The sequence below is a fragment of the Nocardia sp. NPDC050712 genome (assembly GCF_040654295.1).
Lineage (GTDB): Bacteria > Actinomycetota > Actinomycetes > Mycobacteriales > Mycobacteriaceae > Nocardia.
On sequence record NZ_JBFAHT010000001.1, the window covers coordinates 1407299 to 1463756 of the forward strand.

The window sequence follows — 56458 nt, forward strand, 5'->3', positions numbered from 1 at the left end:
CGCCGCCGCGAGCCAGGCCGGGCTGCCGCCGCGCATCTGCTCGATGACCGCGTCCAGTCCGTGTGCCCGCAGTTGCCCGGCGGTGTAGGCGGCGCTCTGCGCGGCCGGGCAGTCGGCGGTGTCGGCTCCGGTCCACGCGGGGAGCGCGGCGATGACACCGGTCACCCGGTCGGGATGCTCGGCCGCCCACTCCAGGGCGACGGCCGCGCCCAGGGAGATCCCCGCGGCCAGGACGGGGCCCCGCCGGGCGGCGTCGTCCAGCGCGGCGCGATAGCTGGCAACCACCGCGCACGGGTCCGGTTCCACCGCGATGAGTTCGAGATCACGTTTCCGGCAAGCGGGTTCGAAACCGCGCCGCGCGAAATCCGCGTCCGACCCGGTCCCCGGCAACGCCACCGCAATCCGGGGCGGGCCGACAGGTTTGAACCCGGTGGGTTCTGGGGATTTCCAGGTGATGGATCGGCGAGTAGTCACCACCGCATGTGGGGAGTCGAACACCGGGCCGAGCGTAGCGGGGCCGGGTCGGTGCGCCTACAGTGGCGGTATGCGGCCATTTGCCGGTCGTTCGTTGGAAAACGCGCAGGCGTGTGACCCACGCCGGGTGCTGTAGCAGGAGAGCGTGCAATGCCATCCGCAGCCTCAGGATATTTTCGCCGACTGGGCCGCAGACTGACCGAGGATCTCGATCAGTTGGACGCCGAGGAGCTGGCCGAGACCGCAGAGGCATCGGGAGCCTGTCGAGCCTCTGAATGTCGCCGCGGCGACGAAGCCACCATGCTCGGCCGTTTGCGTAGTGTCGAAGCGTGCCCGAAGTCGTCGGGCGCTAGTGTTCAGGCAGAATTTTTCGACGGCACCGACGCCATCACCCTGGTGTGGATCGGCCGCCGCCGGATTCCCGGTATCGAACCCGGGCGCCGGATACTGGTACGCGGTCGCGTAGGCGACCGGGACGGCCGCAAGGTGATCTTCAACCCCTACTACGAATTGCGCGGGAACAGCTGACTTGATGCCGAGCAACGACAACGGCGCCGACTTGGGCAAGCCGACCGAGATCGGGCGCCGTGAGCCGCTCGATGCCGAGCTGCGCGAGATCCAGGACGATCTGCGCGCGCCGCATCCGGGCGTGGGCGCCGCCACCGACGAGGAGCCCGCCGAGCAGACCATGCTCGAGCAGATGGGCGGCTTCAGCGGCCTGATCTACTCCACCCTGCCGGTGCTGGTCTTCGTGCCGATCAACACCATCTTCGGCCTCACCGCCGCCATCTGGTCCGCCCTGGGCGTGGCCGGCGCCATTCTGGCGTGGCGCCTGTACAGCCGCAGTCCCGTGCAGCCCGCCATCTCCGGTTTCCTCGGTGTCGGCATCTGCGCGCTGATCGCCTACCGGATGGGGGAGGCCAAGGGCTTCTTCCTGTTCGGCATCTACACCAGCCTGGTGTACGCGGGCGCGTTCCTGATCTCGATCCTGGTGCGCTGGCCGCTGGTCGGCATCATCTGGGGCTTCCTGAACGGCCACGGCAAGGAGTGGCGCCAGGATCGCCGCGTGATCCGGCTCTACGACATCGCGACCGCGACCTGGGTGGTGGTCTTCGGCGCGCGCTACCTGGTGCAGTCCTCGCTGTACGACACCGACCACACCGGCTGGCTGGCGTTCGCGCGCATCGCGATGGGCTGGCCGCTGACCGCTGTCGCCTTCGCCGTCACGGTGTGGGCGGTGCGCCGCGCCGGGCACATGCCCGCCTCGAAAGGGTGATCACGAGCACTACAGAGGTGGGGTAGCACCCACCCCTGGGGTATCTGGCCGCTAGGCCCGTTTCCGCCGACGATCGTTGCAGAACGAAAAAACGCAACGATCGAAAGGCTCCAAGTTGCCTACCGAGCACAAGATTTCGGCAACGAAGTCTCCCGCACACCCCAGTCCCGCGCTCTCGGAGAGCAAGCGGGTCGCCGCCGAGCTGGACAAGCTGATCGGCGCCGCCGCCGCGGGTGACAAGCACGCGATGTCGGAGATCGTGCGCCTGGTGCACCCGCTGGTCCGCCGGTATTGCGGTGCGCGCCTTGGGAATACCTCACACCTGCACGTCACCGTCGACGACGTGGTGCAGGAAGTCCTGATCGCGACCGTGAAATCGGTTCCGCGCTACCAGGATCAGGGCAAGTCGTTCCTGGCCTTCGTCTATGGCATCTCGGCCAACAAGGTCGCCGACGCCTTCCGCCGCTCCCAGCTGCATCCGGCCTACCCGACGGCGGAGATGCCGGAGGAGGCCTGCAACGAGGCCGGGCCCGAGGAGTGGGCGCTGGCCTCCGAGCGGCGCGCCGCCACCCGCGAACTGATGAAGATCCTGGCGCCCGCGCACCGCGAGGTGCTGGTGATGCGGATCGTGCTCGGCTGGAGCGCCGCTCAGACCGCCGAGGCCATCGGCACCAGCCCCGGCGTCGTCCGCGTCATGCAGCACCGCGCGCTGAACAAGCTGCGCGCGGAACTGAACGTGGTCAAGGTCAAGGCTTGATGCCGTGGTGGGCCAGCGAGACCCGCAGATCCTCCTCGGCCTCGAGCGAGGTGACGAACAGCAGTTCGTCCTCGCCCTCGAACGGGTCGTCGGGCTGCGGGACGATGACCCGCCCGCCGCGCAGGATGGTCACCAGCGCGGCATCGCGCGGCAGGGTGAGCGCGCGCACCGGCTTACCGGCCAGCCCGGTGTCGGTCGGCAGGGTGATCTCGACCAGGTTGGCCTGACCCTGACGCAGCGTCATCAGCCGCACCAGGTCACCGACCGTGACCGCCTCCTCGACGAGGGAGGCCAGCAGCCGCGGCGTGGACACCGCCACGTCCACGCCCCAGGACTCGTCGAACAGCCACTCGTTGCGCGGATCGTTGACCCGCGCCACCACCCGGCGCACGCCGAACTCGGTCTTGGCGAGCAGGCTGTGCACCAGATTGGCCTTGTCGTCGCCGGTCGCGGCGATGACGACCTCATAGCTCTCCAGGCCCGCCTCTTCGAGCAGTGCCAGCTCACAGGCGTCCGCGTGCACCCAGATGGCATCCGGGATGGCGGCGGGATCGATATGGTCGAGCTGGCGTTCCAGCAGCATCACCCGATGTCCGCTGCGTAGCAGTTCCCGGGCGATGGATCGGCCCACGGCGCCGGCTCCGGCGATGGCCACCTTCATGATCAGTCCTCGCTCGCAGGGGGCTTGCCGGCCAACGCGACGGCCTCGCCGACGCTGCCGGAGGTCGCGGCCACGTACACCACGTCGTCGGCCTGGATGATGGTCTTGCTGTCGGGCAGCAGGCCGTTGCCGAAGCGCAGGATGAAGGCGACCCGCACGCGGACGTCGCGTTCCAGGTCGCGCACGGTGCGCCCGTACCAATCCTCGTGCAGATTCAGCTGTGTGATCGCGACCGCGCCGGTGGGGTCGCGCCAGTTGGTGGTGCTGGAATCGCCGATCAGGGTGCGCAGGAACCGGTCGGTGGTCCACGGCACGGTGGCGATGGTCGGGATGCCCAGGCGCTCGTAGACCGCGGCGCGCTTGGCGTCGTAGATCCGGGCCACCACGCGCTCGACGCCGAAGTTCTCCCGGGCCACGCGGGCGGAGATGATGTTGGAATTGTCACCGGAGGACACCGCGGCGAACGCGTCGGCGCGTTCGATGCCCGCGCGGGTCAGCACGTCCCGGTCGAAGCCGACGCCGATGATGCGCTGGCCCGGGAAATCCTGGCCGAGCCGCAGGAAGGAGCTGGGGTCGCGGTCGATCACCGTGACCTCGTGCCCCACCCGGACCAGGGCGCGGGCCAGCGACGAGCCGACGCGGCCACAGCCCATGATCACTACGTACACCCTGCAACCTCGTTCCTGGAACCTTCGGGATGGTGCGCCGACAGGGGGTGGGTAAGGACTGTGTCGGTCTGCGGTTTGCTGTGGGCAAACCGTACCGCCGATTCGCGATGGCCTGTTCCCGAGGGATGACCCAAGCTCCACGTTCCCGGTCCGGCCCGGCACCAAACCTCGGGGTGGCGCGTCATCGGGCCTGCGGGGATCTATGCTCGCACCGGTGTCCAAGTTGACGACGGCAGCCAAGCGCATGCTGCTGGGTAAGCCCTTCCGCAGTGATTCACTGGGGCATACCCTGCTGCCGAAGCGAATCGCCCTCCCGGTCTTCGCCTCCGATGCGATGTCCTCGGTCGCCTACGCGCCGGAGGAGATCTTCCTGACGCTGTCGGTGGCGGGCATCTCGGCCTACATGTACGCGCCGTGGGTGGGCCTGGCCGTCGTCGCGGTGATGATGGTGGTGGTCGCCAGCTACCGCCAGAACGTGCACGCCTACCCCTCCGGCGGCGGCGACTACGAGGTCGCCACCACCAACCTGGGCCCGACCGCCGGGCTGACCGTCGGTTCCGCCCTGCTGGTCGACTACGTGCTGACCGTCGCGGTGTCGATCTCCTCGGCCGCGTCCAATATCGGTTCGGCGATCCCGTTCGTGGCCACCCACAAGGTGCTGTTCGCGGTGGTGGCGATCGCGTTGCTGACCGCGGTCAACCTGCGTGGCGTGCGGGAATCGGGCAAGGCGTTCGCGGTTCCGGTGTACGCCTTCATCGTCGGCATGTTCGTCATGCTCGGCTGGGGCCTGTTCCAGGTCTACGTGCTGGGTGAGACGCTGCACGCCGAATCGGCGGGTTTCGGCGTCAAGGCCGAGGAGGAACACCTCTACGGGCTGGCGTTCGCGTTCCTGATCGCGCGCACCTTCTCCTCCGGCTGCGCGGCCCTGACCGGCGTCGAGGCGATCAGCAACGGGGTGCCGGCCTTCCGCAAGCCCAAGTCCCGCAATGCCGCGACCACGCTGCTGCTGCTCGGGGTCATCGCGGTCGCGCTGCTGATGGGCATCATCATCCTGGCCCAGAAGCTCGGGATCGTCTACGCGCACAACACCGACGACCTGATCGGCGCGCCCGCCGATTACCACCAGAAGACGCTGATCGCCCAGCTCGCCGAGTCGGTCTTCCACGGCTTCCCGATCGGTTTCTTCTTCATCCTGACCGTGACCGCGCTGATCCTGGTGCTCGCGGCGAACACCGCGTTCAACGGTTTCCCGGTGCTCGGCTCGATCCTGGCGCAGGACCGCTACCTGCCCCGGCAGCTGCACACCCGCGGCGACCGGCTCGCGTTCAGCAACGGCATCCTGTTCCTCTCGGGCGCGGCGATCGCGTTCGTGGTGGTCTTCGGCGCCGAGGTGACCAAGCTCATCCAGCTCTACATCGTGGGTGTGTTCGTCTCGTTCGTGCTCAGCCAGACCGGCATGCTGCGGCACTGGACGCGGCTGCTGCGCACCGAGACCGACCCGGCGCACCGGGCCCGGATGAAACGCTCGCGGGTGATCAACGCGATCGGTCTCACCATGACCGCGACGGTGCTGGTCATCGTGCTGATCACCAAATTCTTCGCCGGCGCCTGGATCGCGATCCTGACCATGGTCGCGATCTTCGTCGTGATGAAAATGATTCGCCGGCACTACGATTCGGTGTCGCGCGAACTCGACGAGCACGAATGGGACGGTGTGCTGCCGAGCCGGACGCACTCCATCGTGCTGGTCTCCAAACTCCATCTGCCGACGCGGCGCGCTCTGGCCTACGCCCGCGCCACCCGGCCCGACACCCTGGAAGCGGTGACAGTGAACGTCGACGAGGCCGACACCCGTGCGCTGGTACGAGAATGGGAGCGCAGCGATATCACGGTGCCGCTCAAGGTGGTCGAATCGCCTTACCGCGAAATCACCAAGCCGGTCCTGGACTACGTGAAGCGGGTGCGCAAGGACGCGCCGCGCGACGTGGTGACGGTGTTCATCCCGGAGTATGTGGTCGGGCACTGGTGGGAACAGGTGCTGCACAACCAGAGCGCGCTGCGCCTGAAGGGTCGGTTGCTGTTCGAGCCGGGTGTGATGGTGACCAGCGTGCCGTGGCAGCTGAGCTCCTCGACCCGGGCGCGCCAGGCCGGCGACATCAACGCGCCGGGTTCGGTGCGCCGCGGCTACGAGGACCGCACGATGAACACCTCGGGGTCTCGCGATGAGTGACTGGCGCGGTACTACTTTCGAGATCCGCCTCGGCCCGCCCGGGCACGGCGGGTTCTGTGTCGGACGGCACGAGGGCCGGGTGGTGTTCGTGCGGCACGGGCTGCCTAGGGAACTGGTGCGGGCACAGGTGACCGAGGATCGCGGCGGCTCGTTCTGCCGCGCCGACGCCATCGAGATCCTGGAGGCTTCGCCGGATCGCGTCCCCGCCACCTGCCCCGTCTCGGGCCCCGGCGGCGCGGGCTGCTGTGACTTCTCCTTCGCCACGCCGCAGGCGCAGCGCGCGCTGAAGGCGACCGTGGCCGGCGAGCAATTGCGCCGGCTGGCCGGGATCGAACGCGAGATCGTGGTCGAGCCGATCGCCGGGTACCCGGCGGACGCGACCGGTGGCTGGCGCACCCGGGTGCGGTTGGCCGTCGACCCGCAGGGGCGTGCCGGGGTGCATCGGCACCGCAGCACCGGCGTGCTCAACGACCTGCGCTGCCCGCAGCCGATGCCGGGCGCGATGGACGGTATCGCCGAGCGGGAGTGGACGCCGGGCGCCGAACTGGTGGTCGCCGTCGACGGGGACGGCGTGCGGCACATCGTCGAACTCGCTCCGGCGGAGGTGGATCCGCGTGAGGGGCAGCGCCGCGGGCGCGGGCGCGCCGACAGCGACGGGCGGGCGCGCGGTCGTGACGCCCGCGGTCGTGGTGGGCGGCCCGGGCGCGGGCCGCGGGTGTCCGCCGAGGAAGCGGGCGCCGAGACCCCGGGCAGCGAACGCCGCCATGCCGCCGCGCGCCGGGCCGCCGCGCACGCACCGCGCGAGGAATGGGTGATGGCGGGCACCGGCCGCGCGGTCGAATACGTGGCCGACCGGCGCTGGGAGATCGCCGCGACCGGCTTCTGGCAGGCGCATCGCGGTGCGGCGCAATGCTATTCGGATCTGGTGGCGGAGTGGTCCGGGGTGAAACCCGGCGATCTGGCCTGGGATCTGTACAGCGGCGCGGGCGTTTTCGCGGCCCGGTTGGCCGAGCAGACCGGCGCCGACGGCTCCGTGCGAGCCGTGGAGTCGGCCCGGACCGCGGTCGCCGACGGGAACGCCGCGCTGCTGGATCTGCCCTGGGTGGACCTCAGCGCCGACCGCACCGAACGCTGGATCGTCGAACACGGCTCCGGCGCGACGCCGGCGGCCGTCGTCCTGGATCCGCCGCGCGCGGGCGCGGGTAAGGAGATCGTCGCCGCGCTCACCGCGACCGGGCCCGACCGCATCGTCCACATCGGTTGCGACCCGGCGTCTTTCGCCCGTGACCTCGGTCTGTACCAGAACGCCGGGTACACCCTGACCGAGTTGCGCTCGTTCGACGCGTTCCCCGGCACCCATCATGTCGAGTCGCTGGCGCTGCTCCAGCGCTGAGGGTCGCCCCGGCATCGGTCCAGCGGTTGCTGAACCGATGCCCGGGCCGGTCGTGAGCTAGATGTTCAGCTGCCAGGTGACGCGCACGGCCGCCGAGATCTCGCTCTCCCCGAGTTCCACCGGCATCGACGCCATCTCGGCGATCATCCCGGCCGCGCCCTTGGTGCGCACGCTCGAGCGCGGGCGCGAGCCGGTGTCCTCGGTGATCACCAGCACCGGCCCGACACTGGTGCCGGCGCGCGCCGCGAACTGCTGGGCCTTGGCCAGCGCGTTGTCCCAGGCGGCGTCGCGGGCCTGCTCGAGCAGGCTCTCCTCGTCGGCGAAACCGAGGCCGAGCCCGTTGAGCCGGACCTCGTCGCCGCCGGCCTCGACGCAGTGCGCGATGACGTCGGCCGGGCTCGGATCGGCGTCCGGGCCGATCCGGCGCAGGGTCACCGTGAGGTCGGTGCTCGCGACGTAGCCGGTGATCTGCTGGCCCTTGCCCTCGGTCCACTCGGTCTCGGTGCGCACCGACAGGCCCGTGGTCGCGATGTCGGAGCCGGGCACCTCGTCCCCGCGCAGCGAGTCGGTGACCGCCTTGACGCGCTCGCCGGCCTTGTCGTAGGCCAGGGCGACCTTGGCCGCGCGGGCCTCGATGGTGATGGTGACGCGCATCAGGTCCGGGGCCGCGCTCGCGGTGCCGGAACCGAAGGTGGTGACGGTGCCCGCGACGGCGTCCGGCTCGGCCAGGCCGCAGCATCCGGCGTCGCAGTCCGCGATCGCGACGTTCTTGTTCTTCTTTTTAGCTTTGCTCACGGCGTTCTCCTTACTCGAGGATCACGGGTCCTGTTCGGTCAACGGACGAGCGAATGGGATTGTCCCCGCGCCCGACCGGGTACCGTGTGGGCCGGGCCGGAGCGCGTAGATTCGTGTGGAGACTCACATTTCGCGGCCGTGACCCCTGGTGACAGGCTGATGTGGAGCGGGGGCATCCCCACGGCTCCGTAGACTGAATCGGATCAGATGCGCTATCCGGAGGGAGCGAGTTCAGGTGGGAGTGCTTTCCCGGGTCGATACGCCCGAAGATCTGCGTGGGCTGACCGTGCCACAGCTACGTGAACTGGCGGCTGAGATCCGCGATTTCCTGGTCGAGAAGGTCGCGGCCACCGGTGGTCATCTGGGCCCGAATCTCGGTGTGGTGGAACTGAGTATCGCGCTGCACCGGGTCTTCGACTCGCCGGCCGATCCGCTGCTCTTCGACACCGGCCATCAGGCCTACGTGCACAAGATCCTCACCGGCCGCAAGGGCCAGTTCGATTCGCTGCGCAAGGAGGGCGGGCTCTCGGGCTACCCGAGCCGCGCCGAGAGCGCGCACGACTGGGTCGAGTCCTCGCACGCCTCGGCGGCGCTGTCCTATGCCGACGGCCTGGCCAAATCGTTCGCGCTGACCCAGCAGGACCGCCATGTGGTCGCGGTGGTCGGTGACGGCGCGCTGACCGGCGGCATGTGCTGGGAGGCGCTGAACAATATCGCCGGCGCCCCGGATCGCCCGGTCGTGATCGTGGTCAACGACAACGGCCGCTCCTACGCCCCGACCATCGGCGGCCTGGCCGATCGGCTCACCGCGCTGCGCACCCAGCCCGCCTACGAGCACGCCCTGGTCGCGGGCAAGCGCCTCATCAAGAGCATTCCGCGGGTGGGGGAGTCGGCGTATTCGATGGTGCACGCGGTCAAGGCCGGGATCAAGGACGCGGTCAGCCCCCAGGAGCTGTTCAGCGATCTGGGGCTGAAGTACGTCGGCCCGGTCGACGGGCACGACATCGTCGCCCTGGAGGCCGCGCTGCGCCGGGCCAAGGATTTCGGCGGCCCCGTCGTCGTGCACGCGGTCACCCAGAAGGGCCGCGGCTACGAGCACGCCGAGAACCATGTCGCCGATCAGATGCACGCCTGCGACCCGATCGACCCGCTCACCGGGCGTCCGCTCGCGGGCAAGAAGGCGCCCGGCTGGACCTCGGTGTTCTCCGAGGAGTTGATCGCGCACGGCGAGCGCCGCGACGACATCGTGGCGATCACCGCCGCGATGCCCGGGCCCACCGGCCTGGCGCCGTTCGGGGAACGCTTCCCGGAGCGCATGTTCGACGTCGGCATCGCCGAGCAGCACGCCATGACCTCCGCGGCCGGCCTGGCGCTGGGCGGTCTGCACCCGGTGGTCGCCATTTACTCCACCTTCCTCAATCGCGCCTTCGATCAGCTGCTGATGGACGTGGCGCTGCTCAAGCAGCCGGTGACGGTGGTGCTGGACCGCGCGGGCGTCACCGGGCCGGACGGCGCCAGCCACAACGGCATGTGGGATTTCTCGCTGCTCGGCATCATCCCGGGCATCCGGGTGGCCGCCCCGCGCGATGCCGCCACGCTGCGCGAGGAGCTGGGCGAGGCGCTGGCCGTCACCGACGGCCCCACCGTCCTGCGGTTCCCGAAGGGCAGTGTCGCCGAGGACATCACCGCGATCGAGCGGCTCGACGGCGTCGATGTGCTGCGCCTGGCCGCCACCGATTCGGGTTCGGCGCAGACCGCCCGGGGCGACGTGCTGCTGGTCGCGGTCGGCCCGTTCGCCGAGACGGCCGTGCGGGTCGCCGAACAGCTGGCGCCGGAGGGCATTTCGGTCACCGTGATCGACCCGCGCTGGGTGCTGCCGGTGTCGGACACCATCGTCAAGCTCGCCGAGAACTACCGGCTGGTGGTCACCCTCGAGGACGGCGGCCTGCACGGCGGCATCGGCTCGACGGTGTCGGCGCGCATCCGCGCGGCCGGGGTGGACGTCCCGACCCGCGATCTCGGTGTCCCGCAGCAGTTCCTGGACCACGCGTCGCGGGATTCGCTGCACGACGAACTCGGCTTGACGGCGCCCGATATCGCGCGCCGGATCGCCGGCTGGCTGGACGCGAGCTGAGTTCGGCAAAACTGCCCGAACGATCGTTCTGAAAATGCCCCACGCGGGCCGTGCAGGCCGTACCGTTTCCCCTACCTAGTGGAGGAGAAACGGTCATGGCTTGGGTCAAGAAGGAAATTGTCATCGAGGCGCCCGCGGCAGACGTGTGGGCGGTCATCGGGGACTTCGAGCAGGGTCCGGTGCGGATGTCACCGGGTTTCGTCACCGAGAGCAAGCTCGTCGAGCCCGGCGTGCGGCTGGTCACCTTCGCCAGCGGCGTGGTGGTGCGCGAACGGCTCATCTCCCTCGACGAGGCCGAGCACCGGTACGCGTTCTCGATCATCGGCGACAGCGTCACCCCGGAGCACGACACCGCGAGCATGCAGGTGTTCGCGCTGGAGAACGGGCACAGCCGCTTCGTCTGGATGCACGATTTGCTGCCCGCCGAACTCGCCGCCGCCTTCGCTCCGGTGATGGAGCAGGGCGCGGAACTGCTGAAGAAGACGGTCGAAAGCGCCTAGTCGGCGGGCTGCTGCGGGGTCAGCGCGCCGGTCAGCGCCGGCACCGACAGTTCGCGCTGCCACGGGCGGGCGCCGCCGGACTTGAGGAAGCCGTCGATGGCGGCGGACAGGTCGGCGGCGGTGCCGACCCGGTCGTAGGACGGGAGCCCGTCCCAGCACAGCCGCCGCACCAGATCGGGGGACAGCAGGTTCTCCACCGGAATCGCGTGCTCGGTCGAGAGTTCGCCCATCGCGGCGCGGGCCCGGGTCAGCCGGGCGGCGGCGACCGGGTCGCGCCGCTCCCACCGGTTCACCGGCGGCGGACCCTCGAACGGCTGGGTGAGTGTGGGTAGCTCGGTCTCGGCGAGCGCGCGGGCGCGGTCGACGGCGGCCAGCCATTCCCGGGAGTAGCGGCGCTGACGAGGTCCGCCGAACACCGGCAGCGTGCGTAGCTGGGCGATGGTGCGCGGGTCGGAGGTCGCGGCGGAGACGATGGCCGCGTCCGGCAGGATCCGGGCGGGGGCGACATCGCGGGCGCGGGCCAGGGTGTCGCGCGCGAGCCATAGCTCCCGCACCACCGCCAGCTGGCGGGTCTTGCGCAACGTGTGGATGCCCGAGGTACGCCGCCAGCGGTCGGACTTGGGCGCGGACGGCTCGGCCGTCCGGATGTGCTCGAATTCCTGTGCCGCCCAATCGCTCTTGCCCTGCGCGTCGAGCGAGGCGGCGACCTCGTCGCGTAGCTCGAGCAGCAGTTCGACATCCAGGGCCGCGTAGTTGAGCCAGTCGGCGGGTAGTGGGCGGGTGGACCAATCGGCGGCGCCGTGACCCTTGCGTAGCGCGCGCCCGAGTAGCTTCTCCACCATCGCCGCCAGTCCGACCCGCTCGAACCCGGCCAGCCGGCCGCCCAGTTCGGTGTCGAACAGCCGCGCGGGGCGCAGCCCCAGCTCGGCCAGGCCGGGCAGGTCCTGGTCGGCCGAATGCAGGACCCATTCCAGCTCGTTGATGACCTCGGCCAGCGGTCCCAGCGCGTCGGTGACCGGAATCGGGTCGATGAGGAAGCTGCCCGCGCCGGCGCGGCGCAACTGGATCAGATAGGCCCGCGCCGAATAGCGGAAGCCGGAGGCGCGTTCCGCGTCGACCGCCAGCGGCCCGGTACCCGCGGCCAGCCGGGCGGCGGCCGCGGCCACCTGCTCGGGAGTTACCAGTACCGGCGGCACACCATCATGGGGGGCGAGCAGTGGTTCAGCGGTGTTCTCTTCCACACTGCGCCCCTCGATGGGCTCTTCAGCAACTGGCATAGACGTGAACTTTACGTGGCTGTCAGCTTTGTTCGTCGCTGGTGTGCGAGTCCGGTCGAAGATGAGTTATTCCGGCGGGCGGTAGACCGGCCGAGTAGGCCAGTACTTCGCAGAACGCTTCGACGTGCGGAGCCATCTCGGCACTGGTCGCGGTCCAGGAGGCGCGCAGCTCCAACTGGTGTGCGCGCGGCGGGCCCGCGATGTCGCCGTAGCGGACCGAACTCGTCGAGGTGACCGTCCCGCCCAGCGCCGTGTACGGCTCGGATCGGGACTCCAGCGCGTCGACCAGCCAGCTCCACGCCACCTCCGGTAGCAGCGGATCCCCGGCCAGCGATTCGTCGATGTCGGCCTGGATGTAGGCGACCAGCCGGAACACACCGTGCCAGGCCTCGTCGCCGTCCGGGTCGTGCAGCAGGATCAGCCGGCCGAACGCGTCGCCGTCGGAATCCACCGGCACCGTCGGCGTTTCGGCGTGTTTGACCTCCGCGCCGACCGCATAAGAATACGGCGCCAGCCGCTGTGGTGGGCGGATAGGCGCGAGCTCGATGCTGGGGTGCACGGATGCGGTGCCCATCGCAGCAACCGCGGCTCGAAATCCAGGTGGTTCGGCGGGGGAGCCCTCGGTCGATGCGGCGCCGTCGCGGAAGTCGAGCGGTGTCACGGAAAGGACGGTAGACCGTGTGGTCGTTACCCGCGCGGAGGCGCGCCGCACACGACGCGGTTCGCGATATGGCGTTCGCGTGGTGACGGTGTCCGGCAGCGGTCTGCGGATGGATAGGATCGCCGTGATGACTACCTACACCCGTCGCCAGTTGACCGATGCCCCGTTCTTGGCCGCCGCCACCGGCGCCACGCCGAGCCGGCGGCCGGTGTGGTTCATGCGCCAGGCCGGTCGTTCCCTGCCCGAGTACCGCGAACTGCGCAAGGGCGTCGGCATGCTGCAGTCCTGCTTCGATCCGGAGCTGGTCTGCGAGATCACCATGCAGCCGATCCGCCGCCACGACGTGGACGCGGCGATCCTGTTCTCCGACATCGTCGTCCCGCTGAAGGCCGCGGGCATCGATCTCGACATCGTGCCCGGCGTCGGCCCGGTCGTGGCCGCGCCGGTGCGCACCGTCGCGGACGTGCGCGCCCTGCCGCGGCTGCGCCCGGAGGACGTCGGCGCGGTCACCGAGGGTGTCCGGCTGCTCACCACCGCGCTGGGCGACACCCCGCTGATCGGTTTCGCGGGCGCGCCGTTCACGCTGGCGTCGTATCTGGTGGAGGGTGGGCCGAGCAAGCAGCACGAGCGCACCAAGGCGATGATGCACGCCGACCCGAAGACCTGGCACGAACTGCTCGGCGCGCTCACCGACATCACCATCGCGTTCCTGCAGGCGCAGCTGGCCGCCGGCGTCGACGCGGTGCAGCTGTTCGACTCGTGGGCCGGCGCGCTGTCGCTGGCCGACTACCGCAGCTTCGTGCTGCCGCATTCCGAGCGAGTCTTCGCCGAGGTCGCCGCGGCCGGCGTGCCGCGCATCCACTTCGGGGTCGGCACCGGCGAACTGCTGGGCGCGATGGGCGAGGCGGGCGCGGATGTGGTCGGCGTGGACTGGCGGGTGCCGCTGAACGAGGCCGCGCGCCGCGTCGGCGCCGGAAAGGTGTTGCAGGGCAACCTCGACCCGGCCGTCCTGTTCGCCGGGCCGGAGGCGATCGAGTCCGAGGTGCGCCGGATCTGCCGCGAAGCCGACGAAGCGCTCGTGCTCGGCGCGCGGGGCCACATCTTCAATCTGGGCCACGGCGTCATGCCCGACACCGACCCGGAGGTCATCACCGCCACCGTCGAGCTGATCCACAGCATCGCCCCCGCGGTGCGGCCGAGTGTGAGCTGAGCTGCTCTGCGGCCGACCGGGCGGTGCCGCCCGCGGCCCGGGGGATACCGTCGCAGGCATGAGAATCGCGGTGGTCGGCGGCGGCATCACGGGGTTGGTCGCGGCGTATCGGTTGCGGACGCTACTCGGCCCGTCGGCCGATCTGCTGGTCGTCGACCGTGCCGCGCGGGTCGGCGGGATCCTGCACACCGGCGAAGTCGCCGGGGAGCCTTTGGATCTCGGCGCGGAAGCGTTCGTCGGCCGCCGGCCCGAGGTGCCGCAGCTGCTCCGCGATCTCGGCCTGGAAACCCAATTGGTGCTCCCCGCCGGGAAGCGCCCGCTGCTGTGGTCCGGCGGTGTCGCGCACGCGATGCCGGAGCGCACGCTGATGGGTATCCCGTCCCACGCCGAGCAGATGCGCGGGCTCGTCGACGACGCGACGGTGGCGAAGATCGCCGCGGAGACCGAGCGGCCCTTCGCCTGGGACCCGGAATCCGATATCGATGTCTACAGCCTGATCGCCGACCGGTTCGGCGCGCAGGTCGCCGAGCGCAGCGTCGATCCGCTGCTGGGCGGCGTATACGCGGGCAGCTCCCGGTCCATCGGGGTGCGCGCCGCGGTGCCGATGCTGGCGGCCGCCCTGGACGCGGGCGCGCCGAGCCTGACCCACGCGGTCGCCGCCGCGCTGCCGCCGCCCTCGAACGCGCCGGTGTTCGGCGGTATTCGCGACGGGTACCGGGTGCTGCTGGACGCGCTGGTCGAGAGATCCGGCGCGCGCGTCGTCACCGACTCGCCGGTCACCCGGCTGGCGAGGTCGGCCGGCGGCTGGGTGGTCGACCCCTTCGGCACGGTCGACGCCGTCGTGCTCGCGACCCCGGCTCCGGTCACCGCGCGCCTGCTGGCCACCATCGCCCCGACCGCCGCGGCTGCCGCCGCCGGTATCGAGCTGTCGTCCTCGGTGGTGGTCGCGCTGGCCCTGCCCCGCAACACCCCGCTCCCGGACAATTCCGGCATCCTCGTCGCCACCGGAGAACCCCTGCGCGCCAAGGCCTTCACCTTGTCCAGCCGGAAATGGCCACACCTGGCCGCCCGCGACACCACGCTGGTCCGCGCCTCCTTCGGCAAGTTCGGCGACGATTCGGTCCTGTCCTGGCCCGACGACAAGCTGGTCCGCGCCGCGGCCGAGGACCTCGCCCATGTCACCGGCATCGCGATCGAACCGCTCGGCGCGACCGTGCAGCGCTGGCCCGGCGGCCTGGCCCAGTACGCCCCGGGCCACCTCGACCGCGTCGCCGAAATCGAGGCGGGGACCGGGGAACTCGGCCGCTTCGCGCTGGCGGGTGCCTATCTGCACGGTGTCGGCGTCCCCGCGTGCGTCGCCTCGGGTGACGCGGCCGCCTGCCGTGTCGCCGCCCACTTGTCCTAGCCGGAGGCCGCGGCCCGGCACCGAAATGGCACGATGGGGTCATGGCGCGACTCGATTATCAGGCCCTCAATTCCACCATCCGCTACCTGATGTTCTCGGTGTTCCAGGTGAAGCCGGGTGTGCTCGGGGAGGATCGGGCCAAGGCGATCGCGGACGCGCAAGCCTTCTTCGGCGGCCTGGAGGACAAGGGCGTCGTGGTGCGCGGGCTCTACGACGTGGCCGGCCTGCGCGCCGACGCCGACTTCATGATCTGGTCGCACGCCGAGCGGCTCGAGGACCTGCAGGCCGCCTACGCCGATTTCCGCCGCACCACCGAGCTCGGCCGGGCCAGCACCCCGGTCTGGAGCAATGTGGCGCTGCACCGTCCGGCGGAGTTCAACAAGAGCCACATCCCGGCGTTCCTCGCGGGCGAGGAGCCGGGTAACTACATCTGCGTCTATCCGTTCGTGCGCTCCTACGAGTGGTACCTGCTGCCCGACGAGGAGCGGCGCAAGATGCTGGCCGATCACGGCAAGGCCGCGCGCGGCTACGCGGATGTGCGCGCCAACACCGTGAGTTCCTTCGCGCTCGGCGATTACGAGTGGATCCTCGCCTTCGAGGCCCCGGAACTGCATCGCATCGTCGATCTCATGCGCGATCTGCGGGCCACCGAGGCGCGGCTGCACGTGCGCGAGGAGATCCCGTTCTACACCGGTCCGCGCGTCGAGGTCGCTCAGCTCATCGCAGCGCTGCCCTGACACAATCCATCCGAACAGGCATGCCCCGAGTTTTCGGGGCATGCCTGTTTTGTGTTGCTACCCGTACGCTGCGCACAGCGCGGATGCCGGATCTCCTGCGCTGCGGCGCCTGAGGGGTGCGGTCGCAGCGGGCGACGGCACCGCGTGTTCGAAACCTTCACCTTGGAATACTCGATGTGCGGGGCTCCGCCGGCGCCGGTGCGCGCCGCCCGATCCCGCGGTGCTTCGTGGTGTGCCCGCTGATAGCGTTTGTCCCCGTTAGCAATTCGCTTCATCGCAAGGAGCTGGTCTCGTGGCCATCCGCCGATACGTCACCCTCGCCCTGGGCGCGGCCCTCGTCGCCGCCCTCACCGCCTGCGGCACCGAGGAAACCGCCCCGGTCGCGGCGACCGCCACGACGACCGCCGCCCCGGCCGCCCCCGTCGCCGCCACCACGGCCGCGGCCGCCGCCGCCGACCTGTCCCCGGACGCCGCCGCCGCGCGCGCCGAGGGCATCGCCGCCTTCGGCCCCAAAATGGGCAACTACCTCGACGCCGTCCACGCCATCTGGCCTCTCACCGACGCCGACCGCGTCCAGACCACCGGCAAACTCGGCATCGGCATCTGCTGGACCGAGAACGGCCAAGCCCCCGAACCGATCAACAAAGCCACCATCGTCAGCCATTTCCGCAAAGACGGAATCAACCTCACCCAGGTCCAGGGTGACGCGATCGTAGACAGAGCCCTGAACCTGCTCTGCAGTTAAGAGCGCACGGGGGACGGGAAATCCGTTCCGCGGGTGACCGATTCCCATTCGGCCAGTTCGTCGCGTGCCCGCTCCAGGCTCGCCGCGATGGTTTCCGCCGCGTCGGAGCCGAGCGCCAGCCGCAGCGGTGGCGTCGCGGAATTCACCGCGCGCACGATGGCCGCCGCGGCCCGGTCCGGGTCCCCGGGCTGCTTGCCGTCCGCACCGGCGAGCGCGGTGAGCGTGGGTTCGACCTCGTTCCGGTAGATCTCGGATCGCCGCGAGAACCGCAGCACGCCAGGCTCGTTGAAGGACGTGCGGAAGGCGCCGGGCTCGACGATGAGAACTCGGATGCCGTGCGCCGCCACCTCCAGCGCGAGCCCCTCGGACCACCCTTCCAGCGCGAACTTGGTCGCCGAGTAGCCACTGACGCCGGGCAGCGAGTACCGGCCGGCCTGGCTGCTCATCTGCACGACCGTGCCGGCGCCCTGGGTGCGCATATGCGGCAGGACCGCGCGCGTCAGGTGCGCGGGGCCGAAGAAGTGCAGATCCATCAGATCGCGCAGTTCGGCGTCGGTCATCAGCTCGGCCGGGCCGACCAGGCCGCGTCCCGCGTTGTTCACGAGAATGTCGATGCGGCCGTGTTTTTCGATCGTTTCCGCGACCGCGGCCTCGATGCCGGGGAGATCGGTGACATCGAGTTCGACGGCTGTGACGCGGCCGGACGCCGTCGCGATCAAATCGGTGATCGTCTCGGGCCGCCGCACGGCCGCCACGACCGTATCGCCGGCCTCGAGAGCTGCTTGCGCGAGGGATCGTCCGAATCCGGAACCGGCTCCCGTGATGAACCAGATGCGTGCTGGCATTGCGCCGTCCGTCTCGGACCGAGACGGACATCGACGACTGACCGAAGGCCGCTCAGCCGGCCGGTTCGCTCGAGGGATGCAGGCGCAGCGAGATCGAGTTGATGCAATACCGCTGGTCGGTGGGGGTGTTGTAGCCCTCGCCCTCGAAGACGTGCCCGAGGTGGCTGTGGCAGTTCGCGCACAGCACCTCGACGCGGCGCATGCCGAGGGTGGTGTCGGGGCGCAGGATGACCGCGTCGGACTTGGCGGGGTCGAAGAAGGACGGCCAGCCGCAGTGCGAGTCGAATTTTTCGGTGCTGCGGAACAATTCGGCGTCACAGGCCCGGCAGGTGTAGACACCTTCGGTCTTGGTGTCGGTGTACTCGCCGACGAACGGGCGTTCGGTCCCCGCCTCGCGCAGGACCGCGTACTCCTCCGGGTTCAGCTTGACCTTCCACTCCTGGGGCGTCAGCTGGATCCGCGGCTCGGGAAGTTCGGCACTCATGGCTCCACGCTAATACGTTTCGCCGCGGAGGGGGTCGACCCGTTGGTCGAGGCGGCCACCGGCCGGGGTGCTTCGGCCTGGTCCCGCGAGTCGGGCGCGTCCGCCATCCAGGCGGGATCCAGGCTCTGCCCGGCCACCAGGCGGCCTTCGCGGCGCGCGGCCAGGTACCGGTCACCGAGCACGCAGAACACCACCAGCAGCATCAGCCCCCAGCCGAAGGTGATGCGCAGGTATTCCAGGTCGCGCCCGATGCTCTGCCAGCGGTCGGAGAGCCATTTGTCGTAGGACAGGAACCCGAAGGCCGCGAGCCAGGCCGGCCAGTTCCGCAGCACCGAATTGCGCAGTACCACCGACATCAGGAACGGGAAGATCATCATCGAGTAGTACATCTGGCCCAGCGAGGTCAGCAGCCAGGACGCAATCAGCAGCACACCGGAGGATGTGGTGATGAAGAACAGTTCGTCCTCGCGGTAGTACCGGTACAGAATCCACAGCGTGAGCGCGACGACGACGCCCATGGCCAGGCGAATGCCCCAGGTCAGCGCGTCTGGCAGGCCGTAGTAGGCCGCATTGCCCTCGATGGCGCTGTTGAAGTAGTCGCGGGTGTGGAAGATGTAGGGCCCGGTCCGGCGCACGAAGTCCATCGGGTCCTTGACCAGCGGCCAGGCGATCGCGTTCAGCGCCAGCGGCACGCTGATCGCGGTGATGAACACCTTCCACTGGCCGCGCACCAGGGCGATCGGCAGCAGGAACACCAGCGTGGGTTTCACCGCGATGCTCAGGCCCATGATGACGCCGGCCCACAGATCGCGCCGCTTGATCAGCAGATGGATGAAGACGAGCTCGACCAGCAGCAGACAGCCGTTGACGTTGGTGAAGACCAGCGTGTTCGTGACCGTCTCGGACAGGAACATCGCCAGCAGCAGCGCGGGCGCGGCGACCGAGCGCACGGTGTAGTTGAACAGCCGCAGCAGCAGGTACCAGGCGGCCAGGATGGCGGCGACGTTCAACAGGATGAACAGCCACCGCGCGTGCTCGTAGTCGATGGCGGCGACCGGCGCGAACAGCAGTGTGCCGCTGGGCGGGTACAGATAGTGCGGATCGACAGAGTCGAAGTTCGCGGTGTATACCGGGCGCCCGTTCAGGAACGCGAAGGACGCGTCGTACACGGGCCGGAAATCATCGGTGATGAATCCGTTGACAGCCTTGATGAAGACCCGGTTCAGCACGGTCATGACCGCGATCGGCCACAATGCGAACTTGATCACCTCGGCGGTAGTACGAGCGGTGCGTGGCTCGAGTTGTCGAAGTAACACTGGCGCACCGTACACCGGATTCGGTGACGACCGGCCGCCGGGCGGCCGTTCCGGCGCCCCGGAAGATCAAGCCGGGCAGGCGGTACCGTCCGCGGGCAGCTTCGCCTCGGCCAGATATTCGAGCAGCGCGCGCTGCGCGCACCCGGAGTGGGTGAACACCGGATGCCCCCAGCCCTGCCAGTTCACGGTGGCGTGCCGGGCGCCCGCGCTGCCGAGCGCGCCGGTGACCGAGGGGGTGCCGCCGTTGCCCTTGACCGGGTCGGCCACCGAATTCAATACCAGCACAGACAGATCCAGTTTTTCCGGCAGCGGCGCGGCGGAGGGCACCGGCCAGGCCGAGCAGTCCAGCAGGCCCAGCGCCGCGCTCTTGCCGAAGACCGGGTACTTCTGCGCCCACTGCGCGGCCAGCTCGGTGGCCTTGCCGGGCGTGGGCGGCTGCTGGATGTCGGTGCAGCGGTTGACGAACTGCCCGTCGCTGGCGGTCGCGGCGGATTCGCGCAGGATCAGGTTGCCGAGCGCGGCGCGATCACCGCGACCGGCGGCCGAGAGCGCGTCGGCGAGTTCGGCGATCCGGTTGGACTGATCGGCGCGCGGCCCGCCCAGGAACCCGGTGATGCCGGTGAGCAGGGCTTTGGCGGAAATATCGCCGAGGCCACCGGTGCCGGCCTTGCCGACCAGGTCGGCGATGGCGGCGCGCGGGTCGGCGCCGAGCGAGCAGTTGGTGGCCTTGCAGCGCTGGGCGAACGCGGTGAGCGCCGCCTCGGCGCCCTGCATCCGCTGTTCCTCACGGGTGACGGCGTCGGTATTGACGGCCTCGGGGGAGTCCAGCACCAGCCGCGAGAGGTGATCGCCGAACTTGCGCGCGTAGCTGAGCGCGACCTTGGCGCCGTTGCCGGTGCCGAGCAGGTCGATGTTGTCCACCTGCCACTGCTTACGCAGCTGTTCGATGTCGTCGGCGGCGTGCGGCGCGTCGAACAGACCCTCGTAGGGCTGCAGGAAATCCCGGCAGGAGATGGTGGCCTCCTGGCTCAGCGCCGACACCGCCTCGGCGGGTTTGGCGGCGTCCGGGCCGAATTGGCCGTTGTCGTTGAGGCCGGTGCGGATCTCGGCGGGCAGGCAGTCGATCGGCTGCGAGGTGCCGATGCCGCGCCGGTCCACCGCGACGATGGGCCGGGTGGTCAGCGGCCCGGCGCCGCCGCTGCCCACCGCCAGCCCGGCCAGGGTGGCGGTGGAGGAGCGGTCGGTGCCGGAGGTGAGGACCAGCGGCGGTGCGTCGGCGGGGGTCTGCGGCAGCCGGGCGCGCATGGCGCCGGTGCGGAAGCTGCCGATCACGGTGCCCTGGGTGTCGATCGGGGTCGAGTACTCGGCGCATTCCAGGACCAGGCCGGCCGGGGCGGCGCCCAGGCCGAGCAGGTTCAGGGTGGGCGTCGTGCAGTCGCGCCAGGCCAGATCCGTCTTGGGCACCGTCGCCTTTTTCGGCGCGGCCGACGCGGTCGTTGGCTGCACCGCGTTGCCGAGGGCCGGGCGTTCGACGGCGACACCGGGGCGGTCGGAGGGGCCCGCCCCGCACCCGGTCAGAACGATCGACAGTGTCGAGGCCACTACGGCGGCTCGAGTCCAGCGCATGCGCTACAGCCTGCCACAGGCCGGGTTATCGCCGGACCCAGCGGGTGAGGATGGTGCCGTCGTCGTCCAGCAGCAGATGACCCCGGGTCATCGCCGACCGGAACTCGTGTCCGGACAACGCGATTCGCCGCGCGGTGCCCCCGATCAGCACGGGCGCGGTGGTCAGGCACAGCTCGTCGACCACGTCGGCTTCCAGGAGCTGGCCGTGTAAATGTGGCCCGCCCTCGCACAGCACCCGGTGCAGGCCGCGGTCGGCGAGCGCCGCCAGCAACGCCTTCGGCGTGACGGCGACGCCACCCACCTCGATGACCTCCGCACCCGCGTCGGCGAGTTGCTGCTTGCGGTCGGCGGGCGCGGTGGCGGTGGTGATGATCAGCGGCGGCACCTCGGTGTCGGTCAGCAGCCGGCAGCCGGGGTCGAGCTCGGCGCTCGCGGTGACCACGGCGATCGGCGGCGGCGTGCCGTCGCGGTGCCCGCCGAAGCCGCGGTCGTAGAGCGCGCGGCGGCGCTGCGCGTCGGTGCGCGCGCCGCCGTAGTTCTCGGCCCGCACGGTGCCCGCACCGACCAGGATCACGTCGGCCAGGTCGCGCAGGAGCAGGAACACCTTCTTGTCCGAGGGTGTGCCCAGGCCTTCGGAGACGGCGCCGGCGGTGGCCGCGCCGTCGATGCTGGAGACGAAGTTGGTTCGCACCCAGGGCCGATCGAGGCTGGTGGGGTAGGCGTACAGCTCGGCGAGGCCGTCCGCGTCTACTTCTGTGAGCTGGATCGCATTGGGGATACGCTGCATGACTGTCGATCACACCACGTCCGTACGCTTTGTCCATGCAGGAACGCCTCGTCGACCGTCACCCTGAGGTGCCGGCGGACCAACTCGTGGCCCAGATGGTGCCGCCGCCCATGTTCGACGAGGTCAGTTTCGCCTCCTACATCCCCGATCCGAACGAGCCCAGCCAGGCGGCCGCCGTCGCCCAGGGCGAGCGGTTCGCCGGGCAGGTCGCCGCGATCACCAAGGCGGCCAACAAGAAGAGCCTGTTCGGCAAGAAGAAGCCGGTCAGCGGCGCGGGCCTGTACCTGGACGGCGGCTTCGGCGTCGGCAAGACCCACCTGCTGGCCTCGATCTTCCACAGCGCGCCGGCGCCCAAGTCCTTCGGCACCTTCGGCGAGGTGACCAACCTGGTCGGCGCGCTCGGCTTCAGCAACGCCGTCGAGCGCCTGGCCGGTAACAGCGTGCTGTGCATCGACGAGTTCGAGCTCGACGATCCGGGCGACACCATGCTGGTCTCGCGCCTGCTCACCGAACTCTCGGCGCGCGGCGTCTCCATCGCCGCCACCTCCAACACGCTGCCCGGCCAGCTCGGCGAGGGCCGTTTCGCCGCACAGGATTTCATGCGCGAGATCAAGAAGCTGGGCGCGATCTTCGAGGCCGTGCGCGTCGACGGGCCGGACTACCGGCACCGCGACCTGCCGCCCGCCCCGGAGCCGGTCGCCGCGGACGTGCTGGCCGAACGGGCCGCCGCCACACCGCATTCCACGCTCGACGACTTCGACGAGCTGCTGAAGCACCTGAGCACCCTGCACCCGTCCAAATACGGCGCGCTGATCTCGGGCGTGTCGGCGGTCTACGTCGGCGGCGTGCATCCGGTCACCGATCAGGCCGTGGCGCTGCGCATCGTCGTGCTCGCCGACCGGCTCTACGACGCCAGCATCCCGGTGACTGTGTCCGGCGCCAAGCTGGACGAGATCTTCACGCCCGAGATGCTCGAGGGCGGCTACCGTAAGAAATACCTCCGGGCAATTTCCCGGCTACTGGCGCTTTCCCGGTTCGAAGCCGCGGCGGCGTGACCGAACGAAGGGAATCCCGCGTGTCTCGAGATCGTGCCCTGCGCGGCTGTATCGCCGCCGCCACCGGCCTGGCCATCGCCTTCGCCCCCGTCGCGGGGACCGCGCTGGCCGCGCCCGTCACGGCCACCGAGTTCGACCGCTCGCTGCACCTGACCGGCGTCCAGAACGGCCGGGACGTGGGCGGTTACCGCACCACCGACGGCCATACCGTGCGCACCGGCCTGGTGTATCGCACCGGCCAGCTCAACAACGCCACCCCCGAGGACCTGGCCGCGCTCGGTGACGTCCGCGTGGTCGAGGACCTGCGCACCGTCTACGAGCGGACCATCGCCCCGGACCGGGTGCCCGCGGGTGCGCTCGAGCGCTGGGTCGACGTGATCGGCCAGGCCCCGCCGCAGACCATGGCGACCACCCTGACCGGCGGCGACGATCTCTACCGGGCGTTCATCACCGCCCCGGGCGCGGACATCGCCTTCGCCACCGTGCTGCGCGACATCCTCGACACCCGCGAGGGTGCGGTGCTGTTCCACTGCACCGCGGGCAAGGACCGCACCGGCTGGACCGCCGCCGTGCTGCTCACCCTGCTCGGCGTCGACCGCGACACGGTCACCCAGGATTACCTGCTGTCCAACGTCTACCGCGGCGCCACCGAGGGCGACGGGCTCAACGGCGTGCAGCAGTCGTGGCTGGACGGCGCCTTCGATCAGGTCGACCAGTCCTACGGCAGCTTCGACAACTACGTGCGTGACGGGCTCGGTTTCAGCGCCGACGATGTCGCCGCGCTGAAGGCCAAGCTGCTGTCCTGACCGCCGGGATCCCGCGAATCCTGGTAGGGCGTCCCGCGATTCGCGCCCTATGCTGCGGTCATGACGAAGTTCGAGACCTGGGACGGGCTGGAGCTCAGCTACCGCGTGTGGCCGGGCGAAGGCACCCCGGTGGTGTTGCAGCACGGTGTGGTCGCCGATACCGGCGCCAACTGGATCGGAATGGGCGTGGTGCGCGCGTTGCAGGCGGCGGGGCACACCGTGGTCTCGCTGGACGCGCGCGGCCACGGCCGCTCGGAGAAGCCGCACGACGCGGCGCGATACTCCTGGGCGGCCATGGCCAAGGACGTGCGCGCGCTCTACGACGAGCTCGGCCTGGACGAGGTCGCCCAGGTGGGTTATTCGATGGGCGGGGTGATCTCGCTGCTGGTCGCCGCCTCGGATCCGCGCGTCACCAAGCTGGCCGTCGGCGGCATCGGCTCCGGCGTGATCGACTGCGGCGGCGTCGATCGCCGGGTGATCGACGTCGAGGAACTGCAACTGGCGATGACGGGGGACGGGTCGGCCGCACAGCCGGTGGCCCGGATGTTCCGGGTGCTCGCCGACGCGGTGCAGGCCGATGTCGACGCGATCAAGGCGGTCGCGCGGGGGCTCGACGCGGCACCGATCACGACGCTCGACGACGTCACCGTGCCCACGCTGGTCCTGGCCGGTGACGCGGATCCGTTCGCGGCCGAACCGGAACGCCTGGCGGCGGCGCTGCCCGACGGGCGACTGGTCGTCGTCCCCGGGGATCACCTGATGGCGGTGGCGGATCCGGCGTTCTCCGCCGCGCTCATCGAGTTCCTGAAGTAGTTCAGAACACCAGCCGCATCACGTAGTCGTGGTGCTGCTGCTTACCGACCAGGAAGGTCTTGGTCCCGACCCGCCGGAAACCGTGCTTGGTGTAGAACCGCTGCGCGCGCTCGTTGAGCTGGTTCACCCCGAGCCAGACGCCCACGGCGCCTGCTTCCCGGGCGCGCTCCAGGGCCGCGCGCATCAGCGCCTTGGAGATGCCGCTGCCGTGGTGCCCGGGCAGCACATACATCTTGCTGATCTCGACCACCGGGCTGAGATCCACCGCGGCCGCGACCTCCGGGTCCGACGGTTCGCCCGCGTGCAACATCGCGTAGCCGACGATGTCCCCGTCCGCACAGGCCTTGAGCACGGTGCGGTCGGGGTCGGTCAGGTATTCGCCGAACCTTTCGCCGGAGAGCACCTCGGTGATGAAGATCTCGATGTCGTCGGCGGTGGCGTCGGGCGGGCACGCGAGCGGGAAGGTCGCGGCCGCAACGTCACTGAGGGCCTCGGCGTCCCACAGTCCGGCCCGGTCCACGATGACCGGTGAGTTGCTCATTTCTCTAGTGAAGCACGTCCGTGATCAGCCGGAGCCCCGCCCGCTTCGGGACGCGACTGGAAGACTCCCGCGAGCACGATCAGCGCGGCCGCGAACAGCAGCGGGACCAGGAAGCTCACCCGGTGACTGAAACCGGCCGCGATCGCGCCCACGAGGCCACCGCCCACCAGCGTGCCCGCGTAGTTGAACAGATTCAGCCGGGCGATCAGTGAATCCAGGGCGCGTCCGCTGGCGAGCCGCCCGGCCTCGCTGAAGCACAGCGGCGCGATCACCGGCAGGCCGATGCCGGCGACGAAGAATCCGGCGATGGCCACGCCCGGGGCCGGCGCGAGGACCACCAGCGCCATGCCCACCACGCCGATCGCGGCCGCGACCCGCACCACCAGGCGCGGTCCGAAGCGGCGCACCCACCAGTCGCCGGTGAGCCGGGCCAGCAGCGAAGCGCCCTGGTAGGCCGCCAGTCCCAGCGCCGCGGTGGACGCCGCGGCGCTCAGGTCGTCGCTCTCCAGATACAGCGCGGAGAAGCTGCCGACGGCGATATCGATGGCGAACACCAGCGCCATCGCGATGCCGAACGCGAGGTAGACCCGCAGCGCCACCGACCGGATCGCCGCGGCGTCGCCCGGAACCTGTTCGGCCGGGCTCGCTTCGGCGGCATCGGTGCCGAGCAGGCGCGGTCCCAGCGCCGATCCGGCGAGCAGGACCAGGACCGCCGCGATCAGCAGGGTCTGGCGCAGGGTCACGTCGAGGGATTCCGCGCCGGCGACGGTCAGCGCGCCGATGATCGATCCGGCGCTCCACGCCGCGTAGAACGAGGCCAGGATGAAGGTGCCGTACCCGTGCTGGATGAACACCGCCTGCATGTTCGTGCTCGCGTCGACCATGCCGAGCGCGATGCCGTAGCAGCACAGGCCGACCAGCAACCCCGCGGTGTTCGGCGCGAACGCGATCGCGCAGCCGGTCAGCGTGATCAGCAGCAAACCCAGGCGCAGCGTGGTCCGGCTCGACCAGCGCACCGCGAGCTGTTCGGCGAGCACGCTGCCGCCGCCCGCCAGCAGTGAGACCACCACGATCGACGCGGCGATCAGACCGTCCGACAGCCCGAATTTCTCCTGCTGCTGCGGCAATTCGGTCAGGACGACGGCGAAGAAGAAGCCCTGCAACCCGAAGGCGAACGAGTTGGCGACCCGGGCGCGCCGCAGGTCAGGGGCGATCGAACTCATCACCGGAGGGTAGCGGCGTTCCCCGGGTACCGCGTGTCGAACGTTCGGATCCGCCTGTGGCAGGAGGATCCCCGCCCGGCGGTGTGCGACATTGGAGGACAAGGCACATCGTGCGGCAGGGAGGCGTCGATCACCATGACCTATCCGCCCGGCCCGCCGCTGCCCGCCTTCGTGCAGACCGCCCTCTACCTCCGCCGCCGCTCGCTGTTCCTGGGCGCGCTGCGGCGGCGCTACGGCGATGTCTTCGCGGTGCGGGTCCCGCCCTTCAACGACAACGTGGTGGTGTTCTCCCGCCCGGAGCACATCAAAGAGGTCTTCGCCGGTGATCCGCGCACCATGCACGCGGGCGAGGCCAACAACATCCTGGGCCCGGTCATGGGCGAGCATTCGGTGCTGCTCACCGACGAAGCCGAGCACGCGCGAGCCCGGAAACTGCTGATGCCCGCATTCAACGGCGCCGCGCTGCGCGGCTATCGGGAGCTGGTCACCGAGATCGCCGCCGCGGAGGTCGCGCGCTGGCAGCCGGATTCGACGGTGAGCACGCTGGATCGGATGAACGCGCTCACCCTCGAGGTCATCATGCGGGTGGTGTTCGGCGTCACCGACCCGGCCGTCCGCGCCGAGCTGGTGCCGCGGCTGCGCCGCATCGTCGAGGTCGGGGCGCTGCAATACGCCGGCCTGCGGCTGCCCGCCCTGCGCCGCTACCGGCCGTGGCAGGCCTTCCACACCAACCTGGTCGCGGTCGACGCGCTGCTCTATCGCGAGATCGCCGCCCGCCGGGCCGCACCCGATCTCGCACAGCGCGCCGATGTCCTGTCCCGGCTGCTGCACGCCGGAGCCGAGGCGCCGCTGACCGACGCGGAACTGCGCGATCAGCTGATCAGCCTGCTGCTGGCCGGCCACGAAACCACCGCCGCGGCCCTGTCCTGGGCGCTCTACGAGCTCTCCGCGCATCCCGCGGTGCAGCGCACGGCGTTCGAGGCGGCACGCGACGAGGACGACAAAGCCTTGGAGGCCGTGCTGAAGGAAGCGATGCGCCTGCACCCGGTGATTCCGGGCGCGGTTCGCCGCCTCACCACCGAGACCACCATCGCGGGCTGGACGCTGCCCGCGGGCACCACCGTCAGCTGCTCGATCACGCTGGCGCACCGCAGTCCGGAGAACTATGCCGACGCCGAGGCGTTCCGCCCGGCGCGGTTCCTCGAGGGCGCGGTGGAGCCCAATATGTGGCTGCCGTTCGGCGGCGGGGTGCGCCGGTGCATCGGCGCGGGGTTCTCGCTCATGGAGGGCACCGTGGTGCTGCGCGAGATCCTGCTCCGCTACGCCCTCGCGCCGGGCGCCGCGAAACCCGAGCGCGGGCGGGTGCGCAACATCACCACGGTGCCGCGCGGCAAGGCCCGCATCGTTGTGACCGCCCGGTAATCACGGTTCTAACCTGTTGGTATCCGCCGAAATCGGGCACGCGGGCATTACAGGTCCCCGCATACGGGTAATCTCGGTGCCCATGACGAGCGGGAACCGCATCGCGATCGTTGGTGCGGGCATTGCAGGACTGGCCAGCGCCAAGGTTTTGAGCAGGGAAGGGTTTCCGGTCGAGGTGTTCGACCGGGCTCCGGACGTGGGGGGTGTGTGGAGCGGCACCCGGCGCTACCCGGGCCTGCGTACGCAGAACAGCCGCAACACTTACCACTTCTCGGACTTTCCCATGCCCGAGGACTACCCGCGCGTCCCCGACGGCGCGCAGATGCAGGCCTACCTCGAACGGTATGTGCAGCAGTTCGGCCTGCGCGAGAACCTGCGGCTGGGCACCGAGGTGGTCGCCGCCGATCCCGTAGACAGCGGCTGGCTGCTCGAGATCCGGGACGAGACCGGTATCCACCGCACCTCCTGCGATCACCTGGTGGTCGCCAACGGCGTCTTCAGCGAACCCGCCATGCCCGATTTCCGGGGCGCGGACAAGTTCCAGTCCGCCGGCGGCTACCTGTGCCACTCCACCGATTTCCACGACGCCGAATGGGCGCGGGGCCGCAACGTGGTGGTCGTGGGCTACGGCCAGTCCGCCTGCGATATCGCCGAGGCCGTCAGCCATGTCGCCTCCTCGACCACCGTGGTGGCGCGCCGCCTGCTGTGGAAGCTGCCGCGCAAGGTCGCCCCCGGCTTCGACTACGAGCGGCTCATGCTGACCCGCTTGGGCGAGGCGCACTTCCGCTACCAGCACCTGCGCTGGTTCGAGCGTTTCCTGCACGGCGGCGGCGTCTCCTTCCGCGACAGCAACTTCGACCTGCTGCGCGAACTCGCCACCAAGAAGACCCAGCTGCGCGACCTGGGCCTGGTGCCCGACGGCCGTTTCGAGGAGATCGCGCAGAGCACCTTCGGCCTGGCCACCGAAGGGTTTTACGAGCAGGTCAAAGACGGCCGCATCTACGTCGCCCGGGACACCTCGATCACCGAGATGTACGGCACCCCGCAGGGCCCCGTCGTGCAACTGGACACCGGCGATCAGATCCCCGCCGATATCGTGGTGTGCGCCACCGGTTTCCAGCAGCGCGTCCCGTTCCTGACCCCGTACATCCAGCGTCAGCTCACCGACGACGACGGCAATTTCCGCCTGCACCGCCACATCCTGCCGGTCGGTGTGCCCAACCTGACCTTCGCGGGCTACAACGCCTCCAACGTCGCCACCCTGAACGCCGAGATCGGCGCGCACTGGACCGCCGCCCTGCTCCAGGGCCGCCTCACCCTCCCGGCCCCCGAGGACATGGCCACCCAGGTCGAGGACCGCCTGCGCTGGATGGACGCCGGCACCGCCGGCCACCACGCGCACGGCACCGCGGTCACCCCGTTCGCGCTGCACAACGTCGACGAACTCCTCGCCGACCTGCACTTCCGACTACCCCTGCGCACCCGCCTCGCGCAATGGGTCCGCCCGGTCAAACCGTCTTCCTACCGAGGACTGACCGACCGCAAACCTGCCCCGGCCCCCAAATCGGCCCCACCCACCGAACCCCTCTACCCCCAGCCGCAGCGCCCGCACGCCGACCACCGCTGATCGCACCTGCTCGCCGCGCCGGGGAGGTAGACCGCACGGCGGGACTGTTGACGTTTCGTCATAGCGGTTGACCGGGCAAACGTCCAGACGGGTTCGTGACAGAGCACATGACCCGGAAAGGTATCCGCTTGTCCGAGCGGGCTACCCCGGTTTCCGCCGCTGGCGTATCTACAAGCTGTCGCGGCGCCTGATCGACGGCAGCGCCGCTGGGATGCCGCGCTGCGCCCGGTCGAGAAGAACTGCGACGGCCGGTGGTCCGACCGTGACCGCCTGTATCGCTGCGGGATTCGTGCGCTGCGGGGGCAAACCCGCTCTGCGGCCGGTCTATTCGCCGCCGGAAGGCCGAGCCGCCCGGCGGTTCAGGTGTGTTTGCTGCGGTCAGGCGGGTAGCTCTCCCGGTGGTGTGCCCAGGGGACGGCCGAAGGGGCCGTGCGGGTTTCGTTTGAGCTCGTCGAGCATCGCTTGCAGCTTGTCGACGTGCGAGTTGTCCTCGACGCTCGGCCGTTGCGGTTCAAGGTCTGGGCGCGGGGCGGTCAGGCTGGAGTCGTTGCGGCCGTTGGGAATTGGTGACGCCACGTCGAAACCGCCGGCCAGCGGCGGTTCCAGGCGGCCGCTGCCGGTGATGTGGGCCGAGCTGTCCGGCCGGCCGGTGAACTGGGTGCTCTCGCCGGGGCTGGTGAGACTGTCGAGCCGTCCGTTGGCGCTCACCGAAGACTCGGACTGGCCGGTGAAGGTGGTGTCGGGTCGGCCGTTCTGATGCGCGGACGGGTCCAGACGTGGAGTGCGCGTGGGGAGTTCGGCGCGGCCGGTCGGCCGCGGGGCGTCCTGGCTCTCGGCGCGGGCGCGCACCGCGGCGTAATCCATGCCCTGCGGCGCGGTGGTCGACGCCGCCTCGGTGATGCCCGAGGGTGTGAAACGGTCTGTGCGCGGGGTGATTCCCACCGGCTCCAGCCGTTCGGCCGGCTCGGCACCGGGCTCGACCCAGTCGTTCAGGGCGGCGGGCACCGTCGGCAACCGGCGGTCGCCGTTGAGCGCGGTCTCGGCCACGGCGGCGGTGCCGCGTGTGCTGGCGGGTTCCGGCCGTTCTACCGGCCCTCGATTGGCTACCGCGCGGGGCAGCGGCCGTTCTCCCCGTGCCTCGGCGTGCGGCCGTTCCGAGCGCGCCTCGGATTCGGCACGCGGCTGCGGACGTTCGCTGTGCACCTCGGCTTCGGCGTGCGGCGGTGTGGGACCACGCTGCGGCACGCTGTCCCGCTGCGCGCCGGTGCCGCGCTGGGGGAGGTCGCTCTGCTCCGGAGCTTCGGCGCGGGCCAGTTCGCGCCGCTCGGCCCGCGTGGTGGGCTCGGCGCGGCGCCCCGACTCGCCGGAGCCGCCGGACTCGGGGCGCGGACCACCCTCCACCCCGTCGATCCGGGATCCGAGCTTCGAGATGTCGTGATCGGTACGGAAAGCCCAGGCTTCGAGCTTCGCCAACCGCGCGGCCACCGAGCGCTCGTCGCGCGCGTCGTCGACCCGGGCCGCCACCGCGTCCAGCTTCTCGCTGACTTCACGCAAAATCTCCGCGATGCCCGATAAGATCACGCCGATCGACTCGCCGCCGCCGCCATGCTGGCCGTGCTCCATCCGTACCTTCTTCCCCGTCGAGTGCGCGATCACGCCCGTGGCCCGGGCGATTCTATCCGCGAATGCGGGGGTATGCGGGGCGAGAGCCGAACCTCACCTGCTCGCTGGCACTTTCGCGCGGGTGAAAGTTCTCCGGCAACTTGCCCGGGCAGCCGGTTCGTCCGGTTCGATCAGCTGACGCGCCTGTCGACCGTGCGTGCCGGGCACCGCCGGAGTTGCCCGGAATTATCTGGCGCCCGCACCGCCGCTGGACTGGGAATTGCCCGAGAAACCCGGCGACACGGCCGATTTGGTCTCGGAATTATTACTGTGCCGTTTCCTGTGATTGGCCGCAAATGTCAATCGACCGGAAATTGTGTGGGGATCATCTCGCATGTCGCTGCGAAAAGCCTTGTGATACACCGCACATCGGCTGGTCGAGAGGTTTTCAGCAGTTGTGGCGCACCCGGGCGCGGGGTATAGGGGGCTGGCGAGCAGCTGACATCTGACGCACTCTTGATCTATGGATTAGGTCGCGAGACCAAGCGGCGTTGATGGGCAGGGGAGTGATCGCGTGCGTACCAAGCAGCGAGCGGACAAGGCCTGCGGGCGCCGAGCGGTGCTCGCCGAACTCGGAATCGGCGATGCGCCCGAGGACGCCGGCGGAACATCCCTGGAAACCTCCCGGTACAGCTGCCGGTGTGCGGAATGCGCTGATGCCCAATGGGATATCCAGCGGCTGAAGTACTGGTTGTGCGCGCGGCTGCTGGCGCTGGGCGCCGAGGAGGCCGAGGTGGATCGCCGGGTCGGCGAGCTCCCGGTCGACATCTACTACCGCGTCGGCGCCCGCGAGTACGCCGTCGAGGTGCGTTCGGGCTCGCTGGATCGCGCCAAGGCGGTGGACCACACCCAGCGGCTGCGCGCGGCCGGCCTGGAAGGCGTGCTGTGGCTGTGCCAGCCCGGCTACTGGGTGGCACACCTACCCGCGGTCGGCATCGCGAACTTCGCGCCACCGGCCTGCGACTATCTGATCGAGTCCGGCATGCTGACCTCCGACGGCAGCGCGCTGGCCGCACCGCGCCCGGAGGCGTTCGAGCTACGTGATTTTCTGGAGGGATTTCTGTCCGGCGAGATCGTCTGGGGTTACCGCGACGAACTGACGGGAGGTTTCGGCACCGTGACCGACTGGACGCACCATACGCACGCGCAAGCAATGGTGATCGCCCGCCAGCGCCAGGAGCTGGTCAACCAGCGCACCGCCCTGGCGCTGTCCCGCAAAACGGTCCGGGACAAGCAGAAACAGATCATGAAGCTCACCAGCCGGCTGGAACGCACCGAACTCGACGCCGAGGGCCAGGCCGATTCGCTGGCCCAGATGAACCGCAAACTGGCCGATCATCACCGCGTCGACGCCTCCCTGCGTACGACGATCAAGGGCTTGCAGGAGACGATCAGCCACTGGCAGCTGGTGACCTATTGCTCGATGATGCTGATCGTCACTTTTGTGGCGGGGGCCATGGTGGTGCGCTGAGGGTCGACTGCACCGGCCAGCGACTTCACTAGTCGATTTGTGACCACACCCGAGAGCGCGGGTGTGGTCACGGCGTATGTGAAGGGCGGAGGCGTGGCCGATCAGCGGGCGGAACCGTCGACCCGCAGCAGGAACGGCGCACGGTCCCAGCGCCAGTCGTTGCGCAAGACCAGCGCGGTGAAGTCGAGCAGATCGAAGTCGGCCTCGTCACGGAGCTGACGGATGCCGGGCCAGAACACCGGCCCGTTGTCGAGCAGGCCCTGTAGTCGCTCCTCGACGCGTGCCCCGACTTTGCGGCGCATGAGTTCCGGTATGCCGATATGGCTACCTGTCCACACGAGCCAGCCCCACCCGTTGTCGTGCGCGTGCCCGCGAGCGACCGCGGCCGCCGCCCGATTGACGTGGAACCCGACATGCCCGAGCGGCTGCACGTCGATCAGCGCCACCCGCCCGTCGGTGAACCGCGCCGCGATCGTCGGGTAGTAGACCTGTTCGGCCCCATCGAGTTCGAACGCGACGGCGCTGGGGTGCTCCTGGAACGTCTCCACCAGCTCACTGGCATTGAGGGTCTGCAAGAGCCGGGCCTGCAACGCCGAATCGAACCGCACATCGCGCCCGACCTTGTCCAGATAGAAGCGCCCGCGCCCGTCGTCGTCACCGTCGACGGTGCGCGCCGACCGCGCCGGTAGGGCCGCGGGCTTCCCACCCGGCCAATCCACCTGCCCGAGCAGCGTATTCACCTGGCTCGTCGCGACCGGCCCGGCGTCGTGCAACTTCGCCAGCCGCCGATTCGTCTTCTTCTGCCACGCCATGATCCGCTGCATGACATATCCCGCGACCCGTTTCGCGTCCTCGGGTGCGTGCCCCGCCAGCCGCAGCTTCAGATACGACAGCTCGTTTCCGACCAGATCGGTCTCGGTGGCGTAGGTCTCCACCAGCAGCGCCCGGGTCAGCGCCGGATCGCGCGCGTCCAGCGGATACCGCCGCGTGAACGCCGCCAGCCGCGACCCGCTCAGCTGCGTCTCCCGCAGCAGCTGCCCCACCGAGCGAGTGTGCAACTGCCGCACCCGGTCTCGCGCCAGGTCGTAGCGCGCCCCGATCCGGGCCAGCGTCTCCGGCCGGGCCCCGCTGATCCCGAGCCGCAAGCCCACGATGTCGGCGTCGCGTCTGCTGCGCTCGGCCTGGGCTTCGACCAGCTCGGCCAGCACCTCGTTGATCTCCTCCAGCCCGAAGGACACGTCGGTCTCGAGATCGTCGGCGAACTCGGGCTCCGCACCCGTCTCGGGCGCTGCCTGCGCATCAGCCGTCACCGGTGCCCCTTCCTCGACTTCGCCACTGTCCGGCAAAAGCCTAGTCGCGAGCACCGACAACTCCGGTCGCGTGCGAGCCCGCGTCGTCTACACCATCGCGGACGGGATCACGGTCGTCAGCCCACCGTCGACGAGCAATTCGTGCCCGTTGACGTAGCTCGCCTCCGCGGAGGCGAGGAACGCGACCGCCGCGGCGATCTCCTCGGCGGTCCCGACGCGACCGACGGCAACGCTCGCCCCGGCCACCGCCCGGATCTCCGGCGAGGCCTCGGCGCGGAAGGCCGGGGTGTCGACGTAGCCCGGGCTGATGGAGTTCACCCGGATCCCGCGCGGCGCCAGCTCGGCCGCGAGCGTCCGCGCGAGGTTCTCCACCGCCGCCTTGCTCGCCGAATACAGTGCGGCGCCCGGCGATCCGCGATGGTGCGCGAACGACGCGTTGATCACGATGGCCGCACCGTCGGACAGCAGCGGCAGCGACTTCTGGATCGTGAAGAACGCCCCCTTGAAGTTGCTGTCGACGACCCGATAGAACTCGTCCTCGGTGACGGCGTCGACCGGCTGGAACGCCCCGACCCCCGCGTTGGCGAACACCACGTCCAGCCGCCCGAACCGCTCCCGGATCGCGGTGATCAGGTTGTCGAGGTCCGCCAGATTCGCCGCGTCCCCCGCCACCCCCAGTACCCGCCCGCCGAGCTCGGCCACGACGGCATCCAGTCGCGTCTTGTCCCGCCCCGTGATGACCACCTGCGCGCCCTCGTCCAGTAACCGGCGCGCCGCGGCCAGCCCCATCCCGCTGGTACCGCCGGTGATCAGTGCGATTTTTCCGTCGAATCGGAAACTGTTGTGCGTCATGGCTTCAGCGTGCCGAGCCGCCGCACCGCCAACCAGTGCGCGTTTATCGTAGGTGCGGCACCACCAGGCTAGGCCGAGGTGCGCAACCGGATCGTGTGCAGCCGCTCCAGCCGCGCCGCGGTCTCGGTGCCCTCCTGCGGGTTGTACAGAATCATCGACCACTCGGGATGATGCGCGATCGTCAATGTCGTTGCCTCGAAATACAGTTCACCGACCTCGGGATGCCGCATCGCGTTCACCGCCGGCGCCGGCGCGCCCACCTCGTGCCGCCCCCACAGCTCCGCGAACTCGGCACTGGCCGCACTCAACTCGGCCACCACCCGCCCGAACCCCGGATCGCCGGGAAAATGCCCCGCATCCGCCCGATACGCCGCCACCACCGCCGGCGCCGCCGCGGCCCACACCTCGTCCATCGCGCGATACCGCGGATTGGTGAAGAACGTCCGCAGACAGTTGTGCGCACCCGCCCCGAACCCGAACACCGCCCGCGCGGAGTCGTTGAACGCCAGAACATTCCAGAACCGATCCCGCAACACCGCCGGCCGCTGCCCCCAGGCCGCCAGCAGCCGCCGCACCTCCTCGGTCACCTCATGCCCCGAATCCGCCTCGGCAACCGGCGGATTCAACCCGGCCAGCAAATAGAGATGCCCCCGCTCGGCCGCACTCAACAACAGCGCCCCCGCCACCGCGTCGAGCACCTCACCCGACACGGTGATATCCCGCCCCTGCTCCAACCACGTGTACCAGGACACCCCCACCCCGGCCCGCATCGCGACCTCTTCGCGCCGCAACCCCGGCGTCCGCCGTCGCCCCACCACCGGCAACCCCACGTCCCCCGGCGCGATCCCCGCCCGCCGGGCCCGCAAAAACTCCCGGAGCTGCTCACGGCGTTCGCTGGTCATAAGCCACCGTAACAAGCCGGCACAAACAAGATCAGCCCCGGTGGATACCGGGGCTGATCTGGTCGTACGGTGGTGCGCGATACTGGGATTGAACCAGTGACCTCTTCCGTGTCAGGGAAGCGCTCTCCCGCTGAGCTAATCGCGCGAGGTGGAGACGGGAATCGAACCCGTGTGCACGGCTTTGCAGGCCGTTGCCTCACCACTCGGCCACTCCACCGTACAAAAAGGGGAAAGGCTAATGCCCTACCTCTCGAGCGGATGACGGGATTTGAACCCGCGACCCTCACCTTGGCAAGGTGATGCGCTACCACTGCGCCACATCCGCATTATCTCAGGCGCCTTTCGGCTGTCCCTCCGACGAGAGAGAACATTAGCCGACCACCTGCGTAAGCAACAAATCGCCAGGTCAGATGGGGTAAATGACACGCATGTAGTTAACCTTCGCGTCACTGGGATTGAACCAGTACCTAACGCGCCGGCCACTCCTCTCAGGTCGGTGCGCGCACCCGGCCAGGCCTCCGGCTCCATGCAACCTCTCTCTGCTACCCCCGCTCGGCGTCCCTCACGTAAACCACGCCACCCCAGCGTCGCACTGTGTTTCACCACCTCCGAGTGGCGATTTGGTGACTCCCGGGTGCCCCATGCTAAAGTTCCATCTCGTTCGGAACGCCGCCCAAACGGCCCTGAACACCCCCGTCTCGGTCCTATAGCTCAGCGGGAGAGCGCTCGCCTCACACGCGAGAGGTCGCTGGTTCGAAACCAGCTAGGACCACCATAAGCGTCCATCAAAACACCGCGCACTCGCGCGGTGTTTTTGCTTTCATAAGCCTGGAGCAGGGGGATGCTCGCAGGTACGAGCGGCCTTGGGGCGGTCAGCTGTGTAAACTGCGCAGCAGAACGAGGGGGCATCAATGTTATTACCGCACAATGCTTTCCAGCGGTGTCGGTGTGGATGACTTCACCGTGGACCTGGCTGGCCTGGCTGGGTTCAAGCTGGACCTCCAGGATCTGGGTACCACGTTCTCATCCAACGCCGCCAAACTGCTGCCGGGTGTGGCACTTCCGAAAGGCTCGGCGGGACTCCTGTCGACCTTGTCCCCGTCGTTGGAGAAGTTTCAGACCGCGGTGTCTGCCGCCCAGAAGCTGGATCTAACCGCTATCGGCACTCTCGCGGACGGGCTCAGCGCCGCTGCCGGCAAGTACCAAGCGACGGACGGGTCGAACGCGAATGCGCTGTCAGCGGTGTCGGCGAGCGCTTTCGGTGCTGGAGCCGGATCTGCCCAACAGGGCGGCTCCGAAGGTGTCAACCGGTTCAGTGGTTTACAGCTCCCCACCCTGGCTGATGTAGAGGAAGCCCAGTACACAGTGCGTCAAGTGGTGAGCGCGGGTATCGAGGCGATCTCGATGTTCGATGAACCACTGAGCCGGGCGATCGGCATGCGACCGGCGGCAGACTATCTCTCCCCGCTCGAGGCGGATTGGGAGGCGCTGCAAGCGATTGGTAAACGGATCGGTCTTATCGAGATCAACGACTTCGTGGCCTCGCAGAACCTCACCGGCGGAAGCCAATGGCTGCAGCGGCTGTGGTCGGGCGAGGCAGCTCGAGCCTTTGGTGAGAGCTCGGGCAGGCTGGTCCAGTCGGTGGCCGGTCGCAGTTCCGATCTGGAGGCGGTGGCGAAAATCGTCGAGAACGGCGGCGCCTTGCTGGAGCGCCTGGTGTACAACCAGGCCGTGGGGCTGGCTGATGCCATCACGCAGCCGATGAGCTTTATGAACTTCACTCTTCCGCTGGGATCTTTGGCGCAGTTGATCGATCGGCCGATGCTGGATGCGCGGAAGGCGGAGATCGTAGCGGCGGTCGACGCAATGAAGGCAGCGGCCACATCGCGGCAGGACTCGATCTCCTCTGCAATTACCACGCTTTCCCGAGCGTTGGATTATTCGCCCGGTCGTACAGTGCCGGCCCTCACATCAAGCGAATTCGAAATTCCAGCAAAGGTGGTTGCAGACTTGGGTGCGAGGCGATACGGGTTCGGAGACAACGTGTGGTGGGTGAGTCAAATTGAAGCGACCACCTGATCCGCCGCCGGAAAAGAATCAAGCGGTGTACGGATCGAAGACCAGCTTGGCGGACAAAGCGACCGCCGCCGCGAACAGCGTCGACGGGGCGGCCGCACAAGCGTGGTTCGAGGCGCGCGGGTGGGACTTCGCCGAGGATCTCCTCGGCCACTACCTGGGCAACAACGATGCTGGTTTCATCTACGAAATCAGCGACTCCAACTTCAAGAAGGCAGTCGAGACCGACGACGTCAAAGGTAAGATCGAAAGCTGTTTGGGCTGGATCAAGAGCCAGGCTCGGGAAAACCCGGAGATCGGCGTCAAGAATCGAGACATATCCACGGGTTGGGTGGGTGCGGGGCCTACTGAAAACGAGGATGTCGAGAATGCATTGGGCCACTTCGACGTAGCAGTCGGGAGCGATACCACTGTCTACGAGGCAGATGGTGGTTTTCGGGCGGAGATCACCTACAAGGTCTACATCCATGAGAATTACAACTTCGAGAAGTTGAAGCCGAAATTCGGGAGTCTGAATATCGGGGTAGACATCAACAATGAGATGAGACAGCTCGAAGAAGCTGGGTGGGCGAGAAGTTTCCGCGTCCACGGGGAAACGGCAGGAGTTGAGCATTGGTCCGGAATGATCTGACGCGAGGCGTACATCGCTCGATTCTGTTCGCTACAAGCATGATTGTGCTGCTTTCCCTCGTCGGCGGATGCGCCGATGAGTCAGGCGACCTGAACAGCCTGTCCGAGTGTGCGGAAATCTTCCTTCCGGACGAGGTCGAATCCGTCTACTTCAAGCAGGACGAGATCTTCAGAGGTCAAACTTCGGTTGCCGTCGTAGACATGCGGGCCAGTGATGTCGATGCTTTCAAGAGCCGATCCGGCTTCGTCCAATTCAGCCCGGGGGTTCCGGCCGACTGGAAGCCCTACTGGCAGGACACCGGAGTGGTGGATCTACTGGCGGCCGACGCTGGAAATGAGCATCTCGTAGAGGGCTACCACGACCCGAGACGGTGGGTCGTAATCCACGACAGTGGTGGCGACTCACGACGAGTATTTATTCGAGCGGCCTGCTGAAGGCGTGTGGTCCGACTAAGGACCGTCACTTCCCCCTGATCGGATTGGCGAAGTCGGCACGATCGAGGCGACACCCTGTGGTCGCGGAAATGACCGCAGCCTTCTGACTTCCGACCTTGATGAGGGTCCCATTCTCTTGGTTGGAGAACCAGACGTCATGGTTTGCGGGCGTGCCGGTTGCGTCAGGAGTGTTCTGCATGGTCGACGGCACAGTGGCGCCGGCCTTCGCTGCGATGTCGGAGACACGCGCAAGGAAGGTGGGCCACACTGGTTCGGGAATCGGGGTGCTGGAGACATAGTTACGCAGGGTGACGGAGTACCCGCGTGTCATGTCGTAGGGTTTGCCGCACCGCGAACTGGTTTCGTCGCGATTCCAGCCCCATCGCATCTCCGGGGCCAACTCGGAGGCCACGGCAGCGATCTCCATGACCGTGGATTCCAGCTGCTGTTTCGTCTCCTCCATGGGCGGGCGCTGTACCAGAACCCGCGCCGCGGCCGCAGTTTCCTGCTCTGTCGTTGGCTTGTCATTTCGGTCCGACAACTCTGCTGCTCCCCACGAGAATAAGGCCACTCCGATGACGGCCACCACGATCGATAGAGCAACCGCCACCAAACCTATGGTGATTGCCTTTGCCGGGGTCTTCATCGCTGGCTACTCGGATTTGTCGCATTGCCAGGAAGGCCCGCAACGACAGCGGCCAGGTTATATCCACTGCGATGCAGGGGACTGTTCGGGTTGTCGCCATCGGGGGTCCGGGGGTAGCTTGCATGCCCTGAGCCCTGCGGGAACTTGTATTGCCCGTCGGTGATCTCTTCGGTACTCAGCTCGGTGACCCACGGCATATGAGTCGGACTTCGACCGAAGCTGTTCAAGTGACCGGCGGGGTCGTCATGTTCATTCATCGCATACACGTGCCCAGGTTTGAGACCCAAGTCTTGGGCCGACTCGACCTCGTCGTTCAAACCAGTGGCTTGCCATCCGGGCCCTACAGAAGTCGGAACAGGGATATCGCCACCGAGCCCGGGAGAACCGTAGAAAACGACGTCGTCGACAGCTTTGCCATTCTCTTGCAGGGCCTGACTGGTCGCCAGCGACCCGTAGGAGTGCCCCAGCGCTGTGATGTGTGGATCGTTCTTATTGCTCGCGGTTTCCAGGCCCTCGTAGAACTGTGCGAGGGGTTTCGCCGCCTCGTTCGCTCGACCCTCCAGGCCGACGTTGACGATGTCGGCGGCATTCTTCTGCGGCGGGTCATAGCCCAGCCAGGCCACCGTGGCCACCGACTCGGTGCTGCGTCCTGCCTTGTCCAACTGCCGCTCCGTCTCGGTTTTTAGGGTTTGGGCCTCGTTGACCATCCCGCCCAAAGAATCGGCGGTCGTACCCAACCCCGGCGTTGCCACCGAGATGTGGTCGGCATTGTCTGGATCTCCGACGGCGATTGCTGCCCGCACCTGCCTGCCAGAATTCACGTCGAGCGCCAGCAACTTCGGCTGCGGCTTCCGGTCGGCATCCTTCACGACCTCGCTGATCTTGTTGACGTCGTCGAGGCGGCGCTGCTTCTCATTACGCTCCTGCAATGCTCGACTGTCATCGGGACTGTCCGCGACTCTGGCATTCAAAGCCTTGACCTCGCGCTCGAGCCGGGCCTGCTCAGTGTCGAGTACGGCCCGATTGGCCTTGTCGCGGACGTCCGCGGGGACCCCGTCGAGGCTGCCGACCGATGACGGCTGGGTTCGCAGGATCTCCTCCTTCTCCGCGGCTGTCAGCGACTCCCAGTAGTTCTTGTTGTCTTCGGGGGTTCCGTTCTTCGGCGGTTCCTTGGTGATTGTCACTGTCGGAGAGCCGTTTCCGAACGATTCCGCCGTGGGAAAATTCGCGAACGCTGCTTCGATGCCCTGTTTGGTGTGGGTATCGACCTGGGCTGCGTACTCCAGCGCTTGCTTCATCGCGGCGGTCTGCGCGTCGGCGTCGACGATAAGGGCACTGATCGCGGTGCTGTACCGATCGGAGTCACCGTTGACCGCGGAATAGATGCGTTGCTTGACCTGCTCGGTAATGGTGCAGGTGCCGTCCGCGTCGACCTGTAGCAGCTTGCTCTCAGCGGTCGACTTGGACGACTGCACCTTCGCCTTCGCGGATACGAAGCTCGCCTGCGCCAGTGTGGCGGTGGTGCTTCCCTTTTCGAGAGCCTCGATCACCTGTAACCACTTGGTGCGCACCTTCGTAAATCTGTCGCGCATAGCGTCACCGGACTTGCCCTTCCATGTGTCGCGGGAATTCTCGACCGCTCGGTACTGGGCGTCCATGCGGGTGCGCAGCTCGCCCACCTGGCGAGTCCATTCGGCGGCCTGCGCGCTGAGAGTTTCCGGCTTCCATGCCAGGACCTCGGACACGGTGAGGTTCTTGCTCATCTGATGCCCTCGCCTGCCGCCTCGACGGCTTTCGCGTTGGCTTCGTCCTTCTGCTTCATGGCGATGATCGCCGCGACCGCGGTCCCGCCCATCTCCATCAGCGCCGTGGCCACCGCACCCACGGCTTTGTCCGCTGACTTCGCGGCGACCTGGCATGCGGTTGGTGTGTCAGCGCCCGGGAGGCCTTCGAGCAGTCCGTCGGCCAGCGCCCCGCCGTTGCCGACCGTTTGGATTTCTTGGCCGGCGGTGCCGAGCCCGTCGGCGAGTGTCCGCGCAGCGTCCTTGTCCAGCACGAGATCGTCGAAATCGCCCACGGATGTCCCCCTCGGCGCATTTGATGTGCGGCTTCCGGGCCACTATAAGCTGGCCTCGTAGTGAAACACGAGTAGGGACAATTGCTCATATGTCCGACATAGACCCCCTGAGTGGGCAGATCGACGACCTCCAGGCAGCGCTACGGGGCGGTGGGCAGGGCACCGAGAGCCCGTATCTGAGCATGGAGATCACGTCGGACGGCGCTCTCCGCGCGGTCCACCTGACCGACTTCGGTCGCCAACTCGCTCCCGACGCCCTAGCCGCCGAAATCGTCCGCGTCCAATCCGCCGCCGTCGCCGAAACCCGCAAAGCGATCGCCGCCGCGATCGTCGCCATCGAGAACGACCCACGGTTGCGTGCACTCACCGAGCGCGGCACCGACGCTCTGAACCAACCGCTCCGAACATCGCCGCCGCCGGTGGTTGCACCGAACATGCCGGACTATCCACCAGCACCGCCACGGCCGGCTGCTGTACCGCCACCGGTCGAACCCATCGATCGACGCCAGCCGAGCGATGAGGAGGAAGAGGAGATGGACCGCTATTACCAGCGCAAATCCTGGCTGGAGTAGTGAAGTGGTGTTCGCCTCGGATTCGTGGGTGTCCGTCCTATCGAAACCTGCCCGAGGGCCGATTTTCGGAAGGGGAAACAACGCTGTGAAGGTGCGGCGCTGGTTGCCGGTCGGTATCGCGCTGTGCGCGCTGTTCACTCTGTCCACGGCCTGCTCCGAAGACGATTCCGAAAAACTGCGCAAGGTCTCCGAATGCGGGAACTTCGTTTTCCCGGACGACGTGAACCTGATCTGGTACCGCCGCGAGGTCATGACCGGGGACGCGATAGCGGAAGCTGTCGTCGACATCCCGGCTGCCGGAATCGAAGAGTTCAAACAGCGCTCCGTACTGTCGAAGTTCGACCCTGGCGTCCCGCCCAGGTGGCGCGAATCGTTCTGGCAGGGAAGCGGTCAAGACGATCTGCTGGCGAGCGAGGCCGGGAACATCCACCTGGTGGAGCCGAATCAGACACCACCACGCTGGGTTGTCCTGCACGACAACGGTTCCGACGCACGGGTGTTCGTCCGAGCTGCGTGCTGACCCCGCACTGCCTGGTCAGCGCCCCGCTCCCAACGATCTTGTAGTACAAGATATTTGGCCCTACCCCCAAACGCCGCAACGTCAAGGACTATCTTCTTCCGCATGGGCCGGCGTCATGGAGCGAGTGGGTTGGCAACTGACCAGACACTGTTGCATCGTTTCGTCATCGCGCAGTTGGCTGCGGCGGGGTTGGACCGCGATCGGCTGATTCGCGAGTGTGGGGTGCCGGCGTGGGCGTTGACCGGGCCCGGTGTCTATATGCCCAGTGAGACGTTCGGGCGGCTGTGGGAGGTCGCGGGGCGGTGGCTGGATGATCCGGCGGTGGCGTTGCGGATCGGGGCCAGGTACGAGTTCAAGGCGACGGGGCTGTTCGATTACCTGTTTTCCAGTGCGCCGACGGTGGGTGCGGGGCTGGCGACGTGTGGGCCGTATGTCAGCGCGGTGACCACGAATCATCGTTTCGATCTGGTGGACGCGGCGGGCGGCGGGGCGAAACTGAGTCTGGAGATGCTGGACGGGGAGGGGCGGGCGCGGGATCACACGCAGGTCTGGGGGCTGACGGCGGTGCTGACTCGGGCGCGTCGTTTGGTGGACGCGCCGCTGGATCCGGTGCGGGTTTCGTTGCGTCAGCGCGCACCCCGCAACCTCGATGCGTTCCGGGAGGTGTTCCCTGGCGCGCGTATCGATTTCGGCGCGGCGGAGGACGCGTTGACGTTCCGCGCCACCGATATGGATATTCCGCTCAGGACCGCGGATCCGGTGCTGGCCAGTGTGCTGCAACCGCTGGCCGCGGTGCTGCCGCCGCCACCGCCGGCGGCGTCGGCGTGGCCGGAGCGGGTCGCCGTCGCGATCGGTGAGGAGCTCGCGGCGGGGGAGGTGTCGTTGCAGGCGGTGGCGCGGCGGCTCATCACCAGTCCGCGCACCTTGCAGCGCCGCCTGGCGGAGTCGGGGACGACGTGGCGGCGGGAGCTGGATCGGGCGCGGTGCGCGCGGCTGACGCTGGCGACGGACGCGGGGCCGCTGAGCCGAGCCGATCAGGCGCGTCTGCTCGGGTACAGCGACAGCACGGGCTGGCGGCGAACCGCGTTGCGCTGGGCGGTGGCCACCGACGCGGCGTTCGCGCCGGGGCTGCCCTCAGAACTTCAGATGGCTGGCGGCGATGTTCCAGAAGGTGCTGCGTTCGAGCTGGCTGAAGTCCCAGCCCTCCACGATTGCGTGTGATTTGGCGACGATGCCGGGGATATCGAAGTCCGCGGCGGTTGCGGCGCCGGTGGACTCGAGAGCTGCGATGACAAAGCTGGTCGCGCTCTCACGCGTGCTGGACACAGCACCTCCAGGTGATCGTTGGGACCCCGACCTGACGACTTGCGGGCGCGTCCACGCGCCACGGCAACCTGGCGAGCCACACCCATCCCGGCCAGTCTGTGTCGTGGAGTGCTCGTCCACCTAGGGCGAAACGTGCCAAAGTCTGCGAAACATGCCTAACCGCGCGCCGATCGCGGTGAGCATCCGCGGCGCTGAATTCGTCCGGCTTTCGCGATATCGAGACGCGTTCGAAACCTGCCCGATCCCGGTGTAACGGGAGGTCGCGGTCCGCCGAATCCCTTGTCGCACGGCCGATGTGGGATGCCGTCGCAGGGGTCGCGGGTTGCCCCGATTTGCCATCGCGAGTGTTCGAAATCTAGAAGGGCTGCGTCGTTGATACTTGCCAAAGGCCAGAATGTCGCGCTTCCCGACGATGTCGAACGCGTCGACGTCGTGGTCGGGTGGGCCGAGTCGGAGATCGACGTGGACGCGTCCGCCTTGCTCCTGGGCGCGGACCGGAAAGTGCGGTCCGACAGCGATTTCGTCTTCTACAACCAGCCGGAGTCGACGGACGGCGCGGTGCGCTTCCTCGGGCAGAGCGCGCTCGAATCGGGCGCGCAGGCGCGGATCGCCATCGATCTGTCGGCCGTTCCCGCCGAGGTGCACGCGATAGCGTTCGCGGGCAGTGTCGGCGACGGCGCCTTCGGGCAGCTGGGCAAGATCGCGTTCTGTGTCGTCGACGGCGCCGGGCAGACCCTGGCCGAATACCTCACCGCGGACGCGACCACCGAGTCGGCATTCCTGTTCGGTGAGGTCTATCGCCGGGACGGGGTGTGGAAGGTCCGGGCGGTGGGGCAGGGCTGGGATTCCGGATTGGCGGGGCTGGCTACCGATTTCGGCGTCGACGTCGAGGACGAGGCCGCGCCCGCGGAGCCGGTGGTCCAGGAGGCGCCGAAGGAGCGCGCGCCGGCGCGCCGCCGCGGTGTGCGCACCAGCAAGCAGGTCGCGAAGAAGACGAAACCGATCGAGTTCAAGCTGGCCGAGCAGGACACCTGGCAGACCGCGCGGCTGTTCTCCGTGGTCGGCGTCGGGTCCGGTGAGGAGCAGGAGCGGCGCGCCACCTCCGCGCTGATCGCCACGATGCAGGCGGTGCGGCCGTTCGCGCGGGCGCTGTGTGCGCGAATGGGCGCTCCCGCCGGGGCTTTCGAGGGCTATGTCGAGGTGCAGTACGAGCGCGGGGAGTCGAAGGTCATTCCGGACGCCGTGCTGAAAGTGGTGCGCGGCAGCCGGGTGTGGACGGGGCTGCTCGAAATCAAGACGGGCAACGGCAAACTCCGGCGCGAGCAGCTCGAGAACTATCTCGACGTGGCGCGGAAGAAGAAGTACGACACGGTGATCAGCCTGTCGAACGACATCCCGGCGGGTCCCGGGGAGCTGCCGGTCGAGGTGGATCGCCGCAAACTCGCCAAGGTCGCGCTGCGGCACCTGTCCTGGGCGGAGGTGGCGCACGAGGCGCGAATGCTGCTGTCCCACGGCGGGATCGACACTGATCTGCACGCCTGGATCCTGGGTGAGTTCCTGCGCTATCTCGAGCATCCGCGCTCCGGCGCGGCCGAGTTCGACGATACGGGCCGGCACTGGGTCGCGGTTCGCGACGCGGTGACCGCGGGCACCCTGCGGGCCGGTGACGCGAAGGGGCTTTCGGTCGCCGAATCCTGGGTGTCGCTGTCCCGGCACCTGGCCTTGCGGCTGACCGCCGAACTCGGCGTGACGGTGAAACACGCGCTGCCCCGCAGGCATCGCGCGGATCCGGCGGCCCGCAACGCCGCCGTCGCGGAGCGGCTCGCGGCCGAGGGCACGTTCGAGGCGGTGCTCCAGATCCCGGACACCGCGGGTGATCTCGTGATCATCGCCGATATGCGGACCAATCGGGTGCGCTGCCGCACCACGCTCGAAGCGCCCAACGAGGGCACCTCCGGGCGCCGAGTGTCCTGGCTGCTCAAGCAACTTTCGGACGCACCGGGTGACGTGCAGGTCGAGGCGGTGTTCGCCGAGGCGGGCAACGAAGCCTGCGAACATCTCAGCACGGTGCGGGCGAATCCCAAGGCCCTGACCGCGGATCGGTCCGGCGCGATCGTGTCCTTCACCCTGGAGCGGGCGTTCCCGATGGGCAGCCGGCGCTCCGGCACCGCGGCCAGCTTCATCGCCAGTGTGACCGCGGCGACGGACGGTTTCTACGGAACGGTGGTGCAGCCGTTGCGCGGGTGGGTACCCGCCGCGCCGAAGCAGCCCGAGGCGGTGCAGCCCGAGCCGGGCGAGTAGCGGCGCGCTGCCCGCGTTTCCCCCCGCTTCCCGGGATAAGGTCGGCTGCCCTCATGGACAGCCGCATTCGATCGGGAGGAATTCGTGGACTGGGAGTCGTGGCAACAGAGTTGGGATCGGCAGCAGGAGCTGTATATGCCCGATCGCGAGGAGCGATTCCGGGTCATGCTCGATGTGGTCGAGGCGGCCGTGGGGCCGAATCCGCGGGTGCTCGATCTGGCGTGCGGCACCGGCAGTATCAGCCGGCGGCTGTTCGCGCGCCTGCCGCAGGCGAATTCGGTTGCGTTGGATATGGATCCGACGCTGATGGCGATCGCCGGGGGTTCGTTCGAGGGCGATCGGCGGATCACCTTCGTGACCGCGGATCTGTCGCAGCCGGGCTGGGCCGATGACCTGGCCGGCGAACCGTTCGACGCCGTGCTGACGGCCACTGCCCTGCACTGGATGCAGCCCGATCCGCTCGCGCGGCTCTATGCCGACCTGGCCAAGGTGGTGCGGCCCGGCGGGGTGTTCGTCAATGCCGATCACATGCCGGATCCGGAGACGCCGCTGCTCAACGCGATCGACGAGACGGCGCGGCGCGGATACGAGGCGCGTGCGCGGGCGGCCGGGGCGGTCGACTGGGAACAGTGGTGGGCGTTGGTCGCCGCCGACCCGCGGCTGAGTGCCGTCTACGCCGCCAGCCGGGCGATTCTCGACGACCACGTCAAAGGCGTGACCCATCCGGTCGCCTGGCACACCGAGAAACTGGCCGAGGCCGGATTCCCGGAAAGCGGAGTGGCGTGGCGGTCGGTCACCGATGCCGTGGTGGTCGCGATTCGGTGACGCCGGGCGACCTGACATACTGATTGCCAGTTATTAGCCATCGGTGGGTATTGGTCAGCATTCCCCGTCGGAAACCATGGGCGCAGTGCCCAGTCGATCGGGGGAATCCTATGCGAAGCGTCGTCCTTGTCCTGAGCGCCGCGATTGCGCTCTGCGGTATCGGTACCGCGTCCGCCGTGGAAAAGCCGGGAAGTCCGCAGGATCAGTTCGGTAATGCCATCGGCGACACCGGGCTCTGCTATCTCGACTACCGCCTCTGGGCCGAGACCGATCCGGCTCGGCCGGGCCGCATCGCCGTGCACGTGCAACCACTGGGCGTGCAGGGCGGCGCCACGGGATCCTCGGCCGAGTGCAAGCAGTGGGTGACGGTGCGCTGGTCCCGGGCCACCGACAACCTGCTGGACGGCGTGCGGATCGGTGAGCACAACGTCTTCCTGCGCGCTACCGGCGCACCGGGCGAGGTGATCTCGCTGGATCTGGCCACCGGCCCGGGCGTCGTCGGTATCAGCGCCTTCGTCCCCGGGCTGGTGGGCATCACCGGCTGGAACGGCGGGCATCCGCCGATGATCATGCACGACGTCCCCTAGCGAGAATTCGGCGAAGTAGCGCTGGCCAGCGTGTCGACGCAGTTCGTTACCGACCGGCCAGTACTGTCCGCGCCATGCGTCGAGTGCTGCTCGTCCTGTCTGCCGCGATCATGGTCGCGGGCGCCGTCGAGACGCCCGCCCAAGCCGATCCCGGGAGGTGGCAGCGGGCGCTGGACGAGATCGTCGCGCTGGGCGCCGCCGGGGTGCAGGCGCACGTGCAGACGCCGGCGGGTACGTGGGACGGGCAGGCCGGGGTGGTGCAACTCGGGCGGCCCGAACCGGTGCCCGCCGGCGGGCGATTCCGGATCGGCAGTATCACCAAGACCATCACCGCGACCGCGCTGCTGCAACTGGTCGGTGACGGGCGAATCGGGCTGGACGACCCGGTGGCGCGGTGGCTGCCCGAATTCGGCGTCGATCCGCGCATCACCGTGCGCATGATTCTCGGGCAGACCAGCGGGTTGCTCGATTACCTCAACGGCGGCGCGGGTCACCCGCCGCTGGTGGGGGATTCGGTCGCCGATATCCGGCGCGATTGGCAACCGGCGGAATTCGTGCGCTGGGCGACCGGGAAGCCGCTGATGTTCGCGCCCGGCAACGGCTGGGCCTATTCCAACACCAATTACATCGTCGCCGGGATGCTGATCGAACGGGTGTCGGGGCTGCCCTATCACTTCCACGTCTACACCCGGATCACCTTGCCGCTGCTCATGCTTCGCACCGGCGTGCCGAATACCTTCGACCGCATTCTCGGCCCGCACGCGCACGGCTATTACGACTACGGCGGCGGGCTGATCGACGTCACCGATCAGAATCCGTCGTATGTCTGGGCGGCGGGCGGCATCGTCTCCTCCACCGGGGATCTGTACACCTTCCTGAGCGGTTTGCTGGACGGACGCTTGCTGCCACCGCACCTGCTGAACGAGATGCGCGCGTTCCGGCACGTGAACGATTCCTACGATTACGGTCTCGGCCTCTACGAGTTCCGGCTGGACGACCACGGTTGCGCCGGCTACGGGCACAACGGATACGTCAACGGCTTCGGTTCGCTCGCGCTGCGCAGCCCCGACGGGCGCTACGGAATCACGCTGTCGGTCACCGAGTCCGCCGACAATCGCTACACCGCCGCGTTGGACCGCTTCGTCGAAACGGTCATGTGCACGCCGTGACGCTCTAGCGCGCGTCCGCGCCTTCCTGTCGGTCCCTGCTGCCAGACTCGCGGCATGCGATGGGCGGTGGCGGAGACGGACGGGGGCGGCGCACGGCTGTGCCCGCTCGATCCGGACGGGCGGCCCGCGGGGCCGGTGCTGCACGAGCCCTCGCTCGCCGCCGCGGTGCGGGCCCGTCCCGAGGTCGAGCGCTGGGTGTGGCGCTCGACCGGCGAGAGTTACCGGCGGGCGCTGGCGGCCGGGGTGCGGGTGGAGCGCTGCTACGACGTGGAGGCGGCGGAGTCGCTGCTGATCGGTCATGAGGAAGGGCAGTCCGGGCAGCCGCGTTCGCTGGTCGCCGCCTGGGCCCGGCTGAACAATCTGCCGGTTCCGGCGGACGCGCCCGCCCGGGCCGCCGAGACGCAGCCGTCGCTGTTCGAGTCCGGTCCCGCGCCGCTGCCAGGTGGCGTCGACGAGCTGACGGCGCTGCTGGCGGTCTACGCGGATCAGGTGGCGCGCACGGCGAAGACGGAATATCCCGAGCGCATGCGGTTGCTGCTGGCCGCCGAGTCGGCGGGCATGCTGGTGGCCGCCGAGATGGGGCGAGCCGGGATTCCGTGGCGCGCCGACGTGCACCGGGACCTGCTGGAAAGCCTGCTGGGCGAACGTATCGCGGGCGGTGAACCGCGGCGCATGGTGGAGCTGGCCGACGAGGTGTCGCGCGCCTTCGGCCCGAACGTGCGCGTGCGGCCCGATCTGCCGGCCGAGATCATCAAAGCCTTCGGGCGCGCGGGGATCCTGCTGACCTCTACCCGGAAATGGGAATTGCAGGAGATCGATCACCCGGCCGTCGCTCCCTTACTGGCCTACAAATCGCTCTACCGCCTCTACACCGCCAACGGCTGGTCCTGGCTCGAGCAATGGGTGCACGAGGGCCGCTTCCGCCCCGAATACCAGCCCGGCGGCACCGTGACCGGGCGGTGGACCACCAATGGCGGTGGCGCCCTGCAGATTCCGAAGGTGGTCCGGCAGGCGATCCGCGCCGATCCGGGCTGGCGCCTGGTGGTGGCCGACGCCGACCAGATGGAACCGCGGGTACTCGCCGCGATCTCCCGCGATCCCGGGCTGATGGAGGTGGCCGGGCGCGGTGAGGATCTGTACGCCGACCTCGCGGCCCGCGCCTTCGGCGGTGACCGCGCCCAGGCGAAGCTCGCGATGCTGGGCGCCATCTACGGCCAGACCTCCGGCGACGCGCTCACCCACATGGCCGAACTGCGCCGCCGCTACCCGGCCGCGATGGGCTACGTCGACGAGGCGGCCACCGCGGGCGAGCAGGGCCGGCTGGTGCGCACCTGGCTCGGGCGCACCAGCCCGCCCGGCGCGGTCGCCGCCCCCGACCAGGAGACCTCCGGCGCCTACGGCAGCAGCACCCCGAGTGCCCGGGCCCGCGGCCGCTTCACCCGCAACTTCGTCGTCCAGGGCAGCGCGGCCGAGTGGGCGCTGCTGGTCCTCGCGGGCCTGCGCAACGCGATGACCGGTGCGGGCCTGCGCGCCGAGCTCGTCTTCTTCCAGCACGACGAGGTCATCGTGCACTGCCCGGCGGACGAGGCCGACACCGTCGCCGCCCTGATCGCCACCGCCGGGGACACCGCGGGCCGAATCGCCTTCGGCTCCACCCCGGTTCGCTTTCCCCTGACCACCGCGGTGGTCGAATGCTACGGCGACGCCAAATGAAGCTGGGGAGTAGCCGAAAGACGCTCGTACACAACGGATTCGGCCGTACCATGGAGGGGTGGAGGAAGGCGTCCCACCCCGGGCGGAGGAGGCCGCGCCTTCGAACGGGGGTAGCCGGGCCGTGGGTTTCGCGCGGCGCGCCAAACCTTTCGGCGGCTGGCTGGCGGCCATCGCCGCCGGTGTCGCGGCGACGGTGATCGCGGCGGTGCTGATGCCGTCCGACTCCGAGCGCAAGCCCGATCCGCAAGCGCGGCCGTTCACCATCGTCTCCGAGTCGCGGCGCCCGAGCGGGGTCGGCTGGATGACCGCGCAACCGGTCGAAAAGGCCGGAGTCCTCCCGGTTTTCACCGGCGACTGGGACGACCTGGACGAGCAGTGGAAGCGCTGGGTCGACCAAACGGAGGCCGTGCCCGCGATCGCGTTGAATGTCGATTTCACGGTGCAGGGCACCTCGGAGGCCGAGGTGACGCTGACCGGTCTGGTGGTCCGGGTCACCGCGCGCCGCCCGGCCTTCGCCGGGGTGCACGTCGTCGATATGGGCGCCGGGGACACGCCCTACCGCTATGTGTCCGCCGACCTCGATACCGATCCGCCGACGCTCAGCGATTTCTTCGATCCGAGCTTCGGGAGCCGCGTCCCGGCCAACCAGTTGCGGCCGATCCAATTCCCCTACCAGGTGAAGATCTCCGACGCGGAGAGTTTCGAGGTGTACGTCCGGACCCAGCTGTGTGACTGCGAGTTCGTCATCGACCTCACCTGGATCGCGCTGGGCCGCAAGGGCACGGCCACCATCGACGACGCGGGCAAGCCGTTCCGCGTCGCGGGCACCTCGGCGGCCGTGCACTTCTGCTCGGCTCTGCCGTACCCGGGGTTCGAAAATAGTTGCCGCCCGGCCTGAAATCAGCGGATAACGGCCCCCGGGCGGGGAATATCGAACATAGTGGTCCCGATCGGCGTGGTGGCCGGCGGTGAAGTAGAGGTGAGCGCGATGCCGAAGCAGCCCCGGGTAATGGTGCGAATGTGGCGGTTACGGCCGTGGAGCACCAATCCACTGATGCGCGCGTCGGATCGGTGCGAAGTCCTGGTCCGGCTCTTGGCGGCGCTCGCGGTACTGGCCGCGGTGCCGCTGGCCGGGGCCGCCGGCACCGCGGCCTATTCCGCCGCCGCGACCCGCCTCGGCGCGGAGAACGCCACCAAGGTCGCGGTGACCGCCGTCATCGTCCAGCCGCCGCAGCAGGTGGCGGCGCGGCTGAACCAGTCCGGGGCGAGCCTGGACGTCTTCACCGCGCCGGTGCGCTGGACCTGGCAGGACCGCTCGGGCACCGCCACCATCGGGGTTCCCGGGTCGGGCGTGCCCGGCGACGAGGTGCGGATCTGGCTCGGGCCGGACGGCAATCCCGCCGACGCGCCGCTGCCCACCTCCGCCGCCGCCTCCGAGGGCATCGCGGCGGGCCTGATGGTGCTGTGTGTGACCTGGGCCGGCGCCCTGGCCCTGGTCTGCCTCACCACCTGGTCGGTGGGCGCGCGCCGGGCCGCGCACTGGGCCCGCGAGTGGCGCGCGATCGATCATCGGATCGGCGGTGAGGACCGCCGCTAGCGCGGCCCTCGGACGGCGACGCCTCCCTGGCGAAATGTGACCTGCGACCTCACCGGTGGGTGGCGGGCCACGGTGAATTCATGCCGCTGATTAGCATCGATGGCGCGAACATATCGACGAACCCGAGGATCTGTGTTGACTACCGAACAGCTCGATCGCTGGAACGCTCAAGAAGCCGCCGCGGAGGCGATGATTCCCCTCATCGGCACGTTGTACCGGCAGAAGGGTGTGACGATCCTGCTGCACAGCCGGCCACTGGTGAACAAGTCGGTGATCAGCATCCTGCGCACGCACCGGTTCGCGCGCCAGATCGAGGGTGAAGAGCTGTCGGTGGACGAGACCCTGCCCTTCCTGCAGGTGCTCGGCGAGCTGGATCTGGGTCCCTGCAAGATCGACCTCGCGCTGCTGGCCATGGGCTACCGCGCCGACGATCGCGATCTGTCGGTCCGCGAGTACGCCGAGACGGTGCTCTCGGAGGTGCTCGACGGCAACAAGGCACAGTCCGCGGGTCCGCGCGATGTCGTGCTCTACGGCTTCGGCCGGATCGGCCGCCTGGTCACCCGCCTGCTCATCGAGAAGGCCGGCTCGGGCAACGGCCTGACCCTGCGCGCGGTGGTGCTGCGCCGCGGCGGCGAGGACGACCTGATCAAGCGCGCGTCGCTGCTGCGCCGGGATTCGGTGCACGGCAAGTTCAACGGCACCATCAAGGTCGACGTCGAGAACGAGACGATCACCGCCAACGGCAACGTGATCAAGTTCATCTACAGCAACGACCCCACCGCGATCGACTACACCGAGTACGGGATCAAGGACGCGATCCTGGTCGACAACACCGGCAAGTGGCGCGATCGCGCGGGCCTGGAGCAGCATCTGCGCCCCGGTATCGCCAAGGTGGTCCTGACCGCCCCGGGCAAGGGCGACGTCCCCAATATCGTGCACGGCGTCAACCACCGCGATCAGGATCTGACCCAGCAGATCTTCTCCTGCGCGTCTTGCACCACCAACGCGATCGTGCCGCCGCTCAAGGCGATGGAGGACGAGTACGGCATCGTGCGCGGGCACGTGGAGACGGTGCACTCGTTCACCAACGATCAGAATCTGCTCGACAACTACCACGCCGCCGATCGCCGCGGCCGGTCCGCGCCGTTCAACCTGGTGCTCACCGAGACCGGCGCCGCGTCCGCGGTGGCCAAGGCGATGCCGGACTTCAAGGCCAAGATCACGGGTAACTCGATTCGCGTGCCCACCCCGGATGTCTCGGTCGCGATCCTGAACCTGCAGCTGAAGCAGGAGACCACGCGGGCCGACGTGCTGGCCTACCTGCGTCAGGTGTCGCTGGCGGGTCCGCTGAGCCGCAACCTGGACTACACCGCCGCCACCGACGTGGTCTCCAGCGACTTCATCGGCTCGCGCGCCGCGTCGATCATCGACGCCAACGCCACCATCGTCGAGGGCGACACCGCGATCCTCTACGTCTGGTACGACAACGAATTCGGCTACTCCTGCCAGGTGGTGCGCACCGTGCAGTTCATCTCGGGCATCGAGTACCCGACCTACCCGCGGCTGGATCGCATCGCCGAGGACCGGGTACTGACCGGCGCGGTGTAACCCACCCCGGATTCCAGGCCCCCTGCCCGCGCGGCAGGGGGCCTTTTTATCGAGTGGCCCGCGCCACAGTGCGAATCTCTCGTTATGGCAGCACAACTCGGGTCGAGGTCACCGTTTCATCAGGAAACAAGAACGCCAGCAATTTTCGGGAACACCTAGTTCAGCCGGGCTCGCCCCGGAGGCGCGAAAATTAAGAAGTTCTATTATGCGCAGAGCAACGGCGCTCTTCGCCGCATTCCTGTTGGCCTTCCTCCTATCCCTTACCGACGCCGCGATGCCCGAGGCGAACGCCGACCCCTGCACGGGGGAGTGGGCTATCGGCATCGGCGGTCTGGGTGACAACACATCGTCGGTGTTCGTCCCCTTCGTGCATCAACCCGTCGGCTACAACTCGGCCGACGCGATGTCCGGTCTGAACGAACTCAACCGGTTGTTCTGGTCGCATCGGAATCAGTGCCCGGGTGACCACATCAGGCTGATCGGGCACAGCCAGGGCGCGGCAATCGTGCACGCCTGGGTTTCCGCTAATCAGTACGCCGACAACGCCAATGCCATTCTCCTGTCGGATCCCAAGCGCGCTCCCGGGCCCGGTTGGGGCGGTCTGGCCTCGACGCCCGGCAGCGGGCTCGTCGGCTATCCGCTGGCCGGCGTTGACGATTGGTTCGGCCCCTTCCCGACACTGACCGTGTGCAACCGTGACGACCAGATCTGCGATACCTCCGCAGGCTGGTGGGGTTACCTCTTCGGCGGTGCGCACAGCCGATACGATTTCAACGTATGGAATTACGGCTCTTGGGATTCCGGGGTCTGGTACCGGTAGCCGGTGTGCCGATGGGGATCAGTACCCGTGCGGAACCGGTCCCCATTGACTGAACCCGTGCCCCATCGAGGTGCACACGGCCACCTCTTTGAAAGTGATCTGGCAGGTGGCCCCGGCATGGGTGATCGAATAGCGCGGATCGTGGTCGGTGACGGCCACGATCGGCGCCAAGGGGGGATTTCCGCCCGGCAGCGTGTGGCTGCCGTTGGAGTTCCACTGCGGGCGGGCCGGCGTTGCCGCGGAATCGATGATGATGGCGGGCACGTTCGGCACCGATACCTGCATTCCGGCGTACAGCACATTCATGGATGCCGCCGGAACGGCCAGATCGCAGCCCACCGCGCCGTTCCCGGCGATCGAGCAGTTCCAGCCGCCCATCGCGAAATACACAGTGTCCCCGGCGGCTTGCGCGGCGCCCACCGCGAAGAGGCTCGCGACTATCCCGATAATTGCCCCGCAAATCTGTGCGACGGCCCCCTGTATACCCCTGGACACCGGAATCTCCCTCTGCCGAAAATAGGTATTCGGCGTGGTCGGCTACAGAGAGAAATTATCACTTTACGGCGCAAAAGTAATAGAGCTGTCCAGGGTCCTATCCACGATTACGGGCTCCGCTCTTGACACTTTGTGACCGATCGGTTGCAATGTTGTCTGTGAGCTACGACACGATCATCAAGGGCGGCCGCTGGTTCGACGGCGCCGGTTCCCCCTCCGCCGTCCGTCATCTGGGTTTGCGGGGAGATCGTGTCGTCACGGTCTCGGCGACGCCGCTCGACGAAGCGGAGTGCCCGAATGTGCTGGACGCCCAAGGCAAATGGGTGCTGCCGGGCATGCTGGACATCCACACCCACTACGACGTCGAGGTGCTGAAGGAGCCCGCCCTCGGCGAGTCCGTGCGGCACGGCATGACCACCATCGTGCTGGGTTCGTGCTCGCTGTCGACGGTGCACGTCGGGCCGACCGACTCCGGTGACCTGTTCGGTCGCGTGGAGGCGATCCCGCGGCCGCACGTGATCGGCACCGTCGAGGAGGTGAAGTCCTGGAGCACCGCCGGTGAGTACGTCGAGGCGCTGGAGCGCCTGCCGCTGGGGCCGAATCTGGTTGCCATGATCGGGCATTCGGACATCCGCACCGCGACCATGGGCCTGGAGCGCGCGACCCGCAAGGACGTGCGGCCCACAGCCGCCGAGCAGGCGCAGATGGAGGCCTGGCTCACCGAGGCACTCGACGCCGGGTTCGTCGGCATGTCGGCCCAGCAGCTGCTGTTCGACAAGCTCGACGGCGAGGTCGCCCGCTCGCGGACCCTGCCCTCCACCTACGCCGGATGGCGAGAACGGCGGCGGCTCAACGCGATTCTGCGCCGGCGCGGGCGGCTGCTACAGGGCGGGCCCGACATCAAGAACCCGCCCCGGCTGGCCGCCATGATCTTCGCCAGCGCGGGCCTGTTCCGCAAACGGCTGAAGACCACGCTGATCTCGGCCGCCGACCTCAAGGCGAGCCCGCTCATCGTCTACCTGATGAGCGGCCTGGCCCGCGCGGCCAACGCCCTCAACGGCGATTTCCGCTGGCAGCACCTGCCGGTGCCGTTCGAGGTCTACGCCGACGGCATCGACCTGGTCATCTTCGAGGAATTCGGTTCCGGCGCCGCGGCGCTGCACCTGGCCGACCAGGTCGAGCGCAACGCGCTGATGGCCGATCAGGCCTACCGCCGGCGCTTCCGCAAGGACTACGACGCGAAGTTCGGGATCCGGGTCTGGCACCGGGACTTCTTCGACGCCGAGATCGTCGACTGCCCGGACGCGAGCGTCCTTGGCAAGACCTTCGGCCAGGTCGGGGTGGCGCGGGGCGGTGTGCACCCGGTGGACGCCTTCCTGGATCTGGTGGTCGAGCA

General features: G+C 68.6%; 54 protein-coding genes and 4 tRNA genes (2 of these 58 cut by a window edge). 34 read left to right on the forward strand and 24 right to left on the reverse strand.

Annotated elements, in window-relative coordinates; translation table 11 throughout:
- On the reverse strand, positions 1-396 hold the 5' portion of the coding sequence (locus AB0H76_RS06750; protein WP_357318343.1) for an alpha/beta hydrolase. It extends 270 nt beyond the left edge of the window; 396 of the gene's 666 nt are visible here — the first part of the coding sequence; it begins with the start codon at positions 394-396; its stop codon lies beyond the left edge, outside the window.
- Positions 397-624: 228 nt separating this feature from the next.
- Between AB0H76_RS06750 and AB0H76_RS06755 the strand changes: the two genes are divergently transcribed.
- The 3 genes from AB0H76_RS06755 (at position 625) to AB0H76_RS06765 (ending at position 2507) form a co-directional block, all read left to right on the forward strand.
- Positions 625-1002, forward strand: coding sequence for an OB-fold nucleic acid binding domain-containing protein (locus tag AB0H76_RS06755; RefSeq protein ID WP_194814291.1), 378 nt, complete (start codon positions 625-627; stop codon positions 1000-1002).
- Positions 1003-1162: 160 nt separating this feature from the next.
- Positions 1163-1750, forward strand: a complete 588-nt coding sequence (locus AB0H76_RS06760) for a DUF3159 domain-containing protein (RefSeq protein WP_357320485.1) — start codon at positions 1163-1165, stop codon at positions 1748-1750.
- A 115-nt stretch (positions 1751-1865) separates the two neighbouring features.
- Positions 1866-2507: a sigma-70 family RNA polymerase sigma factor gene (locus AB0H76_RS06765; protein ID WP_357318346.1), complete on the forward strand. Its 642-nt coding sequence runs from the start codon at positions 1866-1868 to the stop codon at positions 2505-2507.
- Here the strand turns inward: AB0H76_RS06765 and AB0H76_RS06770 are convergent.
- Positions 2497-3168 (reverse strand): TrkA family potassium uptake protein, encoded by a 672-nt coding sequence (locus AB0H76_RS06770; protein WP_357318349.1) that lies wholly within the window; start codon positions 3166-3168, stop codon positions 2497-2499. The genes AB0H76_RS06765 and AB0H76_RS06770 overlap by 11 nt on opposite strands.
- Positions 3169-3170: 2 nt before the next feature.
- Entirely contained in the window at positions 3171-3836 is a 666-nt protein-coding gene (locus AB0H76_RS06775) for a TrkA family potassium uptake protein (protein ID WP_357318352.1), read from the reverse strand.
- A 214-nt stretch (positions 3837-4050) separates the two neighbouring features.
- Between AB0H76_RS06775 and AB0H76_RS06780 the strand changes: the two genes are divergently transcribed.
- A complete protein-coding gene (locus AB0H76_RS06780) occupies positions 4051-6066 on the forward strand; it encodes an APC family permease (RefSeq protein WP_357318354.1) in 2016 nt (671 codons plus the stop codon).
- Positions 6059-7459: a TRAM domain-containing protein gene (locus tag AB0H76_RS06785; RefSeq protein ID WP_357318357.1), complete on the forward strand. Its 1401-nt coding sequence runs from the start codon at positions 6059-6061 to the stop codon at positions 7457-7459. The genes AB0H76_RS06780 and AB0H76_RS06785 overlap by 8 nt, the downstream gene beginning before the upstream one ends.
- Positions 7460-7516: 57 nt before the next feature.
- Here the strand turns inward: AB0H76_RS06785 and AB0H76_RS06790 are convergent, their stop codons facing one another.
- A complete protein-coding gene (locus AB0H76_RS06790; protein ID WP_357318360.1) occupies positions 7517-8254 on the reverse strand; it encodes an SIMPL domain-containing protein in 738 nt (245 codons plus the stop codon).
- Between the two features lie 235 nt (positions 8255-8489).
- Here AB0H76_RS06790 and dxs point away from each other — a divergent pair, with 235 nt between their 5' ends.
- Together dxs and AB0H76_RS06800 are read left to right on the forward strand one after the other, a co-directional pair.
- Positions 8490-10388 carry a 1-deoxy-D-xylulose-5-phosphate synthase gene (gene dxs / locus AB0H76_RS06795; RefSeq protein WP_357318363.1) on the forward strand — a complete coding sequence of 633 codons (1899 nt, stop codon included), beginning with the start codon at positions 8490-8492 and terminating at the stop codon, positions 10386-10388.
- 95 nt (positions 10389-10483) lie between these two features.
- Positions 10484-10888, forward strand: a complete 405-nt coding sequence (locus AB0H76_RS06800; protein WP_357318366.1) for an SRPBCC family protein — start codon at positions 10484-10486, stop codon at positions 10886-10888.
- Here AB0H76_RS06800 and AB0H76_RS06805 read toward each other — a convergent pair.
- Together AB0H76_RS06805 and AB0H76_RS06810 are read right to left on the reverse strand one after the other, a co-directional pair.
- Positions 10885-12165 carry a ribonuclease D gene (locus AB0H76_RS06805; protein WP_357318369.1) on the reverse strand — a complete coding sequence of 427 codons (1281 nt, stop codon included), beginning with the start codon at positions 12163-12165 and terminating at the stop codon, positions 10885-10887. The two genes, AB0H76_RS06800 and AB0H76_RS06805, sit on opposite strands and share 4 nt — an antisense overlap.
- A 22-nt stretch (positions 12166-12187) precedes the next feature.
- Positions 12188-12826: a DUF3000 domain-containing protein gene (locus AB0H76_RS06810; protein WP_357318372.1), complete on the reverse strand. Its 639-nt coding sequence runs from the start codon at positions 12824-12826 to the stop codon at positions 12188-12190.
- A gap of 118 nt (positions 12827-12944) precedes the next feature.
- On the opposite strand from AB0H76_RS06810, the gene hemE reads away from it, so the two are divergent.
- From hemE to AB0H76_RS06830, 4 genes are all read left to right on the forward strand, one after another.
- Positions 12945-14036, forward strand: coding sequence for a uroporphyrinogen decarboxylase (gene hemE / locus AB0H76_RS06815; protein ID WP_357320487.1), 1092 nt, complete (start codon positions 12945-12947; stop codon positions 14034-14036).
- Between the two features lie 58 nt (positions 14037-14094).
- On the forward strand, positions 14095-15441 hold the full coding sequence (locus AB0H76_RS06820) for a protoporphyrinogen oxidase (RefSeq protein ID WP_357318375.1): 1347 nt from the start codon (positions 14095-14097) through the stop codon (positions 15439-15441).
- A 41-nt stretch (positions 15442-15482) separates the two neighbouring features.
- A complete protein-coding gene (gene hemQ / locus AB0H76_RS06825) occupies positions 15483-16178 on the forward strand; it encodes a hydrogen peroxide-dependent heme synthase (protein WP_357318378.1) in 696 nt (231 codons plus the stop codon).
- A 292-nt stretch (positions 16179-16470) separates the two neighbouring features.
- A complete protein-coding gene (locus AB0H76_RS06830) occupies positions 16471-16923 on the forward strand; it encodes a hypothetical protein (protein WP_357318380.1) in 453 nt (150 codons plus the stop codon).
- Here AB0H76_RS06830 and AB0H76_RS06835 read toward each other — a convergent pair.
- The 5 genes from AB0H76_RS06835 to AB0H76_RS06855 form a co-directional block, all read right to left on the reverse strand.
- On the reverse strand, positions 16920-17768 hold the full coding sequence (locus AB0H76_RS06835; RefSeq protein WP_357318383.1) for an SDR family NAD(P)-dependent oxidoreductase: 849 nt from the start codon (positions 17766-17768) through the stop codon (positions 16920-16922). The two genes, AB0H76_RS06830 and AB0H76_RS06835, sit on opposite strands and share 4 nt — an antisense overlap.
- A 52-nt stretch (positions 17769-17820) precedes the next feature.
- Positions 17821-18252 carry a peptide-methionine (R)-S-oxide reductase MsrB gene (gene msrB / locus AB0H76_RS06840; protein WP_357318386.1) on the reverse strand — a complete coding sequence of 144 codons (432 nt, stop codon included), beginning with the start codon at positions 18250-18252 and terminating at the stop codon, positions 17821-17823.
- Positions 18249-19568, reverse strand: coding sequence for a glycosyltransferase family 87 protein (locus AB0H76_RS06845; RefSeq protein ID WP_357318389.1), 1320 nt, complete (start codon positions 19566-19568; stop codon positions 18249-18251). The genes msrB and AB0H76_RS06845 overlap by 4 nt, the downstream gene beginning before the upstream one ends.
- Before the next feature lie 66 nt (positions 19569-19634).
- Entirely contained in the window at positions 19635-21194 is a 1560-nt protein-coding gene (locus tag AB0H76_RS06850; protein WP_357318392.1) for an alpha/beta hydrolase, read from the reverse strand.
- A gap of 25 nt (positions 21195-21219) precedes the next feature.
- On the reverse strand, positions 21220-21981 hold the full coding sequence (locus AB0H76_RS06855) for a pyrimidine reductase family protein (protein WP_357318395.1): 762 nt from the start codon (positions 21979-21981) through the stop codon (positions 21220-21222).
- Between the two features lie 35 nt (positions 21982-22016).
- On the opposite strand from AB0H76_RS06855, the gene zapE reads away from it, so the two are divergent.
- Genes zapE through AB0H76_RS06870 form a run of 3 tightly spaced genes read left to right on the forward strand, consistent with a single transcriptional unit; the run spans position 22017 to position 24655 of the window.
- Complete coding sequence (zapE, locus tag AB0H76_RS06860; RefSeq protein ID WP_357318398.1) at positions 22017-23036, forward strand: cell division protein ZapE; 1020 nt, start codon at positions 22017-22019, stop codon at positions 23034-23036.
- Positions 23037-23056: 20 nt separating this feature from the next.
- Positions 23057-23842, forward strand: coding sequence for a tyrosine-protein phosphatase (locus tag AB0H76_RS06865; protein ID WP_357318401.1), 786 nt, complete (start codon positions 23057-23059; stop codon positions 23840-23842).
- A 60-nt stretch (positions 23843-23902) separates the two neighbouring features.
- Positions 23903-24655 (forward strand): alpha/beta fold hydrolase, encoded by a 753-nt coding sequence (locus AB0H76_RS06870; RefSeq protein WP_357318404.1) that lies wholly within the window; start codon positions 23903-23905, stop codon positions 24653-24655.
- A 1-nt stretch (position 24656) separates the two neighbouring features.
- Here the strand turns inward: AB0H76_RS06870 and AB0H76_RS06875 are convergent, their stop codons facing one another.
- A complete protein-coding gene (locus AB0H76_RS06875) occupies positions 24657-25196 on the reverse strand; it encodes a GNAT family N-acetyltransferase (RefSeq protein WP_357318407.1) in 540 nt (179 codons plus the stop codon).
- On the reverse strand, positions 25193-26521 hold the full coding sequence (locus AB0H76_RS06880) for an MFS transporter (protein WP_357318410.1): 1329 nt from the start codon (positions 26519-26521) through the stop codon (positions 25193-25195). Before AB0H76_RS06880 ends, AB0H76_RS06875 begins: the two co-directional genes overlap by 4 nt.
- Positions 26522-26554: 33 nt before the next feature.
- Between AB0H76_RS06880 and AB0H76_RS06885 the strand changes: the two genes are divergently transcribed.
- Both AB0H76_RS06885 and AB0H76_RS06890 read left to right on the forward strand, forming a co-directional pair.
- Complete coding sequence (locus tag AB0H76_RS06885; protein ID WP_357318413.1) at positions 26555-27841, forward strand: cytochrome P450; 1287 nt, start codon at positions 26555-26557, stop codon at positions 27839-27841.
- 82 nt (positions 27842-27923) lie between these two features.
- Entirely contained in the window at positions 27924-29468 is a 1545-nt protein-coding gene (locus AB0H76_RS06890; protein WP_357318416.1) for an NAD(P)/FAD-dependent oxidoreductase, read from the forward strand.
- A 378-nt stretch (positions 29469-29846) separates the two neighbouring features.
- On the opposite strand, the gene AB0H76_RS06895 is transcribed toward AB0H76_RS06890, so the two are convergent.
- A complete protein-coding gene (locus AB0H76_RS06895) occupies positions 29847-31091 on the reverse strand; it encodes a hypothetical protein (RefSeq protein WP_357318419.1) in 1245 nt (414 codons plus the stop codon).
- A 553-nt stretch (positions 31092-31644) separates the two neighbouring features.
- Here AB0H76_RS06895 and AB0H76_RS06900 point away from each other — a divergent pair.
- Entirely contained in the window at positions 31645-32601 is a 957-nt protein-coding gene (locus tag AB0H76_RS06900) for a hypothetical protein (RefSeq protein WP_357318422.1), read from the forward strand.
- Between the two features lie 101 nt (positions 32602-32702).
- Here the strand turns inward: AB0H76_RS06900 and AB0H76_RS06905 are convergent, their stop codons facing one another.
- From AB0H76_RS06905 to AB0H76_RS06930, 6 genes are all read right to left on the reverse strand, one after another.
- Positions 32703-33911, reverse strand: coding sequence for a hypothetical protein (locus AB0H76_RS06905; protein ID WP_357318425.1), 1209 nt, complete (start codon positions 33909-33911; stop codon positions 32703-32705).
- Between the two features lie 87 nt (positions 33912-33998).
- Positions 33999-34763 carry a glucose 1-dehydrogenase gene (locus AB0H76_RS06910; RefSeq protein ID WP_357318428.1) on the reverse strand — a complete coding sequence of 255 codons (765 nt, stop codon included), beginning with the start codon at positions 34761-34763 and terminating at the stop codon, positions 33999-34001.
- A gap of 68 nt (positions 34764-34831) precedes the next feature.
- On the reverse strand, positions 34832-35665 hold the full coding sequence (locus AB0H76_RS06915) for a helix-turn-helix transcriptional regulator (protein WP_357318431.1): 834 nt from the start codon (positions 35663-35665) through the stop codon (positions 34832-34834).
- Between the two features lie 70 nt (positions 35666-35735).
- A tRNA-Val gene (locus tag AB0H76_RS06920) sits at positions 35736-35810 on the reverse strand.
- A 1-nt stretch (position 35811) separates the two neighbouring features.
- A tRNA-Cys gene (locus AB0H76_RS06925) sits at positions 35812-35882 on the reverse strand.
- A 36-nt stretch (positions 35883-35918) separates the two neighbouring features.
- Positions 35919-35990 (reverse strand) — tRNA-Gly (locus tag AB0H76_RS06930).
- A 375-nt stretch (positions 35991-36365) separates the two neighbouring features.
- Here AB0H76_RS06930 and AB0H76_RS06935 point away from each other — a divergent pair.
- The 4 genes from AB0H76_RS06935 (at position 36366) to AB0H76_RS06950 (ending at position 38806) form a co-directional block, all read left to right on the forward strand.
- A tRNA-Val gene (locus tag AB0H76_RS06935) sits at positions 36366-36440 on the forward strand.
- A 152-nt stretch (positions 36441-36592) separates the two neighbouring features.
- Positions 36593-37744 (forward strand): hypothetical protein, encoded by a 1152-nt coding sequence (locus AB0H76_RS06940; protein ID WP_357318433.1) that lies wholly within the window; start codon positions 36593-36595, stop codon positions 37742-37744.
- 25 nt (positions 37745-37769) lie between these two features.
- Entirely contained in the window at positions 37770-38372 is a 603-nt protein-coding gene (locus AB0H76_RS06945) for a hypothetical protein (RefSeq protein WP_357318435.1), read from the forward strand.
- A gap of 38 nt (positions 38373-38410) precedes the next feature.
- Positions 38411-38806: a hypothetical protein gene (locus AB0H76_RS06950; protein ID WP_357318438.1), complete on the forward strand. Its 396-nt coding sequence runs from the start codon at positions 38411-38413 to the stop codon at positions 38804-38806.
- A 25-nt stretch (positions 38807-38831) separates the two neighbouring features.
- Here the strand turns inward: AB0H76_RS06950 and AB0H76_RS06955 are convergent, their stop codons facing one another.
- Genes AB0H76_RS06955 through AB0H76_RS06965 form a run of 3 tightly spaced genes read right to left on the reverse strand, consistent with a single transcriptional unit; the run spans position 38832 to position 41529 of the window.
- On the reverse strand, positions 38832-39452 hold the full coding sequence (locus AB0H76_RS06955) for an LppA family lipoprotein (protein ID WP_357318441.1): 621 nt from the start codon (positions 39450-39452) through the stop codon (positions 38832-38834).
- Complete coding sequence (locus tag AB0H76_RS06960; RefSeq protein WP_357318443.1) at positions 39449-41215, reverse strand: alpha/beta hydrolase; 1767 nt, start codon at positions 41213-41215, stop codon at positions 39449-39451. The genes AB0H76_RS06955 and AB0H76_RS06960 overlap by 4 nt, the downstream gene beginning before the upstream one ends.
- On the reverse strand, positions 41212-41529 hold the full coding sequence (locus AB0H76_RS06965) for a hypothetical protein (RefSeq protein ID WP_357318446.1): 318 nt from the start codon (positions 41527-41529) through the stop codon (positions 41212-41214). Before AB0H76_RS06965 ends, AB0H76_RS06960 begins: the two co-directional genes overlap by 4 nt.
- A gap of 182 nt (positions 41530-41711) precedes the next feature.
- On the opposite strand from AB0H76_RS06965, the gene AB0H76_RS06970 reads away from it, so the two are divergent.
- The 12 genes from AB0H76_RS06970 (at position 41712) to AB0H76_RS07025 (ending at position 54567) form a co-directional block, all read left to right on the forward strand.
- Positions 41712-42101, forward strand: a complete 390-nt coding sequence (locus tag AB0H76_RS06970; protein ID WP_357318449.1) for a hypothetical protein — start codon at positions 41712-41714, stop codon at positions 42099-42101.
- 85 nt (positions 42102-42186) lie between these two features.
- Positions 42187-42621, forward strand: a complete 435-nt coding sequence (locus AB0H76_RS06975) for a hypothetical protein (protein WP_357318451.1) — start codon at positions 42187-42189, stop codon at positions 42619-42621.
- A gap of 102 nt (positions 42622-42723) precedes the next feature.
- Positions 42724-43842, forward strand: a complete 1119-nt coding sequence (locus AB0H76_RS06980; protein WP_357318454.1) for an AraC family transcriptional regulator ligand-binding domain-containing protein — start codon at positions 42724-42726, stop codon at positions 43840-43842.
- A 477-nt stretch (positions 43843-44319) separates the two neighbouring features.
- Complete coding sequence (locus AB0H76_RS06985; protein WP_357318457.1) at positions 44320-46248, forward strand: TerD family protein; 1929 nt, start codon at positions 44320-44322, stop codon at positions 46246-46248.
- Positions 46249-46383: 135 nt separating this feature from the next.
- A complete protein-coding gene (locus AB0H76_RS06990; protein WP_357318460.1) occupies positions 46384-47073 on the forward strand; it encodes a class I SAM-dependent methyltransferase in 690 nt (229 codons plus the stop codon).
- Between the two features lie 110 nt (positions 47074-47183).
- Positions 47184-47660 carry a hypothetical protein gene (locus AB0H76_RS06995; protein ID WP_357318463.1) on the forward strand — a complete coding sequence of 159 codons (477 nt, stop codon included), beginning with the start codon at positions 47184-47186 and terminating at the stop codon, positions 47658-47660.
- 74 nt (positions 47661-47734) lie between these two features.
- Positions 47735-48829, forward strand: a complete 1095-nt coding sequence (locus tag AB0H76_RS07000) for a serine hydrolase domain-containing protein (protein ID WP_357318466.1) — start codon at positions 47735-47737, stop codon at positions 48827-48829.
- A 54-nt stretch (positions 48830-48883) separates the two neighbouring features.
- Positions 48884-50542, forward strand: a complete 1659-nt coding sequence (locus AB0H76_RS07005; RefSeq protein WP_357318469.1) for a bifunctional 3'-5' exonuclease/DNA polymerase — start codon at positions 48884-48886, stop codon at positions 50540-50542.
- 58 nt (positions 50543-50600) lie between these two features.
- Positions 50601-51440 carry a hypothetical protein gene (locus AB0H76_RS07010; protein WP_357318471.1) on the forward strand — a complete coding sequence of 280 codons (840 nt, stop codon included), beginning with the start codon at positions 50601-50603 and terminating at the stop codon, positions 51438-51440.
- Positions 51441-51530: 90 nt separating this feature from the next.
- Positions 51531-52139, forward strand: coding sequence for a hypothetical protein (locus tag AB0H76_RS07015; protein ID WP_357318474.1), 609 nt, complete (start codon positions 51531-51533; stop codon positions 52137-52139).
- Between the two features lie 135 nt (positions 52140-52274).
- Positions 52275-53747 (forward strand): glyceraldehyde-3-phosphate dehydrogenase, encoded by a 1473-nt coding sequence (locus AB0H76_RS07020; protein ID WP_357318477.1) that lies wholly within the window; start codon positions 52275-52277, stop codon positions 53745-53747.
- Between the two features lie 205 nt (positions 53748-53952).
- Positions 53953-54567 carry a cutinase family protein gene (locus AB0H76_RS07025; protein ID WP_357318480.1) on the forward strand — a complete coding sequence of 205 codons (615 nt, stop codon included), beginning with the start codon at positions 53953-53955 and terminating at the stop codon, positions 54565-54567.
- Between the two features lie 18 nt (positions 54568-54585).
- On the opposite strand, the gene AB0H76_RS07030 is transcribed toward AB0H76_RS07025, so the two are convergent.
- Positions 54586-54987: a hypothetical protein gene (locus AB0H76_RS07030; protein WP_357318482.1), complete on the reverse strand. Its 402-nt coding sequence runs from the start codon at positions 54985-54987 to the stop codon at positions 54586-54588.
- Positions 54988-55220: 233 nt separating this feature from the next.
- Between AB0H76_RS07030 and AB0H76_RS07035 the strand changes: the two genes are divergently transcribed.
- Positions 55221-56458, forward strand: the 5' portion of a protein-coding gene (locus tag AB0H76_RS07035; RefSeq protein WP_357318485.1) for a hypothetical protein. It continues 505 nt past the right edge of the window; only the first 1238 of its 1743 coding nucleotides appear in the window; the start codon lies at positions 55221-55223; the stop codon falls past the right edge of the window.

What these genes read in the sequence shown, in the direction of transcription:
- AB0H76_RS06755 (WP_194814291.1), top strand. Translation starts at nt 625, where the DNA reads ATGCCATCCGCAGCCTCAGGATATTTTCGCCGACTGGGCCGCAGACTG.
- AB0H76_RS06760 (WP_357320485.1), top strand. Translation starts at nt 1,163, where the DNA reads ATGCTCGAGCAGATGGGCGGCTTCAGCGGCCTGATCTACTCCACCCTG.
- AB0H76_RS06770 (WP_357318349.1), bottom strand. Translation starts at nt 3,168, where the DNA reads ATGAAGGTGGCCATCGCCGGAGCCGGCGCCGTGGGCCGATCCATCGCC.
- AB0H76_RS06785 (WP_357318357.1), top strand. Translation starts at nt 6,059, where the DNA reads ATGAGTGACTGGCGCGGTACTACTTTCGAGATCCGCCTCGGCCCGCCC.
- AB0H76_RS06800 (WP_357318366.1), top strand. Translation starts at nt 10,484, where the DNA reads ATGGCTTGGGTCAAGAAGGAAATTGTCATCGAGGCGCCCGCGGCAGAC.
- AB0H76_RS06805 (WP_357318369.1), bottom strand. Translation starts at nt 12,165, where the DNA reads ATGCCAGTTGCTGAAGAGCCCATCGAGGGGCGCAGTGTGGAAGAGAAC.
- AB0H76_RS06820 (WP_357318375.1), top strand. Translation starts at nt 14,095, where the DNA reads ATGAGAATCGCGGTGGTCGGCGGCGGCATCACGGGGTTGGTCGCGGCG.
- hemQ (WP_357318378.1), top strand. Translation starts at nt 15,483, where the DNA reads ATGGCGCGACTCGATTATCAGGCCCTCAATTCCACCATCCGCTACCTG.
- AB0H76_RS06835 (WP_357318383.1), bottom strand. Translation starts at nt 17,768, where the DNA reads ATGCCAGCACGCATCTGGTTCATCACGGGAGCCGGTTCCGGATTCGGA.
- msrB (WP_357318386.1), bottom strand. Translation starts at nt 18,252, where the DNA reads ATGAGTGCCGAACTTCCCGAGCCGCGGATCCAGCTGACGCCCCAGGAG.
- AB0H76_RS06850 (WP_357318392.1), bottom strand. Translation starts at nt 21,194, where the DNA reads ATGCGCTGGACTCGAGCCGCCGTAGTGGCCTCGACACTGTCGATCGTT.
- AB0H76_RS06855 (WP_357318395.1), bottom strand. Translation starts at nt 21,981, where the DNA reads ATGCAGCGTATCCCCAATGCGATCCAGCTCACAGAAGTAGACGCGGAC.
- zapE (WP_357318398.1), top strand. Translation starts at nt 22,017, where the DNA reads ATGCAGGAACGCCTCGTCGACCGTCACCCTGAGGTGCCGGCGGACCAA.
- AB0H76_RS06870 (WP_357318404.1), top strand. Translation starts at nt 23,903, where the DNA reads ATGACGAAGTTCGAGACCTGGGACGGGCTGGAGCTCAGCTACCGCGTG.
- AB0H76_RS06875 (WP_357318407.1), bottom strand. Translation starts at nt 25,196, where the DNA reads ATGAGCAACTCACCGGTCATCGTGGACCGGGCCGGACTGTGGGACGCC.
- AB0H76_RS06885 (WP_357318413.1), top strand. Translation starts at nt 26,555, where the DNA reads ATGACCTATCCGCCCGGCCCGCCGCTGCCCGCCTTCGTGCAGACCGCC.
- AB0H76_RS06890 (WP_357318416.1), top strand. Translation starts at nt 27,924, where the DNA reads ATGACGAGCGGGAACCGCATCGCGATCGTTGGTGCGGGCATTGCAGGA.
- AB0H76_RS06895 (WP_357318419.1), bottom strand. Translation starts at nt 31,091, where the DNA reads ATGGAGCACGGCCAGCATGGCGGCGGCGGCGAGTCGATCGGCGTGATC.
- AB0H76_RS06910 (WP_357318428.1), bottom strand. Translation starts at nt 34,763, where the DNA reads ATGACGCACAACAGTTTCCGATTCGACGGAAAAATCGCACTGATCACC.
- AB0H76_RS06915 (WP_357318431.1), bottom strand. Translation starts at nt 35,665, where the DNA reads ATGACCAGCGAACGCCGTGAGCAGCTCCGGGAGTTTTTGCGGGCCCGG.
- AB0H76_RS06940 (WP_357318433.1), top strand. Translation starts at nt 36,593, where the DNA reads ATGCTTTCCAGCGGTGTCGGTGTGGATGACTTCACCGTGGACCTGGCT.
- AB0H76_RS06950 (WP_357318438.1), top strand. Translation starts at nt 38,411, where the DNA reads ATGATTGTGCTGCTTTCCCTCGTCGGCGGATGCGCCGATGAGTCAGGC.
- AB0H76_RS06955 (WP_357318441.1), bottom strand. Translation starts at nt 39,452, where the DNA reads ATGAAGACCCCGGCAAAGGCAATCACCATAGGTTTGGTGGCGGTTGCT.
- AB0H76_RS06960 (WP_357318443.1), bottom strand. Translation starts at nt 41,215, where the DNA reads ATGAGCAAGAACCTCACCGTGTCCGAGGTCCTGGCATGGAAGCCGGAA.
- AB0H76_RS06970 (WP_357318449.1), top strand. Translation starts at nt 41,712, where the DNA reads ATGGAGATCACGTCGGACGGCGCTCTCCGCGCGGTCCACCTGACCGAC.
- AB0H76_RS06980 (WP_357318454.1), top strand. Translation starts at nt 42,724, where the DNA reads ATGGGCCGGCGTCATGGAGCGAGTGGGTTGGCAACTGACCAGACACTG.
- AB0H76_RS06990 (WP_357318460.1), top strand. Translation starts at nt 46,384, where the DNA reads ATGCCCGATCGCGAGGAGCGATTCCGGGTCATGCTCGATGTGGTCGAG.
- AB0H76_RS06995 (WP_357318463.1), top strand. Translation starts at nt 47,184, where the DNA reads ATGCGAAGCGTCGTCCTTGTCCTGAGCGCCGCGATTGCGCTCTGCGGT.
- AB0H76_RS07000 (WP_357318466.1), top strand. Translation starts at nt 47,735, where the DNA reads ATGCGTCGAGTGCTGCTCGTCCTGTCTGCCGCGATCATGGTCGCGGGC.
- AB0H76_RS07005 (WP_357318469.1), top strand. Translation starts at nt 48,884, where the DNA reads ATGCGATGGGCGGTGGCGGAGACGGACGGGGGCGGCGCACGGCTGTGC.
- AB0H76_RS07015 (WP_357318474.1), top strand. Translation starts at nt 51,531, where the DNA reads ATGCCGAAGCAGCCCCGGGTAATGGTGCGAATGTGGCGGTTACGGCCG.
- AB0H76_RS07025 (WP_357318480.1), top strand. Translation starts at nt 53,953, where the DNA reads ATGCGCAGAGCAACGGCGCTCTTCGCCGCATTCCTGTTGGCCTTCCTC.